The organism is Corynebacterium segmentosum (assembly GCF_900637825.1).
Classification (GTDB): Bacteria; Actinomycetota; Actinomycetes; order Mycobacteriales; family Mycobacteriaceae; genus Corynebacterium; species Corynebacterium accolens.
This window is the reverse complement of the sequence record NZ_LR134408.1, coordinates 2,131,836-2,189,506: the sequence shown is the minus strand read 5'-3', so window position 1 is coordinate 2,189,506 and position 57,671 is coordinate 2,131,836. Positions and strand designations below refer to the sequence as shown.

Sequence of the window (57,671 nt, the reverse complement as noted above, 5' to 3'; positions counted from 1 at the left end):
CGCGGCACCGCGCAGGGTTATGTGGAATCCGGCATCATCATCAACGGACACTCCGGTTCCGCCGTGGGCGGTGGCATCTCCCAATTCGCCACCACCCTGTATAACGCCGCGTACTTCGCCGGCATGCAAGATACCGCGCACACCCCGCACTCGTATTACATTTCCCGCTACCCGGCCGGCCGCGAGGCCACCGTGTACGAGGGCGCGATTGACTTGCAATTCACCAATACCTTCAATACCCCAGTGCAGATAGAGACCAGCTTTGGCGGCGGCAATATCACCGTCCGCCTGAAGGGCACCAAGACGGTAGAGGTGGAATCCATCAATAACGGCCGCTGGGCCAAGACCGAGCCACAGCCGATGTCCGTGCCGGGCAGCGACTGCTCGCCATCGTCCGGCTCCCCGGGCTTTACGACGTCCGATACCCGCATCATCAAGGATCTCAGCGGCAAGGAGCTTTCCCGCGAGACCAAGACCACGGTTTACGATCCACAGCCCATCGTGCGTTGCGGTTAAAGGCCTACTGTGCGCTACGCGCCCCCTTTGAGGGCGTAGTGCATTACCCCGTAATCACCCAACCGTCGCTTGGCGTAGAACCTGCGGCTAGCGCGCAGCTCTGTATTACGCCCATATAAGTTGCAGCTAGTATTAAGTGGGGAGTAAGGTAATTTTCAGCGATTCACAGCAAACCCTGAACCTAACAATTGTTAGTCGCTAAAATGACTCAATTTAAGGAAAATAGTTCTCCTTAATGGGCGATTGTGCGGGCTGAGCAATTACCTCAGAATCGATGTTTCAGTGCTATTTAAGATTCATCGAGGTGATGACGGGGTGCGAGCTTTTTCAGAGTGAGTCGGCAATTTTGGGTGGGCGAAATGCTCCACAACTTAAAAGCAAAGGAACATTGCTATGGCTGTAACTTCTCGTGTCGTTCGTTCAGTGTCGTGTGCGGCAATTATTGGTTTGTCATTGGGGGTATCCGCCCCTGGGGCGTTGGCGCAAGATACTGAAGCGGTGGCGCAGGCGGGCCCTGTAAACAAGGCCAATATCGATTTCACCAAGCAGGGATCTATCACCCTGCACAAGAAAAAGGGTGCGGAGTCTGGTAATGCTGCTACCGGTCAGACGATGGAGGGTGTTCCTGGTGAAGCGCTGCCAGGCGTGACGTACAAGATCACCAAGTTGGATTACAACTTGCAAACCGATAACTGGGCGGACTTCCCACAAACTGTTGCTGCCATTCCTGAAGGTAAAAAGACTAACGCTACCCAGGAGTCGACGACCGGGGATGGCGGAACAGTTGCATTTACGGGCTTGGATCTAGGCTTGTACCTGGTAGAGGAAACTAAGGCACCGAACGGGATTGTGGCTGGCGCTCCATTTATTGTATCGGTACCGATGGTCAATGAGGCTTCGGATGCGTGGAACTATGATGTCGTTGCGTATCCGAAGAACACTGAGACTAAAACCGAGAAAACGGTGAAAGACGCAGATAAAAACATCCAGGATGAGTACACCTACACCATTAATGCGGATGCACCAACTTGGAGGGGCGAGAGCAAGCTAAAGAAATTTGTATTCACCGATACGTTGGATCCACGGTTGGAATTCCAAGAGGTCACTGAGGTTAAGGCTGGAGAAACAGCTTTGGGTGCAGGCGATTACGCTGTGACTCAGCCTTCGGCCGATAACGATAATACCCTGACAGTAAGTCTGACTGACGCGGGGTTGGCAAAGGTTAACTCTGGAGCCAAAATGTCGTTGACCTTTGGCGTTAAACGTAAAGAGGTTGGTGCTACCACCGAGCTGAAAAACCAGGGACAGGTTATTTTTAATAACCCTAATACGGGGAATGACGTTGAAAACACAACCAATGAGGTAGTTACCTATCATGGCAAACTTAAGGTTGTGAAAAAGGACGGTGAGGAAGCTGGTAAGGTACTGCAAGGGGCCGAATTTGAGCTTTATCAGTGCACCTCAGCTCAGGCTTTAGGTGACAAGCTAACTGTCAAGGGCGCAGACAAGTGGACGACAGGTGAAGACGGCACTGTTACCATCGATGGCTTGCATGCAACCGACTTTGCAGATAATAAAGAAGTTACTGATACTAAAAAGTTCTGCTTGAAAGAGACGAAGGCGCCAGCCGGTTACGCGTTGCCAGAGACTCCCGTGACCGAAATTGATTTCAAGCGAGAAAACATTGCGCAAATAAGTGACGCTAATGGCGACGACGCAATCACTCTGGTTTCCGAAATTAATAACATCAAGCGCGACACCCCGAATCTGCCTATGACTGGTGGTGCTGGTGTAGGCATTTTGGCTGCGATTGGTGCAGCTATCGTTGCTGCTGGTGTTTGGTTCGCACGACGGAGCGCCAAGAACTAGTTCTGAGTAACTGGGGAATCGTGGCTGGGCGGGCGCAGCCACGATTCATACTCAAAACGATGTTTGTAGTGGTTTGGCCTACCTAAGATCTGCTCCTGTGACGTGGTTTAAGGCTATATAGCCTTAAACCACGATGGAGCATACACAGTTAGTGTGCTGATCGCGGTAATGGGTGTTGATTGTGGAGAGTTGTTCCGTGGATCAGTCAGGTGTCTCGGTGGTAGAGAGAAACGCTGACCAGCCAAGTAAGAATCGGTTGCGCAGCAGCGTAGTGCTGCCAGTGATAGTAGTAGTCATTGGTCTGTTGGTAATGCTCTACCCAGTGGTATCGACGGCATGGAATAACTGGAATACCTCACGGGCCGCTCAGGAGTATGCCCGCTTAGATGAAGCTGCGCCACAACAGCTACAGGATTCGATTTGGGATAGTGCTCATAAGTACAACCGTGAGCGTACTATGGGTCCGATTTTTGACCCGTGGCTCGACCGCATTGGGGTAGATAGCCCTGAGTACGAGGACTACTTGAAGCAATTGGGTGAGACCGATGCAATGGCTCGCTTAATCTTTCCTGCGATCGACGTGGATCTGCCGATATACCATGGCACCTCAGACGAGACCTTGCAGCGTGGATTAGGGCATCTTTATGGTTCCGATTTGCCAGTTGGCGGTCAAGGGACCCATTCGATCATTACTGGCCATACCGGGCTGTCAAACTCTACGATGTTTGACCACTTGAAATCAGCAAGTGAGGGTGATGAGTTTTACTTTCAGGTTGCAGGCCACAAATTGAAATATGTGGTAGACGAAATCTCCGTTGTATTACCGCATGAAGTAGAACGCCTGCGGCCAGTAGATGGGCAAGACTACGTGACTCTTATTACCTGTACGCCCTACGGAATTAATACTCACCGTTTGCTAGTGCGCGGACACCAAGTACCAATCGAATCCGGTGATGAGGAAGTTTTTGACAACTCTCACGGTCCAGGCTGGCAGTGGTGGATGTATGCGCTACTGACAGCAGTAGTGATTGTTGGTTGCTGGTTTACCTGGTGGTTGCGCCGGCAGCATAAAAACCGTCTCAGTACCTCAGGGAAACACCGACAGAAAAGCCTGAAGAACAAGAACAGTAGAAACCCGCTGACGCAAACAAGCGGTGACGCAGAAAAGTATTCTAATGAGCAGAATAACTCGTGGGAGCGAGACGATGACGGGGTTTAAAGCAAGGGCTGCCAAGGTTGTTGCTACAGGTGTAGCGTGCATTGTTTCCTGCATGGGCCTAGGTTTAGGCACGTCCGAAGCATTACAAGTTGCTGGACTGGCTGAGGCGACCGGTGTGGAACAGAGCGTAGCCACGGATGAGCTAATTATTCGGTTAACCCAGGGCAACCCAGATCGTGATGGTGCAGCGCCAGCGGGTGAAATACAGGGAGTAAGTATTCACCTGCATCGACTGGCCGGATTGGCGCCGACAAATCCAGCCCATAAGCGTTTGCTTGAAGAAAAAGATTTGAACGAAGTTCGCGGGTGGGAAAAAGACATACGCTTGACCCAAGACACGGACTACAAAGGCGAGGCGACTTTTACGAACCTAGCTCACGGCTTTTACCTAGTAAGTTCTACTGCACCTAATGATTCTTACCGGGAAATCAACGACTTTGTAGTCGCTGTCCCATTCCACACAGTGTCAGAGAACCCGAATCCTGTCCCTGGGGTGATTGTGGCTAAGACTCACAACCCAGCTACCACATCACCACCACCGTTACCGCCAGAACCCCCGCAGCCTTCTGTATCAAAGAATCCAGATCCCTCGCAGGAATCTACGCCCCAAAGCCAGGTAACTGACTCGACAACTACCCCGGATGCCTCATCCAAGTCGAAAAACCCTAAGGAATCATTGGCAATGACCGGTGCGCAGGTCATTGGTCTGGTTATCGTCGCCGCGATTCTTATTGTCGGTGGCATCGTCATCATCGTTATTAGCCGGAGAAAAAACTCAGAAAGTGAGGGACGTTAATGTCTTGGAGCAAGCTTTACGCAGCCCAGTCAGGTTGGCGGAGGTATCGAGGTGTAGCACCACTTATTGCGACGTTGACCCTCATTTTCAGCCTCATTGCCCTAGCAGCATTACCCACCATCGCAAGTCCAGTCGCCGCGGCGCAGACCAGCCAACTCGGCACTGCTTTAGACTCTCCCGAGCCCCTAAACATCGCGGACAACAATACCGCGGTATTCGAAGGGCACTTTACGGACGATGGAACCGTTAATGAACTTGAATTTAGTGCGATTAATTCCGGAAATTACGAATTAGGGAATGGAGACTACACCTTAAAGATCGATGGTAAAGATGTACCTGTCCGTGAAGGGCAGAACCTATCGACGCATATCTCAAGTGGTCTAATTACTATTCGCATTGCCCAGCTTGATACTCGGGTATCTGCCGGGACAACCTATTCCCTGGAAACCCCACCGATTGAGGGGGAATCAACGCTAAACGGAATCTCCGTCACCGCCAATGGCACGATTGCAGAAAATGCTCCCGAGGCCGAGGCTGCGCCCCGTGAAGATGCGACAGAGGATTCCCACACAGTTCCTGAGGAAACAGGTGAAACAGAATCTGCGCCTCAGATCATGCCTCGTTCTGTTGCACCATATGCAGCGAATTCCGGTGCTTCGGAAAAACGTACCTTTACAATCAAACCTCAAGCCTATGAAAAAAACGCAGGCCATCAAAGTTTTCTTGTTCCCGTTTTCCAGATTCCTCAAAAAGAACTAGCGAACGGTGCAATTACTTTACCCAAGGGAACAGAAGTACTCCTTGAAGTCAACAATCCAATCTTTCAGAACAGCCACCCGAATGACCAAAAAATCTCTTACACAGGAAAAAATGGTGGTTGGTCTGAAGCCCCTGCGACCTATGAGAAGATTAATGATAAGAAATATCGGGTCACCCTCCCAGCAACAATAACCATCGGAGGAAATGCTGAAATTCAATTCACAGGAGTTCGTCGAGGCCGACCGACTGTATTCTCCGCAACTTTTAGCGTGCCTGCGCCAAAATGCAGTCCAGACGCGGAGGTCAAGTCCAAGCAATGGCCGCGTAGTCTGACTAAGGAAGAATTTGAGCACGGGAGTCCCATATACGTGGTGACAAGTACGCCGAGCCGCGACGCTTCGATTCTAAGCCGTCAAGTCGATCAGGGGCGTGACTACCAGGAAGTTGGTAGGACTCCTTGGATCTACAACGCTTTAGCCTTCAACACGGAGGATAATTGGCTTTATGCCATCAGTCAGGATCGCGGTGGTGATCCTTGCTATCCGGGGGGAAACCTTCTTCAAATAGATCCCCGGACTGGTGATGTATATAACCTGGGTCCCCTGCTGAAAGACGGAGGCTCGGGATCTCCGTTTGCGTCTGACGGAGATAAAGATGTTATTAATGCGGGTGTTTATACGAACGAAGGATTTTTCATAGCCAACACCTCGACTTCTGGTACTCGCCGTTTATATAAAGTTGACACGGATAAAGTGAGTGTCAAACCAGTGTTCAAGGATGAAACGCTATCCTACTCGGAGGATTGGGCGGTTCTTCCAAGCGATCAGCGGTATATGTGGGGCTTTCAAAGTAAAGCCAAGGCAGGGGATAAACTCATTGCTGAACGCATCAATACAGCGACTGGGGAAATTAAGACCTGGGATTTGACCAATATTAAAACCTTAGATGGACGAGGAATCTCCAATCCGTCCGCTTCATGGGGTAAGGCGTGGACCTACTCTAATGGGAACCTTGGCTTCGGCACCGGTAGTTCCAACGCGAACCAGCTAGGGTTTGAATTGAAAATTACGGATGCGGCTTCAAACAAACCAAAGTTTGAGTTGGTCAATGTTATGAATAACCTGCCATCTTCGTATAACACTGACGCAGCCTCCGACCTCGTCCCCCCACCACCCGAATTGCAGTCGAATCTTGCTGTGAAAAAGCTGCGGTCTGAGACCAAGACAGTAGGTAATGAGGTTCGTACGTATTGGACAATAACGCTCGAAAATACCACTGATAATCCGAGCTCTGGTGGCTCTTTCTTTGAGTATTTACCCACAGATACTCACTATGGTGTTAATGCCAAAGGGCCGAGCGCACGGTTTGAGGGGTTTGGAGATGGCTCGACAAAGATCAATGGGCGTTTACCAGGTCCTGACCAGGTAGGTTCGGGCAAAGGCATCTACGCCGGAATGAACGTACCGTCCGCGACCGAACGTGAAGTAAACTACATGCATGGATACGTGGGGACTATCCCCGGTCGTGCAAAGGTTGAGTACGTCGTGTCTTCTCCAGTGCGTACGGATAAGTTTGGCAACCTTAAAGCAGTATGTAAGCCCAACAGAGTTGGGTTACAGCCTACAGATGCCGAGGCAAACCCGGCTGATGCCGATAACGTGGCAACGGAAGCGTGCTTCACGAAAGTCGCTGTTGATAGCGAACCACAGCCTGTTGAGAATGCAAAGGACGAATACACTGCGAAGTACAATGTCGTAGTTTCTGCGCCGGATGCGCCAGGGTTCGACAGTAACGACGTTATCTACGGCAAGCTGATAGATGCGCCGAAATTTGTTGGCGCCGCTTCCGTAATTGATGCGACTGTCATTTTCAAAGACGAGTTTGACAAGTCCAGTGACCCAAAGAAGTTTTCAGGTTCGGGCCCCTATGAGCTTAACGCTAATACTGAACCAAAGGTTATTAAGCCAAAAGGGGTGGAAGGAAGCACTGGTCAGCATGTTTACGAAGTCACCGTGCACTTCAAGTTAGATGCGACGAAATTGGATAATTCTTCAGTTCCGGCCGGTCAGAGCCCTCAACCCGCTGGAAATGGCCGGTGCTATATTAAAGACGGCCTCCATGAGCCACAATTCGGCCTCATGAATGAAGTAGAAATGGGTGGCTGGAAGGACACTGCCTGCATCCCGTTAAAGAACCAAAAAATGAATGTCTTCCTTGAAAAAGTTAGCTACGATCCAGAGTCGCCAGACAAGATTAAAAAAGATGGTTTGCTGGAGGGCGCTGAGTTCGCGGTTCATCGTGGTGACACTGACGGGAAGTTGCAGTTAAAGCCTGACGGTAGTGTTAATACTGACACCAATCCGTTGGTAGAACAGTCAACAACCGCCGATCGTGGCCGTGTGCAATTAAAGGGTTTGGACGCCCCGGGCGTCTACTACCTCATTGAGACAAAGGCGCCGCAGGGCTATAACCTGCTGCCCAAGCCGGTCAAGTTCTCTACGGCATGGAATGGTGATGGCGCTGCGGTCGTCAAGATTCTTTCGGACGGCGCATTGACGGCAGCCGGCAATGAGTGCGACAAATCCAGCAATACGAATTGCGACAAGAAGGTCGGCATTATTCAGATAGCGGATGTCAGCAAAGGGGAGTTGCCTAAGACAGGCGGAGCCGGCGTAATTCCTTGGGTCATAGCGGGCGCTACAATTATCCTCCTCGGCTGTGTTGTGTTACGGCGCAGAAAAGCATAATTGCAGTTCGAAGCGGGAGTTCAGTCTGGTAGACAGTCTAGGACTCCTGCTTAGGATTCTGGCCACGTCCGTGGACGTGGTGTATCTGGTCTTTCTGAATCGGGGGCGGTGTCAGGATCAGTGGTGGGGTCCGGCTCGGGGTTGATGTCGGTTCATTAGCCTGCATTTTCGGTGGTCTTCGTGTTACTGGCATTGAAGCTGTTGGCGGCTATGAGGTTGCGGGTTTGTTCCAAGCTCGCCAGCGACATGTAGCGCTTTTGCTGGATTCAATCATCAGGCTGTCCAGCTAGCACAGAGCCGACTAGGCGGATCACAGAACTGTGGTTAGGGAAGATCCCTACAACGTCGGTACGCCGCCGGATTTTTGATTCATCCGCTCTGTTGGATTGTTAGACCACACCTTCGTCCATACAGGTTGCGGCGTGTGTATGGACCTGACCCCCATTCGGTGGACACCTGATATCCAGCCCAGTCGGGCTGGGAAGAAAGGTAATCTACCACCATGTCCAGGTACTCCGAACAGTTCAAACGCGATGCCGTAGCCCTCTATGAGAACAACGAGGACCTCTCGCTGAACAAAGCATCAGCAGAGCTCGGCATCAACCGAGCCTCGCTGCATTCATGGGTCAAGAAGTACGGCACCGGCAAACGTGCCCGCATAAAAGCAGTGCACGATCAAGCCCAAGCGGCGAATGATTCTGCGCGAATCCGCCAGCTGGAAAAAGAAGTCTCTAAGCTGCGCGAAGAACGCGATATCCTGCGTAAGGCTGCTAAGTATTTTGCCGAAGAGACTCACTGGTGATCCGCTTCCAGTTTGTCGATGACCACCGAACCGAGTACTCGGTTAAGCGGATGTGCCACGTGTTAAAGCTCAATCGCTCCTCGTTTTACAAATGGGTCAAAACCCGCGAAAAACGCAGGTTAAAGATGTATTCCGATGGTCTTATAGGTGCAAGAATAAAGACCATCTTCGATGATGAGCATGGTCTTTACGGGGCTAAACGCATCGCCGCAAGCCTTAAGGAAGACACGGCGTATACCCCGGTCAATCACAAGAAAGTTGCACGCATCATGAAAGCCATGGGACTTCAAGGCTTTACTAAACGGCGTCGATGCATCACTACCAGGCGTAAGCCTGGTCACCGCGTCATGCCAGATCTAGTAGGCCGCAAGTTCACAGCTAAAGAGCCAAACCGCGTTTATGTCGGCGACATTACCTACCTGCCGTGTAAGGGTGGCAAGAACATGTACCTTGCCACGGTCATCGACGTCTACTCTCGCAAACTTGTCGGTCATGCACTCGCGGATCACATGCGGGTATCGCTGGTTATCGAAGCTTTGTCTCATGCCAGAAAAGTCCGCGGAAGCCTTAACGGGGCAATTTTCCATTCCGATCACGGCAGTGTGTATACCTCACAGGTATTTAGGGACCACTGCGCCCAACTTGGTGTACGCCAGTCCATGGGAGCGGTAGGTACGAGTGCTGATAACGCCCTGGCAGAATCGTTTAACGCCACCTTAAAGCGAGAAGTCTTGCGTGATCGGAAAGTCTTTGACAACCCAATTACCTGTCGCCAAGAGGTCTTCCGGTGGTGCATGCGCTATAACACGCGCAGGCGGCACTCCTGGTGCAATCTCGTAGCGCCTGATGTCTTTGAAACCAAGACTTCGGCTATACTGACCACAGCAGCATAGCTAGCCCCCGATGTGTCCACTTTCCGGGGGTCGGGCCCTATGAATGCAAGGTGCTTATCCAACGTTTACTCCAGATAGTCGGCGACTTCAGGGAAACGCTCATTGCACAACTCAACACCCTCACGTGCCTGGTCCGACGTAGCTTGGGCGTAGGCTTGCTGGACAGTGGAATGAAACAATCCAGACAATGTGGTCTGCTGGTGTTTGGACGCTGTGGACGAGAGGTTCTTAGCACAATGTGGGTGGCAAGCGCTGCCAGCTAGCTGTAGGCAGTACTTGACCAATTGCAGCTTGGATTCCCAGGTGAGTATTGCTAGTAACTAGATAGACTGAGCCGAGTCCGCGGGGATACAGATACACCGCGCTAAAGGGCGCAACTAGGATTCTCCGTGGAAAGATCTGAGGCCTTTTTTCTTTCGCTAACATATCTCCGCCACCAGTAGATCAGAAGCAGGACAATCACTAGGGCAGCGGCACAAATGGCCCACATCCACCATTGCCATTGCAATCCAGAGCCATCGAAGGCGGAATCGTCATCCGGATCCATTGGTACTTGGTGGCCAGTGACAAGCAGACGGTGAGTATTGATTCCGTAGGGAGTGCAGGTAATGAGGGTAAAGAGATCCTGACCAGCTTCGCGCCTGAGCGAAGCTGTGTCAGATGGATCGACCACACGGATCTGGTGGACTTCGTATTTGAGCTTTTTACCACCAGTAGCTATATAAAAATGATCTCCTTCTTTTACTTTGGAAAGGTTATCCCAAAGCGTGGCATCCTGGAGTCCAGTATGAGCAGACAACGCAGTATGCCGGCCTTCACCATTACCCACACCTCCCACGGGGAGATCTGTTCCATAGAGGTGCCCTACCCCGCGGGAAAGGGCTTGCTCTGAAGTACCGTGGTAAATGGGCAGATCGGATTTGATTGAGGGAATCACAATCCGGCCCATTGCGTCAGTTTCGGACAATATAGAAAGGTATTGGCGGTACCGTTGGTATTCAGGTGAGTCTTCATCATCCGATGTAGTCCATGCGTCAGCTACGTTAATCTCACCAAGTTGGGCATTGTATTCTTGCGCTTGGTCCCAAGCAGTGTGCAGGGCTTCTGGAGGGGCTTGCTTTTCTAATTTGGAGTACTCGTCCGCCGCTCGCGACTGTGAATAGTTGTTCCATTGAGTTGCCACCACAGGGTAGAGCAGTACTCCCAATCCGAGCAGGATGAGTACCAGAGCAATGATGGCGTTAGCGTTAACTGTCTTGGAAGTGGAGTGTTTCGCCATTCTCTCTACCTCTACATCGATGGGTCCTACTAGTCAGCCAAGGCGGCGGCACACTTACTTAAGAATGTAGAGCCCTAGAATCCGGACATTCTTCGTTTGTGATGCAGGTAGGAAAACTACGTGCGGAAGCTATCCGGAGTCGAAAATAGCTGAACTTTTCACTTGTGATATTCAATGACAATGAAAACAATTTTACTCAGACTAATTCTATGCCAGCAGCACTTGTCCGATTCGCCGATGTTTTATGGTTTCAAATCAGCACTTCAGGATGATGATACAACTGAATCCTGGTTTGTTACCTGTATAGCGTCTTAAGTAAATGGAGCCGACGACGGTGTCTGAGTTCACGACATATTTGACACCCTGTTCCTGCGAAGGCAGTCCTGATGCTTGACAGGTGAGTCGGGACAAACTTGACACTTAGCCCACCCTTACCGTGTCAGGTGATGTTTTACAGGTGAGTCGGGACATGTTTGACACTATGAACAGTCCCAACCGTAACCTCGCCATCGTCAAAGCAGTCCGCGGGCAAAAGCGCAGCCCATCACAAGTAGCCAAGCAATTCGGTATCTCTCGCCAACGCGTTTACCAAATCCTTCATGCCTTCGATGCCGGTGGCACAGACGCCATCGCGCCGAAATCCCGCGCCCCACGCACTCACCCCCAAGCCGTGCCAGACACCGTGTGCAAAGACATCATCACAATCCGTAAACAGCTCACCCGTCACGGACTCGACGCAGGTCCAGAAACCATTGCCTACCACCTACAACAAGACGGCAAACGCGTCCCTTCAACCTCGACAATCCGCCGCATCCTAAGAAAAGAAGGACTCATCACCCCAGCACCAAAAAAGAAGCCCAAAAGCTCCTTCATCCGCTTCGAAGCAGCCATGCCCAACGAATGCTGGCAGGCTGACATCACCCACCTGTACCTAGCGGACACCACCCGCATCGAAGTCCTTGACTTCCTCGACGATCACTCCCGCTACCTGCTATCAATCACCGCAGCCGCAGCCTTTAGCGGCACACAAGTCGCCGAGGAACTATCACGCCTGATAGCAGAATACGGACCACCAGCATCCACACTCACCGACAACGGCCTCGTCTTCACCGCCCGCCTAGCAGGACGCAAAGGTGGACGAAACGCCTTTGAAAAAGTCCTCAACGCCAACAAAATCCAACAGAAAAACGGCCGACCAGGCCATCCCCAAACCCAAGGAAAAATCGAGCGATTCCACCAAACCCTCAAAAAATGGATCAACGCCCGACCACCCGCTAAAACCGTAGCTGACCTGCAGACACTCCTCAATGAATTCCGCGACTACTACAACACCACACGCCCCCACAAAGCACTAGGCCGACGCACCCCACACCAGGCCTACACCACCGGCACCAAAGCCAACCCAGCCCACAACCCGACACAAGAATGGCGCACAAGAAACGACGTCGTCTGGGACAACGGCAAAACCACCGTGCGCTACGCCGGCAAAATCTTCCACCTAGGCATAGGCCGCAAATGGAAAAGACAGAAAATCCTCATGGTCATCGCCGACAACCACGTCATCACATCACTAGCCGAAACCGGAGAAGTCATCACCGAGCACTACATCGACACCAGCCGCAACTACCAAAAGCCCTACTGGAAACAAGGAGACCCACCCCTAGGCCCAGAATAAGAAGAAACCGGCATCCCAGAACAAAAAGAAACTGAGATGCCGGTTTGTCAACGATGTCGCGACTCACCTGTCAAGCATGTCGCGACTCATGACATGGAGCCGACGACGGGAATCGAACCCGCGCCAGCAGCTTGGGAAGCTGCAGTTCTACCATTAAACTACGTCGGCGCTGCGCCAAATGCGCTTTCCCTACTATACACCTTGGGTAGGCGATTGAGTAGAATCGGGTCCGTGCTTCTTTCAGATCGTGATATTCGTTCCGCCATTGATTCCGGAGAGCTGGGCATCGACCCCTTTGATAGTGAGCTTATCCAGCCTTCTTCCGTTGACGTGCGCTTGGATAAGTACTTCCGGGTATTCAATAACTCCCGCTATACGCACATTGACCCCAAAGAGGAGATGCCGGAGCTTACCACCTTGGTGGAAGTAGAAGAGGAACAATCCTTTATTCTCCACCCCGGCGAGTTTGTCCTTGGTGCCACGCTGGAGAAATTCACCCTCCCGGCTGACCTTGCCGGGCGTTTGGAGGGCAAATCCTCGCTGGGACGGCTGGGGCTGTTGACCCACTCCACCGCGGGCTTTATCGATCCTGGCTTTTCCGGGCACATCACCTTGGAGCTCTCCAATACCGCGAACCTGCCCATTGCGCTGTGGCCGGGGATGAAGGTGGGCCAGCTGGCTATCTTTAAGATGACCTCGCCGGCGGAAAGTCCGTATGGCACGGGCGCATTGGGCTCGAAATACCAAGGTCAGCGCGGGCCAACGCCATCAAAGTCTTACCTGAACTTCCGCAGGGATTAATCTGGTATTTACATAAAATCTCTAAGATGAGGTTTTATGCGGATGACTGTTATTGGCACCGGTTACCTGGGTGCCACCCACGCCGCCTGCATGGCGGAATTGGGGCATGAAGTTTTAGGCGTCGATGTAGACGAGGATAAGATCGCCGTCTTGCAATCGGGTAAGGTTCCATTTTTTGAACCGGGGCTACCGGAGGTGCTCGAGCGCAATATTGATGCTGGGCGCTTAGGGTTTAGCACGGATTATGACGAGGCTGCGCAATTCGCCAACGTGCACTTTCTCGGCGTGGGAACCCCGCAGTGCCGCGGCTCTTATGCGGCGGATATGACTTACGTTAAGGCCGTTATCACGGACTTGGTGCCCAAGCTGCGCGGGGAGCACGTCATCTTTGGCAAATCCACCGTTCCGGTAGGAACGGCGGCGGAACTACAAGAACTGGCGGATAGTTTGGCGCCCGAGGGAACCCGCGTGGAGATCGCGTGGAATCCGGAATTCTTGCGCGAGGGTTATGCGGTGCACGACACCATCACCCCGGATCGCATCGTGATTGGAACCCGTGAATCGGAATCTCGTGCGGAGGAGCTTGCCCGCGAGATCTACGCGCAGCCGTTAGCGCAGGATACGCCCTTCATCGTGACCGACCTGCAGACCGCAGAGTTAGTAAAAGTCTCCGCCAACGCCTTTTTGGCCACCAAGATTTCCTTCATCAATGCGGTCTCTGAGATTTGTGAGATCGCGGGGGCAGATGTGGTGGCGCTGGCGGATGCCATTGGCATAGACAAGCGCATTGGTCGCAAGTTCCTCGGCGCGGGCCTGGGTTTTGGCGGTGGTTGCCTGCCTAAGGATATTCGCGCCTTTATGGCGCGCGCCGGTGAGCTCGGCGCCGATCAGGCCCTGACCTTCTTGCGCGAGGTGGACGCGATTAATATGCGCCGGCGCGACCGCATGGTGGACCTGTCTAAAGAAGCCTTCCATGGCTCCCTATTGGGTCACCGCGTTACCGTGCTGGGCTGTGCTTTTAAGCCCAATTCGGATGATGTGCGCGATTCGCCGGCGCTCTCGGTTGCTGGGTCCTTGTCCTTGGCGGGTGCCGCGGTGACCGTCTATGACCCCGAGGGTATGGACAACGCCAAGAAGGTTTTCCCCACCTTGGACTATGCCGCCGATACGGAATCCGCCCTGCGGGAGGCGGAATTGGTCATCCTGGCCACCGAGTGGCAGCAGTTTAAGGAGCTGGATCCGAACGAGGCTGGCGAGCTCGTGGATAATAGGCACATTATCGATGGCCGCAATGTGCTCGACGTTGCGGCTTGGTCCAACGCCGGTTGGAAGATTCAGGCGCTGGGCCGCACGCTCTAACGGCGGTGTGACGGGACGGTAAACGCGGCAATCAGCGTGGTAATCGGTACCGCGAGGGTCAGCGCCATGGCGCCGACGCCGGAGCGCAGGAGCTCGGTGGCGACGAGATCGCTGCTGAGAATTTGCCCCGCGGGGCGTTCGGCGGCGGTGATGAGCAGGAGTAGGGGCAATGCGGCGCCGGTATAGGTCAAAATGAGGGTATAGACCATCGAGGCAATGTGGTCGCGGCCGACCCGCATGGCGGATAGGAAAAGCTCGAGCGGTGAGGCCGCGGGATCGGATTCGTGCAGCTCGGTGATGGTGGAGGCTTGGGCGATGGCGACATCGGCAAGGCTGCCCAATGCGCCGACGACGAAGCCACACAGCAGCACGCCCAGGATGGACACATTGGGCATATACAGCAGCAGCTTGAGGTTGTCTTCGGAGCTATAGCCTTGCAGCTGCGAACTATCGATGGCCGCCCACGCAAGGAACGCGGCGATGGCGAGCGCGGTCAGGGAACCGCCCACTGCGGAGGCGGATTTCCAATTCACGCCGTGGACGAGGGGAACGGCAAGGAGAATGATGGCGGTACAGGCAGCGAGCGCCACCCACAAGGGATTGGTGCCTGCGATGAGCGCTGGGATGAGGAAGCTAAAGACGATGCCAAGGCTCAACCCCAAGCCGATGATCGCGCGCACCCCATGCCAGGCCGCAAAAGCGATGATGACAATAGCGATGACCACTCCCCACAGCAGGAGGCTATTGCTGCGCTGATAATCGGCAAAGGCATACGAGACGGATCCAGTGGGATCGGTGGCCTTAGAGAGCACGATATTATCGCCCGGCTGCAATTCTGGGTCGCCCGCGTTGCCGTAGGTGACCAATTGGGTCATCTTTCCCTCGTCCTCGCCGGAGGTGATCTTCACCAGCGCCCGGTCACAGTCCACCTCTTCCTTTTCCGGAATCAGCGGCGGGGTATCGAAGGCCAGGCCGGTCTGCTCCGATTGGCACGCGGAATGGTCGGTCTTTTCCACTGTTGCCTCAACCTGCGGGTGGTTCAGCGCGTAGGTGGACTCGAACTCCTCCGAAGTGTGCTCTGAGGCAGCACTAGAGGGCCACAGCAGGACGAGGCCAATCAGCATGGCGACAAGGGCCGTACCGATGGCAGTGACCAGGCCAACGCGCCACGGGTGGCCGGATACCTCCTGCGCCAGCTGACGTGGATTTAGGCGTTCCAACGCCGACTGGCCTGGCGCGTGCCCGCTGGACCCAGATCGACGCTGCGCTTGCCGATGCCGCGAAGCCGAGTCCGATGCGGAATTAGAAACCGAGGAATGCCGTCCCATACGGTGTATTGTGAACGATTATTACTGCAATTACCAATCGCCTGCTGGGGTGCTATTGGCGGTAGCTTACCAAGAAATTGCCCAAGCGCTCGATGGCGTTTTCCAGCTGGGAAGCCCAGGGCAGCGTGACCACGCGGAAGTGATCCGGGTGCGGCCAGTTGAAGCCGGTGCCTTGGACCATGAGGATCTTTTCGGCCTTGAGGATGTCCAACATGAGCTTGGAATCATCGTGAATCTCATAGACATTGGGATCCAGGCGCGGGAAGAGGTACAGCGCGCCCTTGGGCTTTACCGCGGACACACCGGGGATCTCATTGATCTTGTCGTAGGCGATATCGCGCTGGCGCAGCAGTCGTCCCCCCGCTCCGGTGAGCTCGTAGATGGATTGGCGCCCGCCCAGCGCCACCTGGATGGCATGTTGGGCAGGAACATTCGGGCACAGGCGGGTACCGGCCAGCAATTCGAGGCCCTCGATAAGCCCGTGCGCATGGTGCTTCGGGCCCGTAATGACCATCCAGCCCGCGCGGTAACCACAGACGCGGTAGGCCTTGGATAGGCCATTAAAGGTAAAGGTCAAGAGATCGGGGGCCAGCGAGGCGATGGAGATATGCTTCGCATCGTCATAAAGGATGCGGTCATAAATCTCATCGGCCAAAATCAGCAGGTTGTGCTCCCTGGCGATGTCCACGATCTGCTGCAGGACCTCGCGCGAATACACCGCGCCGGTTGGGTTATTCGGGTTGATAACCACGATGGCCTTGGTCTTTTCGGTGACCTTGGACCTAATGTCCTCGATGGATGGGTTCCAGTCGTCTTCCTCATCGCACAGGTAGTGCACTGGGGTGCCGCCGGCCAGCGAGGTTGCCGCCGTCCACAGCGGGTAATCGGGTGCCGGGATGAGGATCTCATCGCCGTTATTGAGCAGCGCCTGGGTGGTCATGGTGATAAGTTCTGATACGCCATTGCCCAAGAAGACATCGTTGATATCAAAATGAGGGAAGTCTTCGAGCTCATAGCGCGTGACGATGGACCGCCGGGCCGAGGTAATGCCTTTAGAAGTGGAGTAGCCCTGGGAGGTGGGCAGCGCGCTGATCATATCGCGCATGATGACATCGGGTGCATCGAAGCCAAAGACGGCGGGGTTGCCGGTATTGAGCTTGAGGATGGTGTGGCCGTCCAGTTCCATTCTCTCCGCTTCCGCTGAGACCTCACCGCGAATATCGTAAGCGATGCCCTTTAGTTTTTCGGACTGGTCAAAGATGCGGGGTTTGGGAGAAGTCATGGCCATATTGTGCCATCTTTCACAGCGCTAAGAAATATTGCAGCGCACCTCAGCGCTATTTATTATTCCACTTGCTGATTTGTTTCTTCGCCATTTCCATAGCCTGACCGGTAATTTCTCCGGCCTGCTGGCGGCGTTGGGCCCACATTTTCTTCTCTAATTCTTTTTGGTGCGCTCGCTCGTGTGCCGTCAGCGCACGGATTTCGCGCTGCTGTTGGCGCTCAATTTGCCGCACCGAGGGGGCATGCCAGGATTGCGGGCCCACCTTGGCCACGTACAACAGGATCCACACGATGGGGATGAGCGCTGCGGCTACCGCGCCGCCCGCCAGCAACCAGGGGCTATTCATGGTGGCGCTGAGCATGACAAGAGTGGGCGATGCCGTGAGCAGCACCACCGAGCTGGTCAGCGCCGTAGCGATGCGGGGCTTCTTCGCGGCAGTATAGGCGCGGTCTACATCGCCTTGGGAGTAGATCTTTACCTCTTGCGAGCCGGTCGCAGGAATATCGCTAAAGATCGGTGCCAAGTCTTTCTGGGTGACGGCCTGCATGACGCTATCGGAGCGCTCCTCAAACTCGGTCATCGATAGGCGGCCTTCGCCCACTGCGCGGGCTAAATCGGTCAGGGCATCGTTGCGCTCTGAATCAGATAGACGCAGTGTCCGGTCATAGGGGGAGGATCCGTAGCTATTAGTCACAGCCACCATAATAGACAAGCTAATTCAAAAAGAATATGCCCTGCCGCGGTGGCAGGGCATGGTTTCTAGCGTGGAGTGCACAGATTAGAGCTCTTGCGACTCTTCTTCCTTATCGTCCTCGTTAGAATCGGACTTCTTCTGTGGATCGGATTCATCAACCGTCTTGGAGTCTTTCCTTCCCACCAAGTTGGCCAGGAACGGGAAGATGGCAACGGTCAATGCGCCACCGGCGACGAAGATCGAAGCGGTTTCTTGCTTCATCAATTCCGAATTAACCGCCAGCGAGGTTACGGCAACGATGATCGGCAGGCCGGTCGCCGTGTACAAACTGACTTGGAGGCGCTCGCGCACCGTTTCAATTTCGGAGCCGGTGTGGCCCACATTCTCGCGCAGGAATACCGGCAGGCCGCGGGTAACGAGAATAAGCGCCGGGATGCCCAGCACCTTCCCCGGATTATTGGCGATGGTATCCCAGCTAATCGTCATGCCAGAGACCACGAAGAAAACCGGGATGAGCATGGAGTGGAAGACCACATCGAGGCGGTGTTCCAGCCGGCGATGGAACTCATCCGGAATGATGCGGTTCAAGATGATGCCGGCGGCGAAGGCACCAAGCACGATGTCGAGCTCAAAGACCGCCGTGACGGCCATGAGGGTGGCAAGGATCAGGATGATCAGACGCAAAATGGTCTGGTTGGTGGACCCTGCACCGGAGATAAACGCCGCTTTAACCCACGGAATCGTCGTGGCAATGGCTGCCGGCATGATGGCAACGGCCACGGCGATGCCGATGAACGCGAGCATAATCAGCAGCGTGGTCCACGTGGAGCGCGTGCTGAGCAAAAGCGCCATCGCGGTAATGGGCGCGACCTCACCAATAGCGCCGTGAATCATGACTGATTTGCCCACTTTGGTCTCGAGCACGCGGTCCTGTTTCAGCATGGGCTGGAGCGTGCCCAACGCCGTGGACGTCAGTGCGAGTGCCACCACGATGGCGCCTGGGACGTTATCGACCAAGAAGTATGCACCGATACCACAGGCCGCCAGGCAGATAAGCCAGGTGGATAGCGCGGTTCCCGCCTCTTTGGTCTTGAGCGTAGAAATCTCGATCTCAAAACCTGCGAGCAAGAAGAGCGCACCAACACCCAGCTCTTTCAGCATGCTGATGCCGGCATCTTCATGCGCGACATCCAAAAGCGATGGGCCGATGACCATGCCAAAGATGATCAAAAGGGCAACGGCCGGCAGCCGGTTGCCCAACATGAATGACACTATGGGCGCCAGTAGCGCCGCAAGCATGATCCAGGCAAAGGAAACGAGGCTAGTGGTGTTTTCCGTCGCACCTGCTGCCAGAACAAAAGTATCCGCAGCCCATCCCACATCTAATTGCATGAATCACAGCGTACGCACTCACCCCTGCACATGCCTACTCGGTATTCGCGTCCTTCGGCGGCTCCGGTGGCTTGGGGGCCTTGGGAGCCTCTGCGCTTTCCGATGACGCCGGTGGTGCCGGCGGAGCGGGCGGCATGGCCGATGCCGGCGGAGCAGGAGGCGCGGGTGGTGCCGCTGCCTCGGGTTTCTTGTCGGCCTGCGGTGGCTTTGGCGCTGCTGGAGCTTGTGGCGCCTTGGCAGCTTGCGGAGCCTTTGGCGGCTGTGGAGCTGCAGGTGGTTGTGGCGTAGTTGGTGCTTGCGAAGCGGCGGGTGGCTGCGGGGCACTAGGCGGTTGGGGTGCCGCGGGTGCCTTCGCATCTGGAGCAGCCGGCGGAGTCGGGGCACCTGGAGCTGCCGGGGCACTTGGTGCTGCCGGAGCCTTCGGAGCCGCCGGGGCGCTAGGTGCCGAAGAAGAACCCGGAGCGGTAGGAGCAGCGGGGGCCTTGGGAGCCTTTGGCGGCTTGGTAGCACCCGGTGGGGTTGGCGCGCTAGGCGCGGAGGGAGCACTCGGTGCAGAAGGCGGAGTAGGCGCTGCCGGGGCATTAGTGGATTTCGGGGTACTCGGCGCGCTGGGTGCGCTGGGTGCCGAAGGGGCCTTGGGAGCAGCCGGGGTAGAAGGAGCCTTTGGTGCGGATGGAGCCGCAGCATTGGGGACCGCCAGTGCCGTCGGAGTAGAGGGCGCGCTTGGAGCCGCCGGTGCCAAAGGAGCAGAAGGCGCGGAGGGTGCGGCAGGTGGCGTGGTAGCGGTGGGGGTGTTGGTAGAGGAGGGGGCATCGGCAGGCGCGGGTGCCTTGGGGGATTCAGCGGTAGTGGTAGCTGAAGCCGCAAGGTGGCGCACTGGGGTGCCCAAAAAGGCCTTGGGGCGAGGCTCTGGAAGGGTGCCCTTGTCATCCAAGGAAATAGAATTGCGCAGCATGGTGGCCACGTCGTTGACCTGGGTGGTGGGGGTGGACTCGGTAGCCAAAGATTTCACGCCGCCGGTCATCATGACATTGCAGAACGGGCAGCCGGTGGCGATTTCCTCGGCGCCGGTCTCGAGTGCTTGCTCCGTGCGGAACTCATTGATGCGAGAACCCAGCTTTTCCTCCATGAACATGCGCGCGCCGCCGGCGCCGCAGCAGAAGGCCTCGTCGTGGGACTTGTCCATCTCGCGCAATTCCACGCCCGTGGCCTGGAGAAGCTCGCGCGGCGGATCGAAGACCTTATTGTGGCGGCCCAGGAAGCATGGATCGTGATAGGTGATGGGCTTGCGGTTTTCCGGGGTGCGCGGAACCGGCTGTAGGAGCTTTTCGCGCACCAGGCGGTTGAGCAGCTGCGTGTGGTGGAAGACATCGAAATGCCCGTCAAAGTCCGGGTACTCATTGCGGATGGTATTAAAGCAGTGCGGGCAGGTCGTAATGATCTTCCGCTGACCTTTAGGCACTCCCTCGAAAGCGTTGTTGAGGGTCTCAACGTTTTGTTGCGCCATCATCTGGAACAAGAACTCGTTGCCGGCGCGGCGGGCGGGGTCGCCGGTGCAGGTCTCACCGGTAGAAAGCACGCCGAACTTCACGCCAGCGGTGTGCAGCAGATCCACGACGGCGCGGGTGGTGCGGCGGCCATTGTCATCATAGGCACCGGCGCAGCCTACCCAGAGGAGGTATTCCATATCGGAGAAATCGGTGGCGTCCTCGCCAATGATGGGTACCTCGATGCCATCGGCACGCGCCTCATCAATCCAGGCGCGGCGCTCGGAATTATTGCGGCCCCAAGGGTTGCCCTTGGTCTCCATATTCTTAAATAGGCCGGTGAGCTCCGATGGGAAATCGGATTCTGCCAAGACCTTGAAGCGGCGCAGGTCCGCAATATGGTCGATGTGCTCGATATCAGTGGGGCACTGATCCACGCAGGCACCGCAGTTGGTGCAGGACCACAGGACATCATCGTCGATGACACCAGCCATCGAGAGCACATCGAGGCCCTCGTGCGGGTTGTAATTATCCAGCGCGCCTTGGCGCAGATCCATCATGACCTTTTTGGGGCTGAGCGGCTTATCGGTATTCCAGGCCGGGCACAGCTCTTGGCAGCGGCCGCACTCGGTGCATGCGGTCGAATCCAGCAGCATCTTCCAGCTGCCAGGGGTGATGTCTTCTTCCAAGTCCGGGGTGGGCAGGGATTTGAGCGCCTTTTCCCCGGAAGTATTGCGCTGGAAAAAGATATTGAAAAACGCCATGAAGCGGTGCCACATGACACCCCACTGGAAGTTGCGGGCGATAAAGAAGATGAAGAGGAACCCAGAAAGCAGCTTGACCAAGGCAAAGAAGCTGACCAACACCGGGGATTCGGGCAGCGCCTTAGCCAGGTGAATGGTCAAGAAATCCGCGACCGCGGAACCGTGGCCAAAGGCCGCGATCTTGGAGGCCTTGACCAGGAGCATGCTAAGACCTTCGATGAAGACGATGGCCTCTACCCAGCGGGCCGCTGCCGTTTGGGAGTTGAAAAAGCGGCTGCCGCGCTCGGTATCGCCTAATTTCAGGCGCACGCCGATGAGGAAGCAGATGCCTAGCACCGTGCCGATGCCGAGCACTTCTTCCACGAAGTGATAGACCGGCCAGGTGCTTAAGACCGGCCAACCTTTATCCGGGGCGAAGGATTGGATATAAGCCTCAAACCAGACCAGGATGCCAAATAAGAAGCCCACCATGACTAACCAGTGGGCGGCGTTGACCAGCGGTTTGCCCTTGAAGTGGGTGTGGCCGAAGACCTCTACCACTACGCGCCCGAGGCGTTTTACGGGGCTGTTGGTGCGCTCTAATTGGGTGGGCCCGCCCGAGCGGATGAACTTAATGAGCGCCCCGACGCGGACGAAAAAGTATAGCCACACCGGAATCGATGCGGCTATAGCAATCCAACCGAACACGGTGGTCATTCGTGCTCCTTTACTACTGATGCTCCACGATGCTTCTACCTTAAAGCCTAAAGGCGCGAATCTGGGAGTCAGTATTCAGCTCACGGAGCCACGTGTTCTAGGAAATCGGCGTTCCTGCCTTAGAACGGGCAGCCAGCTGCGCGGCGCTTGGCGGCGTCATCGCCAGCATCCTTGCCGTGCGCGGATTCGGCGGAAGCGGAGTCAGAATCGGTGGTCTTCGGCGCATAGCCCTGAATCTTCTTCGGCTCCTTGTATTTGCCTTCGATCATGCCGTTTTTGATCATCAGGGAGCGGCCGGGCTCCATGTAGCGCTTGTCTTCCGGCAGGTGATCCATGATGAAGCGGACGGACTTGGCAATGCGGTCGAAGCGCTTTTGATCGCGCTTGGTCCACTTGAGATCCAAGATATCGCGGTACTGCTTGGGCAAGGTCGCCACCGTTAGCCAGATGGCGCTGCGCATAATCGGCTTCCAGATGACCTTCCACACGGCCTCCGGAACGCCGTTCGGGGCCTTTACCGGCTCGACGCGGGCGGTGCGCAGGGCAAAGTCCACGGTCTCATTGCGCTCGAGGACGGTATCTGCCATCTCATCCATATACGCCATCAAGTCATCGTAATTATCGATGACCGGGCGCTCAGACATGCCGTACTTATCCCACCAAGTCACGCCTTCGCGCACGATCTGGTCGCGCTCTTCCTTGGTAAATGGCGTACCAAAAAGTTCTTGGGCATAGATGACGCGGTAAACAAAGGTAGCGTGTGCCCACCAATAGGTCTCCGGATTGAGGGAGTGGTAGCGCTCGCCATTTTGCAGCGTGCCCTTAATGGTGACGTGGTAATCGCGGATGCGCTCGCCGATGTCCCCATCGTCATAGATGGACTGAATAATCTGCGGCGTGGAGCGCTGCAGGCGGGCGAATGGCTCGTCGAAGAACTTCGAGTGATCCAGCAGGGATTGCCCGATGGCCGGGTGCATATTCTGCAAGATGCCGGTATATCCGCGCAGCAACTGCAGGCGGTTATCCGATCCCCACTTCCACAGCAGGGAATCCGGGCCTAAGGGCGCGCGGCGCAATTCGCGCTTTTCTTCCTTATTGTTCTCGGTGTTTTCTTCTGGTGCTTGGTTGTTTTCTGTCTTGAGTGAGTTGGACATAATAGTCCCTCCCTGTGAGTGATAGAGCGTGATAAGAGTGTAGCGTAGCACACAAAAATCCAGCAATGTTTCGGGGTATACATTCCCCAGAGGGGATTAGCCTTCCGCGAACTGCGATTGGTGCAGGCGCCAATAAGCACCCTGGGCGCGCAGCAGCTCTTCGTGGGAGCCTTGCTCGACGATGCCCCCGTTTTCCATCACCAAGATCAAATCAGCGTCCCGGATGGTGGACAAGCGGTGGGCGATGACGAAGGAAGTGCGCTCGGCGCGCAGGGCATTCATGGCCTCTTGGACGAGCACCTCGGTGCGGGTATCCACGGACGAGGTCGCCTCATCCAAGATGAGCAGTGCGGGCTGGGCCAAAAAGGCGCGGGCGATGGTAATCAACTGGCGCTCGCCGGCGGAGATGGCGCCGCCATCTTGGTCGATGACGGTGTCATAGCCCTCCGGTAGGGAGTGCACGAAGCGATCCACGTAGGTGGCCTTGGCCGCGGCGATGACCTCATCGTCCGTGGCATCGAGCCGGCCGTAGCGGATATTGTCCATGATGGTGCCCTCAAAGAGGACGGCATCTTGTAGCACCATGCCCACTTGGGAGCGCAGGGCTGTGCGGGGCATGTGGGCGGTATCGTGGCCATCGATAAGAATGCGGCCTGAATCGATGTCATAAAAGCGCATGAGAAGGTTGACCATGGTGGTCTTTCCTGCACCGGTGGGGCCGACGATCGCCGCGGTTTGCCCCGGCTCCACGCGCAGGTTGAGTCCGGTGATAAGCTCCTTCTCCGGCGAATAGGAAAAGGCAACGTCCTGGAACTCCACGCGGCCGCGGGCACGGCCGGCCAGCTCATCGCTGGTTACCTCCAGCGATTGTTCTTCCGCATCGAGGAATTCGAAGACGCGCTCGGCAGAGGCCACACCGGATTGCACCTGTTGCATCATGCCGCCCAATTGGCCCAGTGGCTGGTTAAATTCGCGGGAATACTGGATAAAGGCGGTGGCCTGGCCCAGGGTCATCTGCCCGTTGGCCACGCGCAGGCCGCCAAGCACAGCGATGGCCACATAAGACAGGTAGGACACGAATTGCATGATGGGCATCATGATGCCGGAGAGGAATTGCGCCAGCGCGGAAGCGCGGAAGAGCTCGTCATTGCGCTCATCAAATTGGCGCGTCATATCCTCCGTGCGGCCAAAGACGATGCCTAAGTCGTGGCCGGAGAAGGACTCTTCTACCTGGCCATTGAGCTGGCCGGTAGCGCGCCACTGGGTTTTGAATTGGCGCTGCGAGCGCCCGCCGATGACCCCGATGATCAGCGCGGTTAGCGGGAGCGCCAAGAGTGCTACCAGGGCGAGCCGCCAAGAGATGCTCAGCATCATCACGGTGATGCCCAGGATCATCAGGATGTTATAAAACAGCTGGGACAACGCCTGTTGGAGGGCTTGTTGCACATTGTCGATGTCATTGGTGGTGCGCGAGAGGATATCGCCGCGCTGGTTGGAATCGAAGTAATTCAACGGCAGCGCATGCACCTTGGCTTCCACGCGCTGGCGCAGCTCGTAGACCGTGTCGATGGTCAGGCGGTTTAAGATGAGCCCCTGCCAGAGCTCGAAGGCGGCAGAGACGATGTACATCGCGATCATCGCGATGATAAGCGTGCCCAAGCGGGTAAAGTCGATGCCCTCGCCGGGAATGAAATCCATGCCGGAGGCCATATCGGCCACCTGATCTTGGCCTTGGGCGCGCATGCCGTCGATGGCCTGTTGCGCCGAGATGTCAGACGGCAGCTCGCGGGCGATGACGCCAGAGAAGATGACGTCCATGGCATCACCCAAGATCTTAGGGGCAAAGACCGCGAGGAAGACGCAGACTATGTTCATCGCCGCCACTACCGCCAGCATGCGCTTATAGGGCATGAGAAGCAGCATCAAGCGCTTGGCAGAAGGCCAGAAATTCTTGGCCTGGCGCGGTGCGGAACCGGACCATTCATCGGCGGCAACCTTGGCTTCAAGTTCTTGGAGCTCGGCGTCCTCGGCGGAGGAGTCTCGTGTGGTGTCCTTGGCCATTAGTGCTCTCCTCCAGTTACTCCGGCGGTTTCTTGGGATTCAACGATTTCTTGGTACACGCCCGAGGATTTCAGTAGCTCGGCGTGGGTGCCGCGGGCGACAATCCGTCCTTTATCGATGACCAAAATCTGATCGGCATCCTGGATGGAGGCCACGCGCTGGGCCACGATGATGGTGGTCACGGCCTCGCCGCGCTGGGCAAAGGACTGGTGCATGGCGGCGCGCACATTGGCATCTGTGACCACATCCAGCGCGGAAAAGGAATCATCAAAGAGATAAATGCGTGGCTGGGCCACGAGCATGCGGGCGATGGATAGGCGCTGGCGCTGCCCGCCCGATACATTGGTGCCGCCTTGCGCAATCGGCATGTCCAGGTCATCGACGAAGTCCGCCTGTGCCACGCGCAGCGCCTCCCATAGCTCATCGTCGGTGGCCTCGGGGCGGCCCAACCGCAGGTTGGAGGCCACCGTGCCGCTAAACAGGTAGGCCTTTTGTGGCACCAGCGAGACGCGGCTGACGATGTCGGGGCGGGAGAGGGAGGTGGTAGGGGTGGCATCGATAAGCACCTCGCCTTCGCTCGGGACGTACAGGCGCGGGATGAGGGAGAGGAGCGTGGTCTTGCCCGCGCCGGTAGAACCGATGATCGCGGTGGTGGTGCCGGGAGGGGCGGTAAAGGAAATATCCTCTAGCACCGGGGCATCCGCGCCGGCATAGGAGAAGCTGACATTGCGAAACTCCACGGTGCCGGAATTGGTCGCCGGGGTGACGGTATCCTTCGGCGGGGTAATGGACGGCTCGTGGCTTAAGACCCCGGTGATGCGGCGGGCACACACGAGGGCGCGCGGGAGCATCATCGCCATAAACGTGCCCATCATGACGGCGGCGAGGATTTGCAGCAGGTACTGGAGGAAGGCGGTGAGCCCGCCGACATCGACAAGCCCGGCATCCACGCGCTGGCCGCCAAACCACAGCACGGCGCCCGTGGCAACGTTCAAGATGACGGTGATAAGCGGGAACATGAGGACAAAGAGCTGGCCGATTTTCAGCGAAAGCTGGGTAATGTCCTTATTGGCCTTGGTAAAGCGTTCAGTTTCATAGGCCTCGCGCACAAAGGCTCGCACGACGCGGATGCCGGTGATTTGCTCGCGCAGGGTGCCGTTGATGGTATCCAATTTGTCCTGCATAAAGCGAAAAAGCGGCATAAGCCGCGCGATGAGGACGGAGATGGTGCCGAGCAATACCGCGACAGAAACCCACACCAACCAGGACAGTCCGGCGTCCTCCCGGATGGCCATGATGATGCCGCCGATGGACATAATGGGTGCTGTGACCATGAAGTTCAGCATCATCATGTAGACCATCTGCACCTGCTGCACGTCATTGGTGCCACGGGTAATAAGCGTGGGCGTGCCGAACTCGCTCATATCTTCCGCGGAAAACGTGGTGACCTTGCGGAAGACCTCGCTGCGCAGATCCCGGCCCACGCCCATGGCGGTGCGGCTGCCGCACCACACCGCGCCGATGGCGGTAATGACCTGGACAAAGGCCACAATCAGCATGATCGCGCCGGTGTGCCAGATATAGTCGATATCGCCCTTGGATACGCCCTCATCGATGATTTTGGCGTTCAAGGACGGCAGATACAGGGTCGCCGCGGTGGATAGGGCCTGCAGGATAAGTACCGCTATGACGTAGGGCGTATAGGGCGCCGAGCGAGTAAAAAGAATTCGGACCAGATCCATAAACCTGCGCTTCTTTCGAGGGTTAATAGGGAATACCTGCGCAAGTTTATCCGGTCGGCACACATGGGGTGAACGATATTTGTATTTTGGTATCAGCCCACAAGGCCGTAATTAGACCAAGACGTGCGCCAGTTGTGCCCGGGCGATGACGTTGGTCCAATCTTCAAAATCCGTGATAGGCGTGCACAGTCCCTCCCACGTGGTGACGGGAATGCCACGGGCCTTTAATTCCATGACGATGAGCTCGCGGTCACCGTGGGAGGCCAGCTGATGGACCTCGTTATGAGTGATATCGCCGTCCATCCCCACGCGCACGTTTCCCAGCAAGCGCAGCCGCGGCGTGGTGCCCGGTGCGCACTCGTGTGCCACGGCCTCTTCGGATACTCCGACAAGCCCCGCGAACCGCCGAAGTAGACCGAACGGTGCAGTTTTTTCTGAGATGAGGTCTACGCACATGCCGGCGCTAAGAAGCCTTTCCACGGTGGATAAGGCGGCAGGACCTTCTCCGATGATGGCGACACGCTGCATAAGAGCTCCTCCTCGGGCGAGTTTGGTTGGCCCGCGATAGACTACATTGTCTGTAAAACTAGTCCGCTCGGTTCAGAAATAAAACATTTTATTCTCCCCTTCTGCCAAGCTCAGCGCCGTTTCCAGAAAAACGTGCTGCGTCAGGTGCTGTGGTTGCCTAGTGTGTGAGCTCATGACCCCAACGACGAACCTGCTGGATGGCGGAAAGAACTTCCGCGATCCCCACATCTCGCCCGAAGGCACGCGCGGTACCGTTCCGCTTGCCGCCGAGGTGGCCGCGCGCAATGAACAGCTAGTGGACACGTGGGCGGATAAGCTCTACGCCGAATCCGCAGAAAGCATCACCGAGTGGGCCGCCGAGCACGCCCCCGGCCGGTTAGCGGTGACGATGTCCATGGAAAACACCGTGCTGGCAGAGCTCTCCCACCGCGCCGGGCTCGCTGCTGACCTGCTTTTCATCGATACCGGCTGGCACTTCCCGGAGACCCTCCAGGTGGCCGAAGAGGTGGATAAGCGCTACCCGGATCTCCCCCTAGTCCGCGTGCTGCCGCTGCTGAGCCCCGAAGAGCAAGACGAGGTCTACGGCCCGCGCCTGTACGCGCGCGATACAGCCGCCTATAACCGCATGCGCAAGGTGGAGCCGCTGAACATGGCCATGGATCCTTATGCAGGGTGGGTCACCGGCCTGCGCCGGGCCGATTCCGAGCACCGCGCCCATGCCCCGGCGCTCAGCCTGGACCGCACCGGGCGGTTAAAGATTTCGCCGATCATTACCTGGAACTTGGACGATACCGATCAGTACATCGCAGAAAACGACCTCATCATCCACCCGCTGACCCTGCAGGGATACCGGTCCATCGGCGATGCGCCGTTGACCTTCCCAGTCGGCGAGGGCGAGGACGCCCGCTCCGGGCGAGTATTTGCAGATGGCAAGACAGAATGCGGGTTACACGAATAATGAGCACACTTTCCCCACACCTACAAGACCTAGAAAATGAATCCATCCACATCCTGCGCGAGGTAGCCGGGCAATTCGATAAGGTAGGCATCCTCTTTTCCGGTGGCAAGGACTCCGTTGTCGTCTTCGAGCTGGCCCGCCGCGCCTTCGCCCCGGCCACGGTGCCTTTTGAATTGCTCCACGTGGATACCGGTCATAACTTCCCCGAAGTCATCAAATTCCGCGATGACCTAGTCGCGGAATCCGGTGCCCGCCTCCACGTCGCCCACGTCCAAGACTGGATCGATAGCGGCGAGCTGCAGGAACGGCCCGATGGAACGCGCAACCCGCTGCAGTCGGTGCCGCTGGTAGAGAGCATCGCCAAGCGCGAGTACGACGCCGTGCTGGGCGGGGCCCGCCGCGATGAGGAGCGCGCCCGCGCCAAGGAACGCATCTTTTCCATCCGCGATTCCTTCGGTGGCTGGGACCCTCGCCGCCAGCGCCCCGAGCTGTGGGACCTGTACAACGGCGGCAAGATGGCCGGCGAAAACGTGCGCGTCTTTCCCATTTCTAACTGGACCGAATCCGATATTTGGGAATACATCGGCGCGCGCGATTTAAAGCTGCCGCCCATTTATTACTCCCACCAGCGTGAGGTCTTCAACCGCGGCGGCATGTGGCTTTCGCCAAGCGAATGGGGCGGGCCGAAAGGTGATGAGCAGCTAGAAACCCGCACCGTGCGCTACCGCACCGTCGGCGATATGTCCTGCACCGGTGCCGTCGACTCCACCGCCTCCAGCCCCGATGAGGTGCTCGCGGAAATCTCCATTTCCACCCTGTCTGAGCGCGGCGCCACCCGCGCCGATGACAAACTTTCTGAATCCGCCATGGAAGACCGCAAGAAGGAAGGCTACTTCTGATGACGACTACCCTCGCGCCGAATGTCGGCGCCCTCAAACAGCGCGATACCCTGCGCTTATGCACCGCCGGCTCCGTTGATGACGGCAAATCCACCTTCGTCGGCCGCCTGCTCTATGACACCAAGTCCGTGCTCGCGGACCAGGTCGAGTCCATGGAGCGTTCCTCCTCCGATCGCGGCTTCGACGGCATGGACCTTTCCCTGCTGGTTGATGGCCTGCGCGCCGAGCGCGAGCAAGGCATTACCATCGACGTGGCCTACCGTTACTTTGCCACCGATAAGCGCACCTTCATCCTTGCCGATACCCCAGGGCATGTGCAGTACACCCGCAATACGGTCACCGGCATGTCCACCTCGCAGGTGGTGGTGCTGCTTATCGATGCCCGCCACGGCGTCGTCGAACAAACCCGCCGCCACCTCAACGTGGCCGCGCTCCTGGGCGTGCGCCACGTCGTCCTCGCGGTCAACAAGATCGACCTCGTGGACTACGATGAGCAGGTCTTCCGCGATATTGAGGCCGAATTCCAAAAGATTGCGCAGCGCCTGGGCATCACCGACACCACCGTCGTGCCCATTTCCGCGCTCAAGGGCGATAACGTGGTCGAGCGCTCTACCACCATGGACTGGTACACCGGCCCCACCGTCCTCGAGGTTCTTGAGACCATCCCTGTTGCCACCGGACGCGCCGATGAGCTGGACTTTCGCTTTCCCATCCAGTACGTCATTCGCGAGCACGCCACCGATTACCGCGGCTACGCCGGCCGCGTGAAGGCCGGGTCCATCTCCGTGGGTGATACGGTGCACCTGCCCGAAGGCCGCACCAGCACCGTCACCCAGATCGACACTGCCGATGGCCCCGCCCCCTCCGCCGCCGCCGGCGATTCGGTGACGCTCCTGCTTGTCGATGCCATCGATCTCACCCGCGGCGATCTCCTCGCCGGCTCCCAGCGTCCCGAAGCCACCCGGGAATTCGACGCCACGGTGGTCGGCTTGACCGAAAAGGATCTCAAGCCCGGTCAGATGGTGAAGCTGCGCTATGGTTCCTCTTTGGTCAAAGCCCGCATCGCTACCATTGCTCGTACCTTGGATCTCGATGGCGTGGCCGACGTAGAAGACCCCGAGACCGTGGCCATGAACGATATCGCCCACATCACCATCCAGACCCAGGCCGAACTGCCCGTGGAGGACTACGCCGCCCGCGGCGCCGTGGGCAACTTCCTACTCATTGACCAATCCTCCGGCAATACCTTGGCCGCCGGCTTCGTGGGCCACCGCCTGCGCTAGCACTGGGGCCGCGCGGGGCGCGCGCCACACTGTCCAAAACAACCGCGTTTGCGCTAAAAGCACCCTACTTTTTAGCGAAACGCGGTTGTTTTATACGCCTGCGGCCACACCTCCATAAGCTAGCGGCTTAACACGTCAGCAAATCCTCCACGATTTCCTTTGGCACGCCAGCCTTGGAGAGCTACTTCCATCCTTTTCAACCACTGCCCAGGTATCCCCGGACCACTGGTACCAGGTGTGGAAGGAAGTTTCTTCATCGCCGGCATAAAGCCAGTTGGCATCGCAGTAGATCTGCACGGGCCTATAAAAACCACCCATGTGGGCCTCAGCATAGGATCCGCACTTTTCACCCGCGCTCGGTTCCTGGCTTCCAACTTTTGCCTGCGAATCCTTCTGCCCTTGCAGCTTCGCATCAGCGTTCTGCGCAGTAGCGTCCTTCTTCTTGTCGGCCGGCTTGGACTCCTCATCGGAGTCATCCCTAGAGCCTGAGTCCTTGCCGGCCCCTTTGTTTGGGCCTTCTTCCTTGGACGAATCCGCCTCTTTGTCGGCGGCGTCAGAGGATGGCTTGGAAGAGTGGATATCCGCAAACGCAGGTTCGTGTGCCTGATCTTTTGGCTTTGCTGTTCCGGTATAGGCCCACGTACTGGCAGCTACTAAGGCAATGACCGCGATGATCGCGATAACAGCGGTGACGATGCGCTTGCCGCGGCCTTGAGAAGTACCGTATGACTCCAAAGATTCTGAAGGCTGAGTTTTCCTTACGAGAGGCCCTTATGTGGTGTAGGGAAGAGTAAAGAGAAAGGCCGTGAAGCCCTTTGCGCACTTACTATATCGTGATTGCGTGTATGACGAGTCAAAGTTGCTTCCCGAATCGCGTTATTATTTTCCGCCTTCCAATCCAAGGAGCCAGGGAAATAAGCAAACCACGGACGTAAAACGCTGCAGCCGACTCCGTCACCCGAGCCGCCTACAGGTATCGTCGCAGGCATGGAAAACTTATCTGGACGAACCCTCTTCGTGGCGGCCGTGGATGCCGAAGCTGCACACCTTCCGGACAGTGAAGCGCTGCTTATTACCGGTATCGGCACGGTCCCAGCGGCGATTTCCCTGACTGAGGTATTGGCTGAGGCCCGAGCATACGATGCTCTGCCCGAGCGCGTGGTCAATATTGGTACGGCGGGCGCGCTTGTCGATGGCATGGATGGCGTCTTTGAGATCAACAAAGTAACCAAGCACGATTTCAAGCTAGACGTGCTGACCGATATCAGCCGTTACCTCCTGCCAGAATTCATCGAGCTGGAAACCTCCGGCGAGCTTCCGACACGGGGGCTGGCCACCGGAGACATGTTTGTTTCTACTACCGCGCTGCGCAATGAGCTGGTGAAAAGGTCCCAGCTGTGCGATATGGAAGGCTATTCCATCGCAGCCACTTGCCAGCGCTTTGGCGTGCCCTGCACCCTGCTAAAGCAGGTCTCCGATTCCGCGAATGAGGAATCGATGGGCACTTGGGCCGGTGTCTTGGATCGCAGCGCCCGCCAGCTTGCCGCGGCCGCAGCCGACTTAGGCTTTTTGCGTTAAACGGTGCCCCCGATTCCCTTCCCCTCCGCTTTGCTCGGTAGGGGAAAGGGAATGCTCTTTAGGTGAGCGGGCTCATGGCCGCGAAAAGCTGCTTTACCTTCTCGCGAGGAGACTCCTCGCGGGGGGTGTTGCTGGTGTTGTCGCCGTCGTTGGGGCGCTGGGCTTCGGGGTCTGTGTTCTCGGCGTCGTCATCTTTGTCATCTTTGTTGTCCTTGGACGCGGCCTTGGAGCCGGTGACGACTTCGATGTCATCGGGGGAGACCTCGCCGGCGCGCAGGGCGGCCATTTCCGCGTGGTAGCGCAGGACAACGGCGATGGTGGCGGCGACCGGTACGGCAAGGAAAGCGCCGACGATGCCGGCCAGGGTGGAGCCCACGGTGATAGAAAGCAGGACGATGGCCGCGTGCAGGCCCATGGCCTTGGACTGCAGGATGGGCTGGAGGACGTTGCTTTCTACCTGCTGGACAATGATGATAAGTGCGAGCGCGAGCAGCGCATTGGTCAGGCCATTGGACACCAAGGCGATAATGACGGCCAGGGCGCCGGCGGTGACCGCACCGATGATGGGGATAAAGCCCGCGAAGAAGGTGATAACGGCGATGACTAGCGCCAGTGGGACTTGGAGGACCCAGAGGCCGAGGCCGATAAAGACGGCATCGACAAGCGCGACAATAGCCTGGGCCTGAATGAAGCCAGACAGCGTCTTCCACACGCGCGAGGTGAGCTCCGTGATGTGCCAGGCGGCGGAGTTGCCGGTGTATTTGCGCAGCCAGGGCAGGAACCTATCGCCGTCTTTAATGATGAAGAAGGTGATAAAGAGCATGATGACCGTGGCTACCGCAATGGAGCTGGCCATGGAAAAACCAGAGACGACGCCGGTGGCAATTGTTGATGCCTGGCCCTTGGCAAAGGTCACGATGTCTTGGAAGACCGATTGCAGCTGGTCCACCTCAATATCCAGTGGGGAATCGTTGACCATCTTGGTCAGCTGCATAATGCCGGCTTCGGCCTCATTGATAAGCACCTTGGACTGAGCGGTGACCATGGGCGCCATGGCGGCAAAGATGCCGCCGAAAATAACCACTAAACCTAACAGCGTCGTGACCGCTGCCAGGGTGCGGGGAAAGCCCTTGGACCGCAGCCACGCGGTGACCGGATACAGCACCGTGGAGACCAGGATGGCCAGGATAACCGGCAGCAGGCCCACCCAAATAAAGCGCAGCAGGAAGCCCGCCAGGCCCAATCCTGCCGCGATGAGGATAAAGCACACCGAAATCTTGGCCATGCTGCGGAAGTCTTTCGCTAGCACGGCGGATTTATTATCCCGATCGGCGGGATCGGCGGTGGCTACCTCAGCGCCCAGCTGGGATTCATCGGGGGAGACCAGGGGCGCGGCGTAGGGGTTCTTCGCATCGGCCTTGCGGTTGACGGTGTTTTGCTCGAGCGCCGAGGGGTACTGCGGGCGCTGCGTCGAGTTCTGGGCCGAGGGTTGCTCAGCGCCGTGAGGGGAATGGTTATCTGGCGTAGTCATTCATCTACTATGCCACACGAAACCACCTAGAGATAGCGCAGGAAAGGCAGAGAAAAAGCTAGCGCCCCACCCAACTCCCAGCGGAAAGGGTGGGGAGAAGGTGGGGCGCTTGGTCACTGTGCCGCGGCGGGTGGCAAGCGGCGGGTTAGTCGCGCAGGTTGCCCACGTTGCGGATGATGCCGAAGCGGTGCATGGTCACAGAGACTGCCTGCTCGAGGAGGTAAGGCATGAGCTCACGGCGGCCATCGGCAAGCACGGGCTGGTCCAGCACCACGGAGTTGGAGCGCACCGCTGCCTCGTAGACGGAATCCGGCACGGTGCCCAGGGCACGCACGCGGGAGGACTCGTCATTAGCCACGGCGGCGGCGAAGGAACCATCAGAAATGGACTTCACGTCGAAGCCGAGCTCCTGCAGCTGGGCGGCGACCTCTGGGGCGGCGGAGATTTCCGTTTCCGTGCCGGTAATGCCGGAGGCCAGCACCTGGCGGGCGACATCGCGCAGCTTGTAGTTCTCGCCCACGCGGATGCGCAGCTTGGTGAGCAGCGGGCGGTAGCGGAAGCGGTTGGCCTCAGAAACCAGCGCGGTGCGGTCGTGGGTGCGGCCGAATTCCTCGAGCCATGCAATCCGGTCCAGCTCGGCGGAGCGCCAGAGCCATTCCAGATCGTCCTTGCTGAGCTCATCAGAAAGCTCATCGCGCAGGCGCTCCAGGATCTTCACGCTGGCCGGGGCGATGTCCACGTCGCGCGGCTTGAGTTCGCCATCGGTCCAGGTACCCATCTGGGCCACGTAGTTCGGGCCGCCGGCCTTCGCGCCCGGTCCCATGACGGACTTCTTCCAGCCGCCGAAGGACTGGCGCTGGACAATCGCGCCGGTAATGCCGCGGTTGACGTAGGCGTTGCCCACCTCAACGTTGTCGATCCAGTACTCGATTTCCTTGTCATCCAGGGAGTGGATGCCGCCGGTCAGGCCATAGCCGGTGCTGTTTTGCCAAGCGATGGCCTCTTCCAAGGTATCGGCGTACATGATGCCGAGGATGGGGCCGAAGCACTCATTCTTGTGGTACCAGGAGCCCGGCTGGACATTATCGCGAATGCCCGGGGACCACAGGGTGCCCTCTTCGTTGAGCTTTTCCGGCTTCAGCAGCCACTTCTCGCCCGGCTCCAGCTGGGTCAGGCCGCGCAGGAGCTTCTCGCTCGGCTTTTCCGCCAGGCCATTCATCGTGGTGGTGATGTCATAGCCCGGTCCAGGCTTCAGGGTCTTCACAGAATCCAGCAGCTGCTCACGCAGTCGCTTGGACTTGCCCGCAGCACCAACGAAAATCACCAGCGAAGCGGCCGAACACTTCTGGCCGGAGTGGCCGAAGGCGGAGTTGTACAGGTCCTGGATGGCCAGGTCCGGGTCGGCGGCTGGGGTGATGACCAGCGCGTTCTTACCGGAGGTCTCTGCCATCAGGTTCATCTTGGGCTTCCAGGAGCGGAAGAGAGCGCCGGTATCAGAGGCACCGGTCAAGATGATGTTGTCCACGTCATCGTGGGAGAGCAGGGCCTTGCCGGCATCGCCTTCATCAGTCAGCACGAGCTGCACCAGATCCGGGTCTAGGCCTTCTGCTTCGAGTGCGGTGCGGAAGGCCTCAACCACCATCTTGCCGCAGTGGACTACCTGGGGAGCAGGCTTGACGATGACCGCCGAGCCCGCCGCCAAGGAGGCCGCAATGCCGCCGGTAGGAATGGCGATGGGGAAGTTCCACGGCGGGGTCACCACGGTGACGGTGTGCGGGTGGAACTCGGAGTGCGCCTCTTCCAAGAAGCGGGCGGACTGGCCGTAGTAGGTGCAGAAGTCAATGGCTTCCGAAACCTCCGGGTCAGTCTGGGTAACCGTCTTATTGGCCTCGTAGGCTGCCACGGAGATGAAGTCCCCGCGCTTGGCGGCCAGCTGATCCGCGACGGCGTCCAAGGCTGCGGCGCGCTCTGCGGCGGGGCGCTTGCCCCATTCGGTGCCCAGTTCCTTGGCGCGGGCGACGTAGCTTTCCACGGCGGAGGGGTCGGTGACCTCTTGGACGCCGTGCTCACCAGGGTCATTTGCAAGCGCGCGCTTGGCCCAGGTGCGGTTCGGGGTAATGGCCGGGTCCGTATCGGGCTCGTTCCTAAAGCGGCCGGAATCCGGTGCCTGGCGCCCGGAATCCTCGAGGCGGTTCTGGGTACGGCGCGATCCAGCGAAGGTATCCCAGCGCTTGGCCACGGCCTTGCGGAAGGTCTCTTCCTGGCTTGCCAGCGGCTCCTCGCCTGGGGCGAAGAGGGCATAAAGGAAGTTCTGCGGCGCGGAGTTCTCCTCCAAGCGGCGCACGAGGTAGGACACGGCGACGTCGAAGTCATCCGCGTGGACCACCGGGGTGTAGAGGATCTGGCGTCCCTCGTAGACCTTGCGCACCGCTGCCTGCTGCGCGGGGGACATGCCCTGCAGCATCTCAGAATCCAGCATGTGCAGCACGCCGCGCTTTACACCCAGCTCGTAGGCCATGGCGGCGGTGTACAGGTTGTGGCTGGCCACACCGATGCGGATGCAGTCTGCGTATTCCTCCTGCAGGATGTAATCCAGCAGGCGGTAGTAGTTAGCGTCAACATCCAGCTTGTTGGTGTAGGTAGCCAATGGCCAGTCGTGGATTTCGCTTTCGGTGGTTTCCATGGACAGGTTGGCGCCCTTTACAATGCGCACTTTGACCTTGGCGCCGCCTTCTGCCACGCGCTGCTTGGCAAATTCCGCGATGTCCTGGAGGGCATCGAAGGTATCGGGCAGGTAAGCCTGAAGCACGATGCCGGATTCCAGGTTCTTGAACTCCGGCTCGCTCAAAAGGCTCTTGAACAGGCGCAGCGTCAGGTGGAGGTCATGGTATTCCTCCATGTCCATGTTGATAAAGACCTGCGGGTTGCGGCGTGCGGCCTCCTGGTAGAGCGGGCGCAGGCGGTCCTTCAGGCGCTCCACGGAACTGCCGATGTCCCAGTTATTCAGCTGCGCCACCATCGAGGATGCCTTGACGGATACGTAGGTCACGCGCGGGTTCTTGATGAGCTCCAGTGTGCGGCGTGCGCGGGACTTTGCTTCCTCTTCACCGAGCACGGCCTCACCCAGGAGGTTGAGGTTTAACTGCTCGCCGGAGGCGGCGGCCTTTTCCAAGGTGTCATTGAGCGCATCCGATTCCGCGTCCAGCACAAGGTGGCCAACCATCTTGCGCATGTACATGCGTGCTACCGGCATGACCAGGTTAGGCAGGATGGGGCCGAAGAAGCCGCCGGCGCCGACGAGCGCGCCATTGATGCTGCCCAGGAAGGAAGGATCGTACTGGGAGGAAATGTCCTTCAGCGCCTTGGCCGCGACCTTGTCATCCTCTGGGCGCATGACGCGGTCCACGAAGTCCATGGTGAACCGCACGCCGTTGTCATCGCGCAGCAGCTCCGCGAGCTGCTCGGTGGCCTTGTCCTTTTCATCTGCGGTGGAATCGAGCCAGCCCTGCGCGCGCTTAATGGCGGCGGGCAGTACGGCCTCAACATCATCAGATAGTGGCGTGCGGGTGTATGCGGGAGAAGTCATGTGAAATTCAACCTCTTTTTCGAAACGTGTACTTCCAGGTTGGTGGCCAACCCACACCGCGGTGTGGCCTTTATGCTGTGACTTTTAGCGCCGGTGGCAGAAAGTGGCTGGTAAGTCTATGGAAATGAGAAAGCATGCGGGGCGTTTTAACGCCGCACACGTGGCAATGAGTGGAACACGCGGAATGCGCGCGCCGCTGCTCGGTGGTTTACACCAAGCGAATCAACAAGCCATAGTACTAACGGTATTGGTGACCGGGGGCCTGTCGCTAGGGCGGCGGACGCGTGCCAAGTTGGTGTTCAACACTCACCTGCTTTCTACGAAGTGACGATATTAAAAAAGGGTGAGCACTCCCTGTGATAAAAGTGCAAGTCCCTTTGCGTTCCAGACTGGGGTATAAGTGCCGGCAACGGCATAAATGCGCTGGTAGGCAAGGATTTTCACCCCTTTGCTGTTAATTTGATTATAGGGACGGAAGGAACGTGATGCTAGTCTCGTTTGCAAAATCACACTCGGGGGTAAAAGCGGAAAAGCTAACGTGCTGCGTACAGAGTTTTAGGGGGTGGCGGTGGTCCGGTGTTGAAGGTGTGGTTTCCCCGAAATTAACCGTGTTAAAGACGGTCTGGCGAGGTCAGCGTTATGCGGATGTGTGGGGTAAATGGGGCGGGGCTGCATTTCATTCAAATCGCCTCATATGCAAAGTTGATATGTGTCCAATCTTGTACATGAGCCGTACACTTTTCACAGCTCATGTTAATGTTCACGGCTGAATCTTAAGCATTCTCTAGCCCCTATCCATCTACTTGCCAGAGGTTTCCATGAGGACTTCCAGAAAAGCTTCCACGAAAGTAATGGCGTTGCTTACTGCTTCGCTCCTGACGGTAGGGGGGGCTGCGGTTGTAACCCCTGCTAATGCCTTCATTCCTGACGAGTCGCTAAAGGGGCCGTCTCACGGTGACAACCTGGGGCATGGCCCCAAGACGGCCAGAATTACTTTGGACACGGATAAAACTAAAGTAAAACCTGGTGAAACCGTCAATGCTCACATCGAAATTGACGGTACGGCGCCTTATCCAAAGTTGGGAAAATGGAAATATGGCGAGTCTGATATCACCGCAGTTTTGTTTGAACTGAATGTTGATCCGAAACTGACCGTGAAATCGGTAGATAAGTTGGACTTCAAGTGGAGCGACGGTAAGAAGCGGGAACTTACCCAAGCTCCGACGGTGGACGAGCACAACACTATTGCTTTTGAATTTGCAACCGGCGAGCTTCGCCCTGGGTTTAAATCGACTACTCCCTTTGGCGCCGACACTTCTCTAAGTGTCGATATTCCTGTCACGGTTAACAAGACTGTCAAAGCCGGAGAAGAACTCGGTGTGACAGTAGGGGCCGAAATCGATATCCGCCCGACGCTGGACTGGACGTACGGGAAATGGGAAATGAACGAGGTAAACGGCCGCGAGGTGGACAATGCTGCCTGCTACCGGGATGCGGAAGGTACGCTTACCTTTGAAAATCCGGGCCGCTACGGAACTTGGATGGCAGATTTGTGGCTCGGGACCACTGCTGACCACTTCGAATTGAACGGTAAACCAGAATTTACGGTGAGGGGCCGCAATGGGGAGAATCTCACCGATAAGGTTTTCCCAAGTGACGCTTATCCAAAGCGCACCCTGAACCCGCAGGCTAAGCCGACCATTTATACGGGTTCCGACGGAACGGATCTGACAAACTACCGTTGGCTCAGCCGGTATGAGTGGAAGTTTAATGAGAAGATGTCCGCTGGCGACGTATGGATACCTGAAGGCTCTACCATCCACGTAAAGCAACGGGTGAGGTCTACTAAGTGCTCATTCGATCCCAGCAAGGACCACTTCGGTGTCAAGGTCGAAAGCCGAAATGCGCATCTATTTAAACAAGATGTTGCGAGAGCCGCCCTGACCGTCGATGAAAACCCGGAGGCGCCTACTCCAAGCGAAACTGAACCAAAGCCGGATACGGAAAAGGAGTCGGAGCCGTCTTCTACCTCTTCTACTCCGTCTACGGAGGTGACGACTACTTCGGATTCTCCTGAACCGTCGGAACCAACGGAACCGTCAGAGCCTTCGGAGCCTACGCCTAGTGAAGATGGTGAGACTACGGTAACGACCACGGAACCAGAGTCCGACGATCCTGAGCCTGAACCGGAAGGATCTGAGCCTTCTTCTCCTTCGTCTACTACGTCTACGGAGGTGACGACGACCAAGACGACTACGCCGACGTGTAAGCCATCGGAGTCTGAGTCCCCTAAGCCATCGGATCCGTCGGAGCCGTCCAAGCCATCGGAGCCTACGCCTAGCGAGAGTGGCAAGACCACGGTTCCTTCCACGGAACCTGAGTCGGAGGACCCGGACTGCGAGCCTTCGGGAAGCCCTGAGCCTACGCCGTCTTCCACCACGACGACGCCGACGTTGCCGCAGCCATTGCTCCCTGTGCCGTTGCTGCCGCTGGGCAAGAACAAGGACGAGGAACCGAGCACGACGCCGGACAAGCCGAAGTCGAGCGAGCCTAAGGGAACCGAGCCGCAGGAGCCCAGTAAGCAGCAGGAGACCACCCAGCCGCAGAACGGTTCGCAGTCTCATGCCGCCACCAGCACGACGGCTGCAGCCCCTGCCAAGGGTGACCACTCGCAGCGAACCACTGGCCTTGCCAATACCGGCGCGTCTGTCATTGGACTGGTTATTGCCGGAATCATGGCTATTGCAGGCGGTCTCTTCCTGGTGCGTAGGAACCGCAACGCTTAAGAAAGCTAGTGGCAGTTACCCAGCACTGCCGACTTTTCAGAATCTGACTTAGAAGCGGTCAAAGCAGCGCCCTCGCAACGCGTACGAAACGTTGCGGGGGCGCATTGTGCTGTGCAGGTGCGTTCTTAAGGGAAGCCCCTATTTTCCGTAACCGGCTTTCAGTGCTTTAACGGCGAGTTCGAGGCGAGATTTTGCGTGGAATTCGCTGAGCAGGCTGGAGACGTACTTCTTGACGGTGCCGGCGGCATAGTGGGTGCTGGTGGCAATTTCCTCATTGGATTTGCCCTCGCAGACCAGGTCGAGGATGCGCTCTTGTGCCGGGGAGATGGTGGGCGTTTCCGGTGCGTGGGCCGGCGCGGCGGCCGCGTCGTCATCGTCGGTCTGCAGCTCCGACATCTGCTGGAAGAGGCGCGTCAAGGATTGCGGGGCGACGACCGTGCCACCGCGCACCGCCTCCCGCACCGTGTCTTGGATATAGGCGGGCTTGGAGCTTTTGAGGATATAGGCTGCGGCCTTGTGGGACATGACCTCTTTGAGGGTGTCATCGTTATCCATCGCCGTCATCGCGATGAAAACTGGGGGATCCTCCAGCTTGTTGATTTCGCGCAGTAATACTGTGCCATCCATTTCTGGCATGTGAATATCGGCGATAACCGCATCGATGTCGTTGGCCTTCAGCTGCTCCAGGGCGTCCTTGCCGTTTTCCGCGGTGGCGCGGACCTCCATGTCCTCGGCGGTAGCAAAGTAGTGGCCTAGGGCCTCGAGGACGAGGGGGTCGTCATCGACAAGCAGCAGCGCTGTCTTTACTCGAAGCACCATGGAGCCGGGCAGCCGAAGACGAGCTCTACGGAGGATTCGTACTTGGTGTTGTGGGGGAGATCGCCAGGAGTGAGGTCCGCACCGAACAGGGAGGTGGACATCATTAAGGGCGTGAGGATACTAGCGAGCGCGGTCTGCATGACCAATCTCCTTGTCATAAAATCTACGTCAAAATAAGCAAGGCATAGCTTAATTGAAGGGGGCGCGGCCCTGCTATGCGGCGTGGCATAATTAACGCGCCTTATGCGCCGAAGGTGGCAGGGATAGGGTGAGCTCCCAGCGCTTGTCGATGCCCCTCGTATCCAGCCTGGCATCGATAGTCGCGGCGATGCGCTGCATGGATGAAAGCCCGATGCCTGACGATGTCTCTGCCGACGTGTTCGTGGGCTTGGCTATGGGATTGCTCAGCCTCAGTTGCGTCCAGCCCCTATGAGGCCGCGCCGAAATGACAATCTCGGCGCCGGGAGGCGAGTACTTCACGGCGTTCAGGCACGCCTCGGTGGTGATGGCGGCGATGGATTCGAGCACCGTGGGAGGAAATTCGGGGCAGAAATCTTGCCCGCTAATGTTGACTACTGGGCGTCTGTTGAGTTTGGAGAGCCGTTCTTCTTCGCGGCTAAGCAGCTGGGCAAAGCTGGTGGGTGGGGCCAGCGTACCAAGGCTGGCGGCCTCAGTGGTGCCCTCGATATTGGTGCGCAGCACCTTGGTGAGCGCGCGGACCTCGGACATGGAGGCGCGCATGGCATCGCTAAGCTCAGCAAGGCGCTGGCTAAGCTCCGGTGTTTGGGCATATTCCAAGCTCAAGGCCTCTAATTGCATGGTATTGACCGTTAGGCTGGAGGCCACGGAATTGTGGAGGGTCTCCGCCAAGTCGGTCTGGCGGCGCTTGACATCGTTGTTCCATTCCACCATCGCCTTCTTGTAGCGCTTGGCGGAATGCGCCAGCGTGCCGCCGATAAGGGCGCTGACAGCTAAAAGCATGCCCCAGACCAGCGCGGGCGCCGGGAGGAAAACCAGCCGGTGCGTGCCAGGATCGATAAGGCCGACACCCCAAAATGCCAAGAGCAGGAAGAAGGTCTGCCACCTAGTGCCGTGAAACGCGAAGACGGCGAGGAAGACCGGGGCGAGGAAGACGCAACTGGCATAGGGGATGCCCACCGTGAGGATGGCAGCGACCCAGATGCCCAGGAACGCCACCGTCATGGTCTTGGGGTAGCGGTACACAGAGGCGGTGATCACCGTGAGGATAAGCCCGATGATGGCCGCGGAAAGCTGATGCTCGGTTGGGGTGAGAAACGCTGCGAGCAGGGTAAGCGCTACGCACAGGGTGGCGATCAATGCTGCGGTGCGCTGGAGGGTCATCGCCGAGCGGAGGCGGTGATACAGCGGTGGGCGAGGGGCGTGGGTCACGGCGAGAAGGATGCTTTCTAGACGCGGCGGGCTAAATAGACGTGCGCGTCTAGTGTAAATACAAACGCATATCTGAGAAATAGGGTGCTAAAACAGCTCAACCTCCCTGCACCTTCTGGCTGCTTAATCGTGCAGCTTAATTGCGCAGCGCATGCCGCGCGGCAACGAGGGTGGGGGAGGTTTAACTGGTCTTCACGAAGGAGTGTGAAACGCTACCGAGCGTTTTAAGCGTTCGGGGTTTTAAGCGTTTGCGGCGGTGGCGGTGGTGGCAGCCTCTTCGGTTGCTGCGGTGGTCTCAGTGGTGGACTCTACGCTGCCCTGGGAGGACAATCCCTCAACTACAGAGGACAGGCCCTCGGAGTTGGAATCGGACTGAGAAATCAGCCCAACAATGCCCTTGGTGATCTTAACGACAGTATCGAAGTCAACGGCGGAGCTGAGGTGTACAAGGGTATCGAGCATTGACATTTCCTTTCATGTCGGTGGGGGAAGTGAATCTACACAACAATCATTCTCTGGATAGCAACCAGTGGCTGCCGTGGTGTCCAGTATCTGCGAGCGGGTGAAGGCTGACAATCCTCTTTGTGCCCCATTCTTTGGTAACTTTTGGCCACCTTTGGGTCACTTTTTGGGGCGCCGTGTGGGTGACTTTGGGCTCTGTGGGGCTCAAGGGGGAAGAGTTTTTCTTTGTTGTGTATCTGGGGCGGCTGGGATGGTGGTCCAGCTTTACAACCTGTCTAGCTGGGAAAATATAAAAAGTTTCAAGAAAGTTGAGTCTGCGGGAATAACTTTGCAGGGTGGCCCGTTGTTAAGATTGAGTGACACAGGCTCAAGGTTTTGTGTAGGGGCGCTATAGTTCTGTTAGAGTAGCGCAAGGACGCAACGAAGAGTTGAGTCACTGACAATCAACTTTATTAACTGCACTCGATAAAAAGGAGAATGAATCATGGGACGCGCAGTAGGTATTGACCTTGGTACGACGAACTCCGTCGTTTCCGTATTGGAAGGTGGCGAGTCCACCGTTATCGCTAACTCCGAAGGCTCCCGCACCACGCCTTCCGTTGTAGCGTTTGCTAAGAACGGCGAAATCCTGGTTGGTCAGTCCGCCAAGAACCAGGCCGTGACCAACGTGGACCGCACCATCCGCTCCGTCAAGCGCCACATTGGTACTGACTGGACCGTCAACATTGATGACAAGGACTACACCTCCCAGGAGATTTCCGCTCGCACGCTGATGAAGCTGAAGCGCGATGCAGAGTCCTACTTGGGTGAGGATGTTACGGACGCCGTTATTACCGTCCCTGCATACTTCGAGGACGCACAGCGCCAGGCCACCAAGGAAGCCGGCCAGATTGCCGGCCTGAACGTCCTGCGCATTGTCAACGAGCCCACCGCGGCAGCACTTGCATACGGCCTGGAAAAGGGCGAGCAAGAGCAGACCATCCTGGTTTTCGACTTGGGCGGCGGCACCTTCGACGTGTCCCTGCTGGAAATCGGCGATGGCGTCGTTGAGGTTATGGCCACCGCAGGTGACAACACCTTGGGCGGCGATGACTGGGACCAGCGCATCGTTGACTGGTTGGTTGACCGCTTCAAGAGCTCCCAGGGCGTTGACTTGACCAAGGACAAGCGCGCCGTGCAGCGTCTGCGCGAGGCTGCAGAGAAGGCCAAGATTGAGCTGTCCTCCTCCCAGCAGGCCAACATCAACCTGCCTTACATCACCGTTGACTCTGATAAGAACCCACTGTTCTTGGACGAGACCCTGACCCGCACCGAGTTCCAGAAGATCACCCAGGATCTGCTGGACCGCACCAAGGCTCCATTCAACCAGGTCATCAAGGATGCTGACCTTTCCGTCGGCGATATCGACCACGTCGTGCTGGTCGGCGGTTCCACCCGTATGCCGGCCGTCTCTGACCTGGTCAAGGAGCTGACCAGCAAGGACCCGAACAAGGGCGTTAACCCAGATGAGGTCGTTGCAGTAGGTGCTGCCCTCCAGGCAGGCGTGCTGCGCGGCGAGGTTAAGGACGTGCTGCTTCTCGATGTCACCCCGCTCTCCCTCGGCATTGAAACCAAGGGCGGCGTGATGACCAAGCTCATCGAGCGCAACACCACCATCCCGACCAAGAAGTCTGAGACCTTCACCACCGCAGAAGACAACCAGCCTTCCGTACAGATCCAGGTCTTCCAGGGTGAGCGCGAGATGGCTACCGCTAACAAGCTGCTGGGTTCCTTCGAGCTCGGCGGCATTGCACCGGCACCTCGCGGCGTGCCCCAGATTGAGGTCACCTTCGATATCGACGCCAACGGCATCGTTCACGTGACCGCCAAGGACAAGGGCACCGGCAAGGAAAACACCATCAAGATCCAGGAAGGCTCCGGCCTTTCCCAGGAAGAGATCGACCGTATGGTTAAGGACGCCGAGCAGCACGCTGAGGAGGACAAGAAGCGTCGCGAGGAGCAGGAGCTGCGCAATAACGCAGAATCCACCTCCTACCAGACCCGCAAGTTCTTGGAGGACAACGAGGACAAGGTTTCTGAGGACACCAAGACCAAGGTCACCGAGGCTGCTGACGCCGTCGACGAGGCACTCAAGGGCGATGACCTCGATGCCATCAAGTCCGCAGTAGAGAAGCTGTCCACCGAATCTCAGGAGATGGGCAAGCAGATCTACGAGGCACAGGCTGCAGAGGGTGGCGCTGAGGGTGCTGCCGATGCTGGCGCTGCACAGGGCGACCCGAACGTGGTCGACGCTGAAGTTGTGGACGAAGACGAGAACTCCGACGACAACAAGGATGGCGACAAGTAATGACTCAGGACAGCGGAATGCCGCAAAACCCAGGCGACCCGGAAAACACGGATCCGGAGGCTACCTCGGCTGACCGCGCTGAGGCTGCCGCCGAAAAGGCCGAGGAAGCACAGGCTGCCAACGACGCGCAGGCTGATGCCTCCGAAGAAGCCAAGTTGGATCCCACCCTTGATGCTGACCTCGAAGACGCGCTGGCTGATGTCAACGCCGATGAGGTCGAAGCCGAGGCGGAGGGCGATGAGCCCACCTCCACCGGCGCTGCCACCAACGATGTGGAGGCGCAGTTGGCAGAACGCACGGAAGACCTGCAGCGTCTGAATGCGGAATACACCAACTACCGCCGCCGCACCGAGCGTGACCGCCAATCCGTTATCGAGACCGCGAAGGCAAAGGTCATTAGTGACTTGCTGCCGGTTCTTGATGACCTCGATTTGGCCAAGCAGCACGGTGACTTGGAGGGCCCGCTCAAGGCGGTTGCGGATAAGCTCCGCAAGGGCCTAGAGCAGCACAACCTCACCGCCTTTGGTGAAGAGGGCGAACCCTTCGACCCAGAGATGCACGAGGCCGTGCAGGATTTGTCCTCCGGCGATGAGCAGGTGCTTGGCACCGTGCTGCGCCAGGGCTACCGCGTAGGTGAGAGGCTGGTGCGCAACGCGCTGGTCATCATCGCGGACCCCGGTGAGGACTCCGGCAGTTCGGAAGGCACCGAACAAGCCGATTAATCCGGGAAAAGGGCGCCTTGGGAACTGACTGATTCAACTTCCCCCGGCGCCCTTTTTACTAACTACAACCGATTCTTCTTGAAAGGAGGAGATGCCCAGTGAGCGCTAAACCCGAATGGGCAGACAAAGATTATTATGCGGATCTGGGGGTCTCCTCGTCCGCAGACCAAAGCGAGATCAAGCGCGCGTACCGCAAGCTTGCCCGCGAAAACCACCCCGATACCCACCCCGATGACCCCGCGGCAGCGGACCGGTTCAAGCGGGTTGCGGAAGCATACGATGTGCTTTCCGATGCCTCCGAGCGCAAAGAATACGACCAGTTCAAGGCCATGCTGCGTAATGGCGGTGGCTTTGGACGGAACGGAGGCGCCGGCTTTCCCGGCGGGTTTCGATCCACGAACATGGGTGGACAAGGTGCGCAAGACTTCGACCTCTCGGACCTCTTCGGAGGAGCCACTGGAGGATCGTCTCAAGGCGGCGGTTTTGGGGATATCTTCGGTAGCGTTTTCAACCGCAGCGGTAGTGCTGGCCACTCAGCTAAACCGTCGCGGGGGGCCGACGTCGAAACGGAAATAACCCTCGATTTCCGCGAGGCCGCCAAGGGGACCACCATCCCGCTGGCCTTAAGCGGTAATGCGCCGTGCACCACGTGCCACGGCTCGGGTTCTTCCTCCGGCAAGACCTCAACGTGCGGGACCTGCAATGGCTCCGGGTACACCTCGGAAAACCGCGGTGCCTTCGGCTTTTCCGCCCCGTGCAAGGATTGCGATGGCACGGGCCGCCGCATCCCAGATCCATGTTCGGATTGCAACGGCACCGGAACGGTGCACCGTACCCGGAATATCACGGTCCGCATCCCCGCCGGCGTCATCGACGGCCAAAAGGTCCGCATCGCCGGCCAAGGCGAGGCTGGCCCGAATGGCACCCCGGCCGGTGACCTCTTCGTTGCGGTCACCGTTAAGCCCGACAAGGTCTTTACCCGCGACGGCGACGATATCCACATCACCGTCCCCGTCTCGTTTGCCGAGCTCGCCCTAGGTGACACCATCACGGTTCCCACCTTGGACAGCCCGGTCCGTGTGAAGATCCCCGCCGGTACCCCGGATGGTCGCACCTTGCGCGTGCGTGGGCGCGGCATTGCCAAGCGCGCCGGTAAGGCCGGCGACCTCTTGGTGAGCGTGCAGGTCACCGTGCCTTCCAAGCTCGATGCTGCGGCCTCCAGCGCCCTGCGTACCTATGCACAAGCCGAAAAGGACTCTGGCTTTAATCCCCGCGCAGGCTGGGCCGGCGCGGAGAGCAATTAAGGCAGGAGGTGCATTGCACAATGAGTACTGGAAAGGCAGAAGGCTCCGCTACTGCGGTCTACGTCATTTCCGTGGCCGCCGAGCTTTCCGGGATGCACGCCCAAACCCTGCGCACCTATGACCGCATGGGTTTGGTCTCCCCGGCCCGCACCCGGGGCGGCGGCCGCCGTTATTCGGATCGCGATATTGAACTGCTCCGCAAGATTCAGGCGCTCTCGCAAGACGATGGCGTCAATCTCGCCGGCATCAAATCCATCATCGAGCTAACCGAGGAACGCGACCAGCTCGAGGCTGAACGCGATGCGCTTGCCGATGAAGTCCGTGCCCTCCGCGACCAACTCGCCGCCGGGCAGCGTTCGGGGGCACAACACCCCCAAGCCCAGGGGCAGCACACCCGCGGCGCACAAGGCCCGCAAGGCCCACAAGGCTCGCAGGCCCCAGTGTGTTCCCAGCGCAGCGGTGAGCTCGTCCACGTCCCGCGGTCTACCTCCGTGGTGATGTGGAGCCCGCGCACCGCGCGCGATCGCAAACGCAATCGCCGAAACAACGGCGGCTAAACCGGCTAAACCGCCCAATTCGTCCTGCGGACGAGAAACCTCAACTAAAACCCTCCATACCTTTTACGGCATAGCGCCCGCACAGGTATGGAGGGTTTATCTCTGCCCAAAAGCCCTTCACCTCCGTGGTTCCTCCCTCGGTGCTCTCTCTCGGCGCATTCGCGGGAGCCCTCTCGGTGCCCATCGGCGCCTACCCGTTCCCGCGTCCTCTCGCAGTCGCTACGCCTTCACCCTGGAAATGTCGCGCCCGCACAACCGGACTTTGGCCTGTGAAGAAATGTTAATTTCTCACCCCTATTTTGTGCGAGATGCGAAAAAGTGCATTACTATGGCCGGAAAGCAGGTGAGATACGCCACGGTAGAGCGCCTGCAGTGGTCCGGGCCATAACCGGCAAGGACCGCACCTGGCAAGAGCCACAGTCGAGATTTCTGCACGAGAGGACACCACCATCATGACTTTGTACGCAGCACCCGGAACCGAAGGGGCCATCGTCAACTACCGCGACCGCTATGACAATTACATTGGCGGTAAGTGGGTACCGCCAGTCGATGGCGAGTACATGGACAACATCAGCCCCGTGACCGGTGAAGTATTTTGTCAGGTGGCCCGCGGCAAGGAAGCCGATGTTAATGCGGCTATCGATGCCGCGGAAAAGGCCTTCGCCACCTTTGGCAAGACCACGCCAGCAGAGCGCGCGCTCTTGCTGCACCGCATCGCGGACCGGATTGAAGAGAACCTGGAAAAGATCGCCGTCGCGGAAACCTGGGAAAACGGCAAGGCCGTCCGCGAGACCTTGGCCGCCGATATCCCACTGGCCGTTGACCACTTCCGCTACTTCGCGGGCGCCATCCGCGCGCAGGAGGGCCGCCTGTCCCAAATCAGCGAAGACACCGTGGCCTACCACTTCCACGAGCCGCTCGGCGTGGTCGGCCAAATCATTCCGTGGAATTTCCCGCTGCTTATGGCTTCCTGGAAGATCGCACCGGCCCTGGCCGCCGGTAACTGCATCGTTCTCAAACCCGCGGAGCAAACGCCAGCATCCATCCTCTTGCTCATGGATATCATCGGCGACCTCCTCCCAGACGGCGTGCTCAATATCGTCAACGGTGTGGGCGAGGAAGCTGGTGCGGCATTGTCGGGTTCGGACCGCATCGCCAAGATCGCGTTCACCGGATCCACCCCAGTGGGCAAGCTCATCAATAAGGCCGCCGCGGACAAGGTCATTCCGGTCACCCTGGAACTCGGCGGCAAATCGCCGTCCATCTTCTTCAAAGACATCATGGATGAAGATGACTCCTACCTAGAAAAGTGCGTCGAGGGATTCGTCATGTTCGCCCTCAACCAGGGCGAGGTCTGCACCTGCCCATCGCGCGCGCTGGTCCATGAGGATATTGCTGATAAGTTCTTGGAGCTCGCCATCGAGCGCGTCAAGAAGATCAAGATTGGCCACCCGTTGGATACCGAAACCATGATGGGCGCCCAGGCCTCTCAGGAGCAGATGGACAAGATCACCGAATACCTCAAGATCGGCCCAGAAGAAGGCGCGGAAACGCTCACCGGCGGCCACGTGAACAAGGTCGAGGGCCTCGAAAACGGCTACTACATCGAGCCCACGGTCTTTAAGGGCAGCAATGAGATGCGCATCTTCCAGGAGGAAATCTTCGGGCCAGTGCTCTCTGTGGCGACCTTCAAGGACTACGAAGAGGCCATCGAGATCGCGAATACCACCAACTTCGGCCTCGGCGCCGGCGTGTGGTCGCGCCAGCAAAACATCTGCTACCGCGCCGGGCGCGATATTCAGGCCGGCCGCGTGTGGGTCAACCACTACCACGACTACCCGGCACACAGCGCCTTCGGCGGCTACAAGGAATCCGGCTTGGGCCGCGAGAACCACTTGATGATGCTTGGCCACTACCAGGAAACCAAGAACATGCTGGTCTCGTACTCCGACGTCCCCGCAGGCCTGTTCTAAACCCACAACCGGCGCCCCACAGCCTGCGCTAATCCGGCCTGGATTCTCCGGCAGCCACCGTGCCCAAACCGCGCAGGAACTGCGGATCCTCCCAATAGGACCCGTGGTCCCCGGGCAGGCCATCCGCGCCGGGGAGGGGAGTGGCGCCAAAGGACTGGGTGGTGGGATCCGGGCCGTGGATTCCGCTCAGTGGCCCCGTCGCGATAGCGATGGGGTCATTGTCATTAGTCGCCGCCCACACGGTGCCGTGCAGCTCGCGGGCGTGCTGCGCGCTGGTGCCGGGGCTGCCCACGAACACGATATCGGAGGCGATATCCTCCTCGCGTGCCGCATATCCGGTCACGACGGAGCCATAGGAATAGCCCACCACCGTTCGCTTCGCACCTGGATACCGCTTGCCGATGCCCCGCTGAAACCGCACCAGCTCCTGCCCCGCCGCCCGCGCGGGATCGGCGTGCACGGCGCGCGGCAAACTCGACGGCGCCTGGTAACCCAACCACACGGCGGCAGGACCACCACTCGCCTTAGCAATATTGCGGCCACGGTCCACGGCGCGCTGCCAGGTGGTGGGGTCGGAGGAGTGTACGCCTTCGACAAACGTGGTCACGGACGCAGGCTCCGTGCGAAAGCCCTCCGGATCCACCAGCGCCACCAGCCGGCCGGGGCTGGTCTCCACGATGCGCATATCGGGATTATCCGCGGCCAGCTGCGCCACGCGGTCGCTGGCTTGGGCGAGGTTAATCTCGTGGATGGTATCGAGGGGGAGATCGGCAAAATCCTCCAGCCGCTTAGGCGGTTCCGCCCCGGCCGGCGTGCAGAGGGCGTCGATTTCTTGGGAGCAGAGCCAATCGAGGGCATCGCCAAGCGCGCGCACCTCCCGCAGTTGCACGGCCCCGGCCAGCGCGGCGGGGCCAGAAAGCTCGTCGATCTTGCCCAAAATGGAAATGATCCGCGCCTCCACCCCCTCGCGCCAGGCCTGCAAGTCCGCGTGTCGGTCGAGCACCTCGATGACCCGCTCCATCTGCTCAAGGGGGCTACTCAGCCACTCGGTAGCCTCGGCCAAACCGGAGCGCGCCGCCACGCCCGCGGGGCCACCCAGCGATAGCGAGCGCCAATCGTGGTGCGAGTCCATATAGTGAGTGTGCAGGCCAGAGCGATCCGCGGCGAGCTGCGCGGCGCTGTGGCGCAGGGCAGTCGATAAATTCATCGCGCCCTCCCCAAGTTCGCAGCCAGTGAGGAATCGAGCGCGCGGGCGCGATCCAGAAAGTCGTGGAGGCTGCGCAGGTGCTGGGAAACGGTGGCATCGCTAAGCTGCTGCGTCTCAGACCATTGCGCCACCGCGCGCTGGAGGGAAGCGGACGTCCGAGAGGCCACGCTTAAGTGCGCCCCCGGCAACGCCGCCGCCGGCCGCGCCCTCAACGTGCGTACATGTACGGGAAGGTGTTCAGGAATATCTACATAAGTCATGGCCTTAAGCGTGGCCGCTGCGGGCTGTGGCCGCGAGGGCAAAACCGCCAACCTGTGGATAACTAGGTGACGCTGCACTAAGTTGGGATTTATGAAAGTAGCAGCAGTGCAATTGACGTCTACCGGCAGCATCGAGGAAAACCAAGAACTCGCCCTGGATAAAATCCGCGAGGCCGCGGCGGCGGGCGCGCGCCTTATCGTGCTGCCCGAGGCCACCTCGCAGAACTTCCGCTCGGGCCGCCTGGACGAGCAGGCGCAGAACCTCGAAGGCCCGTTCGCCACCGCGATTCAGGAAGCCGCGGAGGAATTGGAGGTCACCGTCGTCGTTGGCATGTTCTGCCCAGCCGATACCGTCGAGCGCGAGGATAAGACCATCAACCGCGTATCCAATACCGCGCTCGTCGCAGGCCCTGGCGTGCTGGGCGGCTACGAGAAAATCCACACCTACGATGCCTTTGACTACCGCGAATCCGATACGGTGCAGCCCGGGGAGTCCTTGGTGACCTTTGACGTCGATGACCTTACCGTCGGCGTCGTGGTCTGCTACGACATCCGCTTCCCAGAGCAGTTCAAGGAGCTTGCGCGCGAGGGAGCGCAGCTCATCGTCGTGCCCACCAGCTGGGCGGATGGCCCCGGAAAGCTGGAGCAGTGGCGCCTGCTCACGGCGGCGCGGGCGCTGGATTCCACCAGCTATATCCTCGCCGCGGGCCAATCCCGCCCGGGCGGCAACGCGGAGGCCGGGACTCCCTCGGGACCGACCGGCATCGGGCACTCCACCATCGTCGATCCCAACGGCGTGCGCGTGGCAGAAGCCGGCTACGAAGACGAGATCCTCTACGCCGATATCGACCCGCACGAAGTAGCGAAGACGCGCCGCTCCCTGCCGGTGCTAGAACTCAACGACTAAGACTGCGCCGCATAATCCTCTGGCAGCCACTCCCTGTCGCGGCCCCAGCTGTGGCTCAAGATCCACTGCTTGCCGATGCCCCTTTTCTCCAACCCCCTCCTTCCTTCCGCTACCTCCTCGGCGCTGCCGAAGAGGGCGAAGTAGGTGGGGGTTCCTGTGGATAACTCAACCTCGTTGACTACTACATCGGTCGGGTCGGGGGAGAGGGTGAGGGTGGCGGCATCGGCAAGCGGCCGTGCCCCCAGCAACCATGGGTCGTTTTCCTGCCGGATGATGCGGCGCAGGCTGAGATCGGGGTAGAGGGCCGCAAGGTTCTGCTGGAAATGCGTGTCATAGTGCGCGCCGGGGCTATCCGCAACGGCAAAAATCTGCAGGTCCAGGTTCTTCGCGAGTCCCTCCTCGCCCGCATCCGCGGCCTGGCGGGCCGCCAGCGCCAAGCACCGCGCCGCCGCCCAGCCCGTGCCATAGGCCACGATGACCAGCCTGCCGCCGCGCAACGCGCGCAGGTCCTGCCAAATGGACCCGGTGGGCCGGCCCAAAGTCCACCAATCGCCCGGCTTGGTATGCGCAAGCGACCGCGAAGCCGCGCTCACCGCGGCGACGTGGAAGACCAGCTGGCCGGTGGCATCGCTTGGCTGAGCTGGGGTGAGCATGCGCCATTGGCCGGGAAGGTACTGGGTGGTGACGGGGAAATACTGCCCCGGCTCGAAGTCGGCGGGCATCCCCGCCTCCACGCGAATGACCGCGGTTTCGCGCGTCGGCCGCTCCACCGCAACCACCTGCCCCGAATACGCCGGCGCCTCCCCGGCCAGGTCCGCCTCGCGCGCCGCGGTGGCCATCTCCGCGCAGACCTCGTGGATGACGGCGCTGGCGAAGTCGTACTGATACCACGTGAGCGCCAACACCCGCAGGCCTTTGATGAGCGCCTCCTCGAACCGCGCATAGACCTCTGCCGGGAAGCCGTGCCTGCGGTGATCGCGGCCGAGCTGCGCGATTTTCTCCCGGACGGCCTCAGGCAACGCAGCCCCAACCCCGGTCCCGGACCCCGCCTTCGTGCCGGCGCTGCTGGGCTCCGCGTGTTCAATCACCCACGCCAATGCGTGCACCATGGACCGGTGGGTGTCCTGCATAGAAAGGGAAAAGACCTGCCGCGCCTCCGGCACCATGAGGAAAAACTGCTCATGCACCGCATCGCGGTAGTCGTCTGCGTACTTCCGGAAGTGCTCGCCCAATTCCCACATGTTTTCCCATCCTAGTGTGCTTGCCTGCCTTTTAGCGTGCACATTATCGTCCCCGCGCTACAGTTCCAGCACCTTGATGACCTCGCGTGCCGCCAAGCGCCCCGCCCGCGTCGCTCCTACCGTCGAGGCAGTCGATCCATATCCGGCGAGGAAACCCCGCGGGTTCGCGGCAGGCGAGACCTCGTTGCGCATGACAATCCCGCCCTTGCGCGAGCGCAATCGCAACGGCGCCAGATGGTCGAGTACCGGACGAAAACCGGTATTCCAAAAGATGACGTCCACCGCCAGGTGCGTGCCCGCCGGGTACGGCTGCCATGCCGCCCCGCTTTCCGATGCCCCCACAAACCCACCGCTCACAGCACCGTCGCCGTCCGCCACCGTCTCACAGTGCGCCGTAGATTCATCGCTCGCCGCAGTCCTGCCACCCGTGGCCGCCCCGTCGCTCGCCGCAGTCCTGCTGCTCGTCGCAGCCTCGCCAAACCGCACGCCGGTCGCATCGATGGCATCGAACATGCCGCGCGAGACCAAAACGCCGCGCTCTACTGCATCCAGGTATTCCCGCCAGGGCGGAATCCCGGTGGTCGAGACCACCGAGGCCGGTGGATTGCCGCTAAAGACCCGCTCGCGGACCTTCTTTTCCACATCCAAACCCCACTGCTTATCGAACTCCGTATCCGTAAAATCCGGTGCCCGCCGCGTGCCCAAGTGGTTTGCGCGATGCCCTCAAGCTCCAATAAAAACTGCACCGCGGATAACCCACCGCCAACGACCAACACGTGCTGGCCTGCAAAACCTTCCGCCGCCGAATAGTCCTTAGTGTGCAGTTGGCGCCCGCCGAAACTACCGATGCCCGGAATATAAGGAATATACGGCCTATCCCACGTGCCGGTGGCGTTAACGATGGTGTCCGCGGAAAACTGCTCGCCGGACTCCAACGTCACGAGAAACGCGCCGCGCGGCTCGGGCTCGTCGTGCGAGGCGTGCGCACCGCGTGGCTCGTCTGGGTTCTCTGTTGCGCGCTCATCGCGCGGGCCGAGCGCGCCGTGGAGATTGCGCGCGCTGTGCGTGCCGGGCAGGGGGCGGACGCTGCGGACGCGCGCCGGGCGGTAGGGCCGCAGCTGAAACTTGTCCTCGTAAGCGCCGTAGTAGGAGGCGACTACTTGGGAGGCGGGGGAGGAGGCATCGGCAAGCGGGGCGGGCATGCCCGGCAGATCCGCGATGTTGTGGGCCTTGCCCAGCGTCAGGGAATCCCACCGGTGACGCCAGGCGCCGCCGGGGGCGGGGTTGGCATCGATAAGCAAAAAGTCTTGGGCGGGGATAAGCCCGCGGGAGGTGAGCTGGTGGGCCGTCGCCAAGCCTGCCTGGCCCGCGCCGATGATGATGCTGAGGTAGTGCTCCACCGTGCCATTGTAGCGGGGGTGAAAATGCGCCGTATGTTGTGGCTCACTAGATGGTAGGTAATGTACTTTTTATCTGCGAGCTCTCTACAAGTGAGCGGCCTGTCATAACTGCACAGCTAGAAAGGATTCCCATGGAAGATTTTTCCGCTTATACCCTCATGCTGGACGTGGGTTGGATTTCCTTACTCATGGTCATCGGCAATATTTTGCGCCACCAAGTGAAGTTTATCTTCCAGGACTTATTGCTGCCTGCCCCCATTACCGCCGGCCTGATTGGCCTGCTCGTCGGCCCCAACGTGCTGGGCTGGATCAACTTCTCCGATAACCTCGGCGATTACACCTCCATCCTCATCGCCGTGGTCTTTGCCTCGATGGCCTATTCCATGGAAGTCGGCGGCAACATGGGTAAGGGCGCGCGCAATATGTGGGGCTATTCCACCATGATGTTCACCGGCCAGTGGGGCCTGTTCATCGTGCTCGGCCTGCTCTTCTTCGCCCCAGTCTTTGATACCCCCAACTGGTTCGGCATGATGCTGCCGGTTGGCTTTACCGGTGGCTTCGGCACGGCCGCCGCTGTGGGTGGCGCGCTGGAGGGCGTCGGCGCCGAGGCGGCAGCGTCATTGGGCTTTACTTCCGCGACCGTCGGCACGCTGGCCGCGATTATCGGCGGCGTTATTGCTGGTAACTGGGGCATCCGCAAGGGCAAGGTGTCCTACGTGCCCAAGGAGCTGCCGGAAGAGATTCGCCGCGGCTACATCAAGAACCTGGCTGATCGCCCCTCCCTTGGTCGCGCCACCACCAACCCTTCTTCCATCGAGCCGCTAGCGCTGCACTTCGGCTTCATCATCCTCACGGTCATGACGGCGTACGGCGTCAATAAGGGCATTTCCAGCATTTGGGAAAATGTTTCCATTCCGCTCTTTGCGATGTCCATGGTTATCGGCCTCATCTTCCGCGCCATCATGAACTTCGTCGGCGCCGAGGATTATCTGGATAAGGATTCCGTATCCTCCATCTCCGGTGCTGCTACCGACTACCTCATTGCCTTCGGTGTGGCCGCCATCGTTCCTGCTGCTATCGCTTCCTACTGGCAGGCGCTGCTGGTGCTGTTTATTTTGGGCACCATCTTCTGTAGCTTCTTCCTGATGTGGTTCCCCGCCGAGTTCTTTGGCGAGCGTTGGATCGAGCGCGGTATCTTCGGCTGGGGCTGGGCGACGGCCACCGTTGCTACCGGCATCGCCGTGCTCAAGATCGTCGACCCGAAGCTGAAATCCGGCACGCTATCTGAATACGGCATGGCCTATATCGGCTTCGGCCCGTTCGAGATTTCGTGGACCATTATCGCGCCGATGGCTGTGATGTACGGATTTACCGGCGCGTTCGGTGCCGTCTCGCTGGCCATTTCCATCGGTGTGTACCTGACATTCAAATTCATGGGTCTGCTTCCGCCGCGCGGCACGATTTTCAAAGAGGGCATCGGCCACGTGGGCCAGAAACAAGAAACCTAGCCTTCACAAATCCACCCTGCGCAGCTACTCTGCGCAAGCCGGGCTCCCACATTTTTGGTGTGGTGGCCCGGCTTTGTCGTGCCGCGCCCTGCTGGGGCTCCGTCACGCTCAGGCCGTCGGCTGCAAACTTCCCGCCTCATGGAGGTTGTCGGCCGGAACCTCTCTGCCTCGCTGGAACCCGGTTTGAACCCAGCTTCGGCAGTGCGGCGTGCTCACTCCTATGCCGGCAGGACTTGGGTAGAACTTTTGCTGCATGACGGCAACGCTGGGGAGCATAGCGTGGGAAGTTGAGCCGGGTGGACTCAAAAAATTTGGGTTGAGTGGAATAGGCTCAACTTTATGTGCGTTATACCAAGTGAATCCTTAAAATGGACGAATAAATCTTAGAAGGAGAAACGTACACATGAGTTCTTTTAACCCCACCACTAAAACACAAGAGGCGCTGCAGGAAGCCCTGCAGACTGCGTCTGCGAATGGCAACCCGGATATCCGCCCGGCGCACCTGCTGGCGGCTATCCTTGGGCAGGAAGGCGGCATCGCCGCGCCGGTACTCAAGGCCACCGGCGTTGACCCGGATACCGTGCTGAAGGAAGCGCGCGAGCTGGTTAACTCTTATCCCAGCGCCGAGGGCTCCAATATGTCCAACCCGCAATTCAACCGGGATGGCTTAAACGTACTGACCAAGTCGCAGGAATTGGCGGGCGAGCTTGGCGATGAGTTCGTGTCCACCGAAGTCCTCCTCGCCGCTATCGCCGGTTCGAAGACCGACGCCGCCGAGTTGCTGACCGGCCGCGGCGCAACCTACGACGCCATCAAGGGCGCCTTCCCCTCCGTGCGCGGGGCCGCCAAGGTGACCTCGGAGAACCCGGAGGACCAATTCCAGGCCCTGGAAAAGTATGCCACCGACCTCACCGCGCGGGCGCGCGAGGGCAAGATCGACCCGGTCATCGGGCGCGATCAGGAAATCCGGCGCGTCGTCCAGGTGCTCTCGCGCCGGACGAAGAATAATCCGGTGTTGATTGGTGAACCGGGCGTCGGCAAGACTGCGATCGTCGAGGGCCTGGCCCGGCGCATCGTGGCTGGCGAC

Annotated in this window: 42 protein-coding genes, 1 tRNA gene and 3 pseudogenes (2 of these 46 cut by a window edge); 22 read left to right on the top strand and 24 right to left on the bottom strand. The window is 58.5% G+C overall.

Annotated features, from left to right (window positions below; translation table 11 throughout):
* The 5 genes from EL217_RS10325 to EL217_RS10305 all read left to right on the top strand — a co-directional run.
* Positions 1-516, top strand: partial view of a VanW family protein gene (locus EL217_RS10325; protein ID WP_126319921.1) — the end only. The gene continues 1,173 nt to the left of window position 1, outside the view; 516 of the gene's 1,689 nt are visible here — the last part of the coding sequence; its start codon lies off the left edge, out of view; it ends in the stop codon at positions 514-516.
* 393 nt (positions 517-909) lie between these two features.
* Positions 910-2,385, top strand: a complete 1,476-nt coding sequence (locus EL217_RS10320; RefSeq protein ID WP_126319920.1) for a SpaH/EbpB family LPXTG-anchored major pilin — start codon at positions 910-912, stop codon at positions 2,383-2,385.
* Positions 2,386-2,581: 196 nt separating this feature from the next.
* Positions 2,582-3,604, top strand: coding sequence for a class C sortase (locus EL217_RS10315; protein WP_420026252.1), 1,023 nt, complete (start codon positions 2,582-2,584; stop codon positions 3,602-3,604).
* Complete coding sequence (locus EL217_RS10310; RefSeq protein WP_126319919.1) at positions 3,591-4,400, top strand: surface anchored protein; 810 nt, start codon at positions 3,591-3,593, stop codon at positions 4,398-4,400. Before EL217_RS10315 ends, EL217_RS10310 begins: the two co-directional genes overlap by 14 nt.
* Positions 4,400-7,906, top strand: coding sequence for a DUF6923 family protein (locus EL217_RS10305; RefSeq protein WP_126319918.1), 3,507 nt, complete (start codon positions 4,400-4,402; stop codon positions 7,904-7,906). Before EL217_RS10310 ends, EL217_RS10305 begins: the two co-directional genes overlap by 1 nt.
* 155 nt (positions 7,907-8,061) lie before the next feature.
* On the opposite strand, the pseudogene EL217_RS10300 reads toward EL217_RS10305, so the two are convergent.
* A pseudogene (locus EL217_RS10300) lies at positions 8,062-8,312 on the bottom strand (transposase); the annotation flags it as partial.
* Positions 8,313-8,408: 96 nt separating this feature from the next.
* Between EL217_RS10300 and EL217_RS10295 the strand changes: the two are divergent.
* Positions 8,409-9,601, top strand: a protein-coding gene (locus EL217_RS10295; protein ID WP_126319489.1) for an IS3 family transposase whose coding sequence is annotated in 2 segments (ribosomal slippage) — positions 8,409-8,688 and positions 8,688-9,601 — 1,194 coding nt in all. Because the reading frame shifts where the segments join, the coding sequence is not laid out codon by codon here.
* A gap of 68 nt (positions 9,602-9,669) precedes the next feature.
* Here EL217_RS10295 and EL217_RS11495 read toward each other — a convergent pair.
* Positions 9,670-9,955: pseudogene (locus tag EL217_RS11495) on the bottom strand (transposase); the annotation flags it as partial.
* A 10-nt stretch (positions 9,956-9,965) separates the two neighbouring features.
* On the bottom strand, positions 9,966-10,880 hold the full coding sequence (locus EL217_RS10285; protein WP_126319916.1) for a class C sortase: 915 nt from the start codon (positions 10,878-10,880) through the stop codon (positions 9,966-9,968).
* Positions 10,881-11,361: 481 nt separating this feature from the next.
* Here EL217_RS10285 and EL217_RS10280 point away from each other — a divergent pair, with 481 nt between their 5' ends.
* On the top strand, positions 11,362-12,555 hold the full coding sequence (locus EL217_RS10280; protein WP_034653752.1) for an IS481 family transposase: 1,194 nt from the start codon (positions 11,362-11,364) through the stop codon (positions 12,553-12,555).
* Positions 12,556-12,649: 94 nt separating this feature from the next.
* On the opposite strand, the gene EL217_RS10275 is transcribed toward EL217_RS10280, so the two are convergent.
* Positions 12,650-12,723 (bottom strand) — tRNA-Gly (locus EL217_RS10275).
* A gap of 63 nt (positions 12,724-12,786) precedes the next feature.
* Here EL217_RS10275 and dcd point away from each other — a divergent pair.
* Positions 12,787-13,356, top strand: a complete 570-nt coding sequence (gene dcd, locus EL217_RS10270; protein WP_126319915.1) for a dCTP deaminase — start codon at positions 12,787-12,789, stop codon at positions 13,354-13,356.
* A gap of 36 nt (positions 13,357-13,392) precedes the next feature.
* Positions 13,393-14,715 (top strand): UDP-glucose dehydrogenase family protein, encoded by a 1,323-nt coding sequence (locus EL217_RS10265; protein ID WP_126319914.1) that lies wholly within the window; start codon positions 13,393-13,395, stop codon positions 14,713-14,715.
* Here EL217_RS10265 and EL217_RS10260 read toward each other — a convergent pair.
* The 9 genes from EL217_RS10260 to EL217_RS10220 all read right to left on the bottom strand — a co-directional run bounded on the left by EL217_RS10260 (position 14,712) and on the right by EL217_RS10220 (position 27,846).
* The gene (locus EL217_RS10260; RefSeq protein WP_232018414.1) at positions 14,712-15,839 is read right to left on the bottom strand and encodes a YibE/F family protein; all 1,128 of its coding nucleotides are present in this window, start codon (positions 15,837-15,839) and stop codon (positions 14,712-14,714) included. The genes EL217_RS10265 and EL217_RS10260 overlap by 4 nt on opposite strands.
* A 256-nt stretch (positions 15,840-16,095) precedes the next feature.
* Positions 16,096-17,331, bottom strand: coding sequence for a pyridoxal phosphate-dependent aminotransferase (locus EL217_RS10255; protein ID WP_005279345.1), 1,236 nt, complete (start codon positions 17,329-17,331; stop codon positions 16,096-16,098).
* 49 nt (positions 17,332-17,380) lie between these two features.
* Positions 17,381-18,031 (bottom strand): DUF1707 SHOCT-like domain-containing protein, encoded by a 651-nt coding sequence (locus EL217_RS10250; protein WP_005279347.1) that lies wholly within the window; start codon positions 18,029-18,031, stop codon positions 17,381-17,383.
* 75 nt (positions 18,032-18,106) lie between these two features.
* Positions 18,107-19,414 (bottom strand): cation:proton antiporter, encoded by a 1,308-nt coding sequence (locus EL217_RS10245; protein WP_126319913.1) that lies wholly within the window; start codon positions 19,412-19,414, stop codon positions 18,107-18,109.
* Between the two features lie 34 nt (positions 19,415-19,448).
* Complete coding sequence (locus EL217_RS10240; protein WP_126319912.1) at positions 19,449-22,361, bottom strand: (Fe-S)-binding protein; 2,913 nt, start codon at positions 22,359-22,361, stop codon at positions 19,449-19,451.
* A 119-nt stretch (positions 22,362-22,480) separates the two neighbouring features.
* A complete protein-coding gene (locus EL217_RS10235) occupies positions 22,481-23,515 on the bottom strand; it encodes an oxygenase MpaB family protein (RefSeq protein WP_126319911.1) in 1,035 nt (344 codons plus the stop codon).
* A gap of 96 nt (positions 23,516-23,611) precedes the next feature.
* On the bottom strand, positions 23,612-25,576 hold the full coding sequence (locus tag EL217_RS10230; RefSeq protein ID WP_126319910.1) for an ABC transporter ATP-binding protein: 1,965 nt from the start codon (positions 25,574-25,576) through the stop codon (positions 23,612-23,614).
* The gene (locus EL217_RS10225; RefSeq protein ID WP_126319909.1) at positions 25,576-27,318 is read right to left on the bottom strand and encodes an ABC transporter ATP-binding protein; all 1,743 of its coding nucleotides are present in this window, start codon (positions 27,316-27,318) and stop codon (positions 25,576-25,578) included. The genes EL217_RS10230 and EL217_RS10225 overlap by 1 nt, the downstream gene beginning before the upstream one ends.
* 111 nt (positions 27,319-27,429) lie before the next feature.
* Positions 27,430-27,846, bottom strand: coding sequence for a methylenetetrahydrofolate--tRNA-(uracil-5-)-methyltransferase (locus tag EL217_RS10220; RefSeq protein WP_126319908.1), 417 nt, complete (start codon positions 27,844-27,846; stop codon positions 27,430-27,432).
* A gap of 172 nt (positions 27,847-28,018) precedes the next feature.
* Here EL217_RS10220 and EL217_RS10215 point away from each other — a divergent pair, with 172 nt between their 5' ends.
* From EL217_RS10215 to EL217_RS10205, 3 genes are read left to right on the top strand one after another with little or no spacing between them, the layout of a single operon-like run.
* Positions 28,019-28,804 carry a phosphoadenylyl-sulfate reductase gene (locus EL217_RS10215; RefSeq protein ID WP_126319907.1) on the top strand — a complete coding sequence of 262 codons (786 nt, stop codon included), beginning with the start codon at positions 28,019-28,021 and terminating at the stop codon, positions 28,802-28,804.
* Entirely contained in the window at positions 28,804-29,703 is a 900-nt protein-coding gene (gene cysD / locus EL217_RS10210) for a sulfate adenylyltransferase subunit CysD (RefSeq protein WP_126319906.1), read from the top strand. Before EL217_RS10215 ends, cysD begins: the two co-directional genes overlap by 1 nt.
* Positions 29,703-30,986, top strand: coding sequence for a sulfate adenylyltransferase subunit 1 (locus EL217_RS10205; protein WP_126319905.1), 1,284 nt, complete (start codon positions 29,703-29,705; stop codon positions 30,984-30,986). Before cysD ends, EL217_RS10205 begins: the two co-directional genes overlap by 1 nt.
* 135 nt (positions 30,987-31,121) lie before the next feature.
* On the opposite strand, the gene EL217_RS10200 is transcribed toward EL217_RS10205, so the two are convergent.
* On the bottom strand, positions 31,122-31,721 hold the full coding sequence (locus tag EL217_RS10200; RefSeq protein WP_126319904.1) for a hypothetical protein: 600 nt from the start codon (positions 31,719-31,721) through the stop codon (positions 31,122-31,124).
* 252 nt (positions 31,722-31,973) lie between these two features.
* Between EL217_RS10200 and EL217_RS10195 the strand changes: the two genes are divergently transcribed.
* Complete coding sequence (locus EL217_RS10195) at positions 31,974-32,564, top strand: nucleosidase (protein WP_126319903.1); 591 nt, start codon at positions 31,974-31,976, stop codon at positions 32,562-32,564.
* Between the two features lie 58 nt (positions 32,565-32,622).
* Here the strand turns inward: EL217_RS10195 and EL217_RS10190 are convergent, their stop codons facing one another.
* The gene (locus tag EL217_RS10190; RefSeq protein ID WP_126319902.1) at positions 32,623-34,095 is read right to left on the bottom strand and encodes an AI-2E family transporter; all 1,473 of its coding nucleotides are present in this window, start codon (positions 34,093-34,095) and stop codon (positions 32,623-32,625) included.
* 145 nt (positions 34,096-34,240) lie between these two features.
* Entirely contained in the window at positions 34,241-37,681 is a 3,441-nt protein-coding gene (locus tag EL217_RS10185; RefSeq protein WP_126319901.1) for a bifunctional proline dehydrogenase/L-glutamate gamma-semialdehyde dehydrogenase, read from the bottom strand.
* Between the two features lie 1,121 nt (positions 37,682-38,802).
* Between EL217_RS10185 and EL217_RS10180 the strand changes: the two genes are divergently transcribed.
* Positions 38,803-40,467 (top strand): LPXTG cell wall anchor domain-containing protein, encoded by a 1,665-nt coding sequence (locus EL217_RS10180; RefSeq protein WP_232018300.1) that lies wholly within the window; start codon positions 38,803-38,805, stop codon positions 40,465-40,467.
* 138 nt (positions 40,468-40,605) lie between these two features.
* On the opposite strand, the gene EL217_RS10175 is transcribed toward EL217_RS10180, so the two are convergent.
* The 4 genes from EL217_RS10175 to EL217_RS10165 form a co-directional block, all read right to left on the bottom strand.
* Positions 40,606-41,286, bottom strand: coding sequence for a response regulator transcription factor (locus EL217_RS10175; protein ID WP_005285049.1), 681 nt, complete (start codon positions 41,284-41,286; stop codon positions 40,606-40,608).
* The gene (locus EL217_RS11255; protein WP_005285046.1) at positions 41,271-41,426 is read right to left on the bottom strand and encodes a hypothetical protein; all 156 of its coding nucleotides are present in this window, start codon (positions 41,424-41,426) and stop codon (positions 41,271-41,273) included. Before EL217_RS11255 ends, EL217_RS10175 begins: the two co-directional genes overlap by 16 nt.
* 91 nt (positions 41,427-41,517) lie before the next feature.
* Positions 41,518-42,696, bottom strand: coding sequence for a sensor histidine kinase (locus EL217_RS10170; RefSeq protein WP_232018298.1), 1,179 nt, complete (start codon positions 42,694-42,696; stop codon positions 41,518-41,520).
* Between the two features lie 240 nt (positions 42,697-42,936).
* Positions 42,937-43,158, bottom strand: a complete 222-nt coding sequence (locus EL217_RS10165; RefSeq protein WP_126319899.1) for a hypothetical protein — start codon at positions 43,156-43,158, stop codon at positions 42,937-42,939.
* A gap of 484 nt (positions 43,159-43,642) precedes the next feature.
* Between EL217_RS10165 and dnaK the strand changes: the two genes are divergently transcribed.
* The 5 genes from dnaK to EL217_RS10140 all read left to right on the top strand — a co-directional run bounded on the left by dnaK (position 43,643) and on the right by EL217_RS10140 (position 50,061).
* Positions 43,643-45,505 carry a molecular chaperone DnaK gene (gene dnaK / locus EL217_RS10160; RefSeq protein ID WP_126319898.1) on the top strand — a complete coding sequence of 621 codons (1,863 nt, stop codon included), beginning with the start codon at positions 43,643-43,645 and terminating at the stop codon, positions 45,503-45,505.
* Positions 45,505-46,227 carry a nucleotide exchange factor GrpE gene (gene grpE / locus EL217_RS10155; protein ID WP_005279390.1) on the top strand — a complete coding sequence of 241 codons (723 nt, stop codon included), beginning with the start codon at positions 45,505-45,507 and terminating at the stop codon, positions 46,225-46,227. The genes dnaK and grpE overlap by 1 nt, the downstream gene beginning before the upstream one ends.
* A 98-nt stretch (positions 46,228-46,325) precedes the next feature.
* Positions 46,326-47,531, top strand: a complete 1,206-nt coding sequence (gene dnaJ / locus EL217_RS10150) for a molecular chaperone DnaJ (RefSeq protein WP_005279391.1) — start codon at positions 46,326-46,328, stop codon at positions 47,529-47,531.
* Between the two features lie 20 nt (positions 47,532-47,551).
* Positions 47,552-48,088 carry a heat shock protein transcriptional repressor HspR gene (locus tag EL217_RS10145; RefSeq protein WP_126319897.1) on the top strand — a complete coding sequence of 179 codons (537 nt, stop codon included), beginning with the start codon at positions 47,552-47,554 and terminating at the stop codon, positions 48,086-48,088.
* 452 nt (positions 48,089-48,540) lie between these two features.
* Positions 48,541-50,061 carry an aldehyde dehydrogenase family protein gene (locus tag EL217_RS10140; RefSeq protein ID WP_126319896.1) on the top strand — a complete coding sequence of 507 codons (1,521 nt, stop codon included), beginning with the start codon at positions 48,541-48,543 and terminating at the stop codon, positions 50,059-50,061.
* 28 nt (positions 50,062-50,089) lie between these two features.
* Here EL217_RS10140 and EL217_RS10135 read toward each other — a convergent pair whose 3' ends face one another.
* Entirely contained in the window at positions 50,090-51,268 is a 1,179-nt protein-coding gene (locus tag EL217_RS10135) for an alpha/beta hydrolase (RefSeq protein ID WP_126319894.1), read from the bottom strand.
* Positions 51,265-51,528: a hypothetical protein gene (locus EL217_RS10130; protein ID WP_232018295.1), complete on the bottom strand. Its 264-nt coding sequence runs from the start codon at positions 51,526-51,528 to the stop codon at positions 51,265-51,267. The genes EL217_RS10135 and EL217_RS10130 overlap by 4 nt, the downstream gene beginning before the upstream one ends.
* Positions 51,529-51,619: 91 nt before the next feature.
* Here EL217_RS10130 and EL217_RS10125 point away from each other — a divergent pair, with 91 nt between their 5' ends.
* Positions 51,620-52,435 carry a carbon-nitrogen hydrolase family protein gene (locus EL217_RS10125; RefSeq protein ID WP_126319890.1) on the top strand — a complete coding sequence of 272 codons (816 nt, stop codon included), beginning with the start codon at positions 51,620-51,622 and terminating at the stop codon, positions 52,433-52,435.
* Here EL217_RS10125 and EL217_RS10120 read toward each other — a convergent pair.
* Both EL217_RS10120 and EL217_RS11490 read right to left on the bottom strand, forming a co-directional pair.
* Positions 52,432-53,676, bottom strand: coding sequence for a 2-polyprenylphenol hydroxylase (locus EL217_RS10120; RefSeq protein ID WP_126319888.1), 1,245 nt, complete (start codon positions 53,674-53,676; stop codon positions 52,432-52,434). The two genes, EL217_RS10125 and EL217_RS10120, sit on opposite strands and share 4 nt — an antisense overlap.
* Positions 53,677-53,733: 57 nt before the next feature.
* Positions 53,734-55,076 (bottom strand): annotated as a pseudogene (locus EL217_RS11490) (NAD(P)-binding domain-containing protein).
* A gap of 131 nt (positions 55,077-55,207) precedes the next feature.
* Here EL217_RS11490 and EL217_RS10110 point away from each other — a divergent pair.
* Complete coding sequence (locus EL217_RS10110; protein WP_035108524.1) at positions 55,208-56,584, top strand: sodium/glutamate symporter; 1,377 nt, start codon at positions 55,208-55,210, stop codon at positions 56,582-56,584.
* A gap of 403 nt (positions 56,585-56,987) precedes the next feature.
* On the top strand, positions 56,988-57,671 hold the 5' end (the start) of the coding sequence (clpB, locus tag EL217_RS10105; RefSeq protein WP_126319886.1) for an ATP-dependent chaperone ClpB. Its footprint extends 1,872 nt past the window's final position; the window shows 684 of its 2,556 coding nt (coding positions 1-684); its start codon is at positions 56,988-56,990; its stop codon lies off the right edge, out of view.

What these genes read in the sequence shown, in the direction of transcription:
- EL217_RS10195 (WP_126319903.1), top strand. Translation starts at nt 31,974, where the DNA reads ATGGAAAACTTATCTGGACGAACCCTCTTCGTGGCGGCCGTGGATGCC.
- EL217_RS10285 (WP_126319916.1), bottom strand. Translation starts at nt 10,880, where the DNA reads ATGGCGAAACACTCCACTTCCAAGACAGTTAACGCTAACGCCATCATT.
- EL217_RS10280 (WP_034653752.1), top strand. Translation starts at nt 11,362, where the DNA reads ATGAACAGTCCCAACCGTAACCTCGCCATCGTCAAAGCAGTCCGCGGG.
- EL217_RS10245 (WP_126319913.1), bottom strand. Translation starts at nt 19,414, where the DNA reads ATGCAATTAGATGTGGGATGGGCTGCGGATACTTTTGTTCTGGCAGCA.
- EL217_RS11255 (WP_005285046.1), bottom strand. Translation starts at nt 41,426, where the DNA reads ATGCAGACCGCGCTCGCTAGTATCCTCACGCCCTTAATGATGTCCACC.
- EL217_RS10190 (WP_126319902.1), bottom strand. Translation starts at nt 34,095, where the DNA reads ATGACTACGCCAGATAACCATTCCCCTCACGGCGCTGAGCAACCCTCG.
- EL217_RS10205 (WP_126319905.1), top strand. Translation starts at nt 29,703, where the DNA reads ATGACGACTACCCTCGCGCCGAATGTCGGCGCCCTCAAACAGCGCGAT.
- EL217_RS10175 (WP_005285049.1), bottom strand. Translation starts at nt 41,286, where the DNA reads ATGGTGCTTCGAGTAAAGACAGCGCTGCTGCTTGTCGATGACGACCCC.
- EL217_RS10305 (WP_126319918.1), top strand. Translation starts at nt 4,400, where the DNA reads ATGTCTTGGAGCAAGCTTTACGCAGCCCAGTCAGGTTGGCGGAGGTAT.
- EL217_RS10185 (WP_126319901.1), bottom strand. Translation starts at nt 37,681, where the DNA reads ATGACTTCTCCCGCATACACCCGCACGCCACTATCTGATGATGTTGAG.
- EL217_RS10135 (WP_126319894.1), bottom strand. Translation starts at nt 51,268, where the DNA reads ATGAATTTATCGACTGCCCTGCGCCACAGCGCCGCGCAGCTCGCCGCG.
- EL217_RS10265 (WP_126319914.1), top strand. Translation starts at nt 13,393, where the DNA reads ATGCGGATGACTGTTATTGGCACCGGTTACCTGGGTGCCACCCACGCC.
- dnaK (WP_126319898.1), top strand. Translation starts at nt 43,643, where the DNA reads ATGGGACGCGCAGTAGGTATTGACCTTGGTACGACGAACTCCGTCGTT.
- EL217_RS10120 (WP_126319888.1), bottom strand. Translation starts at nt 53,676, where the DNA reads ATGTGGGAATTGGGCGAGCACTTCCGGAAGTACGCAGACGACTACCGC.
- EL217_RS10250 (WP_005279347.1), bottom strand. Translation starts at nt 18,031, where the DNA reads ATGGTGGCTGTGACTAATAGCTACGGATCCTCCCCCTATGACCGGACA.
- EL217_RS10320 (WP_126319920.1), top strand. Translation starts at nt 910, where the DNA reads ATGGCTGTAACTTCTCGTGTCGTTCGTTCAGTGTCGTGTGCGGCAATT.
- EL217_RS10215 (WP_126319907.1), top strand. Translation starts at nt 28,019, where the DNA reads ATGACCCCAACGACGAACCTGCTGGATGGCGGAAAGAACTTCCGCGAT.
- EL217_RS10110 (WP_035108524.1), top strand. Translation starts at nt 55,208, where the DNA reads ATGGAAGATTTTTCCGCTTATACCCTCATGCTGGACGTGGGTTGGATT.
- EL217_RS10255 (WP_005279345.1), bottom strand. Translation starts at nt 17,331, where the DNA reads ATGGCCATGACTTCTCCCAAACCCCGCATCTTTGACCAGTCCGAAAAA.
- cysD (WP_126319906.1), top strand. Translation starts at nt 28,804, where the DNA reads ATGAGCACACTTTCCCCACACCTACAAGACCTAGAAAATGAATCCATC.
- EL217_RS10125 (WP_126319890.1), top strand. Translation starts at nt 51,620, where the DNA reads ATGAAAGTAGCAGCAGTGCAATTGACGTCTACCGGCAGCATCGAGGAA.
- EL217_RS10310 (WP_126319919.1), top strand. Translation starts at nt 3,591, where the DNA reads ATGACGGGGTTTAAAGCAAGGGCTGCCAAGGTTGTTGCTACAGGTGTA.
- EL217_RS10130 (WP_232018295.1), bottom strand. Translation starts at nt 51,528, where the DNA reads ATGACTTATGTAGATATTCCTGAACACCTTCCCGTACATGTACGCACG.
- grpE (WP_005279390.1), top strand. Translation starts at nt 45,505, where the DNA reads ATGACTCAGGACAGCGGAATGCCGCAAAACCCAGGCGACCCGGAAAAC.
- EL217_RS10165 (WP_126319899.1), bottom strand. Translation starts at nt 43,158, where the DNA reads ATGCTCGATACCCTTGTACACCTCAGCTCCGCCGTTGACTTCGATACT.
- EL217_RS10260 (WP_232018414.1), bottom strand. Translation starts at nt 15,839, where the DNA reads ATGCTGATTGGCCTCGTCCTGCTGTGGCCCTCTAGTGCTGCCTCAGAG.
- EL217_RS10230 (WP_126319910.1), bottom strand. Translation starts at nt 25,576, where the DNA reads ATGGCCAAGGACACCACACGAGACTCCTCCGCCGAGGACGCCGAGCTC.
- EL217_RS10145 (WP_126319897.1), top strand. Translation starts at nt 47,552, where the DNA reads ATGAGTACTGGAAAGGCAGAAGGCTCCGCTACTGCGGTCTACGTCATT.
- EL217_RS10140 (WP_126319896.1), top strand. Translation starts at nt 48,541, where the DNA reads ATGACTTTGTACGCAGCACCCGGAACCGAAGGGGCCATCGTCAACTAC.
- EL217_RS10235 (WP_126319911.1), bottom strand. Translation starts at nt 23,515, where the DNA reads ATGTCCAACTCACTCAAGACAGAAAACAACCAAGCACCAGAAGAAAAC.
- EL217_RS10225 (WP_126319909.1), bottom strand. Translation starts at nt 27,318, where the DNA reads ATGGATCTGGTCCGAATTCTTTTTACTCGCTCGGCGCCCTATACGCCC.
- EL217_RS10240 (WP_126319912.1), bottom strand. Translation starts at nt 22,361, where the DNA reads ATGACCACCGTGTTCGGTTGGATTGCTATAGCCGCATCGATTCCGGTG.
- EL217_RS10220 (WP_126319908.1), bottom strand. Translation starts at nt 27,846, where the DNA reads ATGCAGCGTGTCGCCATCATCGGAGAAGGTCCTGCCGCCTTATCCACC.